We start from the raw sequence: 42,804 nt of genomic DNA, 5'->3' as shown, positions 1-42,804 counted from the left end.
GATGTCTGCTTCATCTTCGCTCCTCAGGGGCTACGATGAACCAGCCATCCTCCGTTCGTGAAGACCCTCAATCTGTCCCACAGGTGCTGACGTCGGACAGTTCCGCTCTGGCCCAGGCTGGTTCTTGGGCATAAACGGTTCCATGACCGCCCATTGCTCGTCCGAAAGCCAGAACAGGTCCGCCATCGCCGCCTCCGGGCTGGAAAACGGCGGCCCTGAATCACAAAACCATCGCTCTCGCAACGCCTTGGTTCGGTTCACACCCTAGGGCCTGTCCGAGAAGGTGCGGAGGCAGGATTGAGTGGCCGGGATGGCGATGATTCCAAGAAGGTGCTGAAACCTGACCTGGATCTGCCCTGTGGATCTCGACCACCCGGCGGCGGCATAGCCGTACGGGCCTGCGCTATGAAACCGATCTGACGGATGCCGAGTGGGCGGTGATCGCCCCCCTGATGCCGGAGCCGGCGCCATGTGGCCGCCCACCAGTCTGGGCGACGCGAGAGGTCCTGAACACTATCTTCGACGTCCTGCGCGGTGGCATCGCGTGGCGGATGCTTCCGAAGGACCTGCCGCCGCGTTCGACCACGTTCGGTTCCTTCAGCCGCTGGCGCGACGCGGGGTTGTTTGCTCGCATCAACCACGACCTCGTCATGGCCGACCGCGAGCGTGCTTGGACGGAATGCTCAACCGACGGCCGCGGTGCTCGAGAGTCAGAGCGTCAAGACCACCGAGAGCGGCGGGCCGCGCGGCTACGACGCTGGCAAGAAGGTCAAGGGCGGCAAGCGTCAGGCGCTCGTCGATACGGACAGACGCGCCCTCGTCCTCGATCCGCAGCCGGCCAACGTCCAGGACCGGGATGGAATCGGGCCAGTTTGCGTCTGTCGCGTAGGACTTTTCCGTTCATCGCCAAGGCCTTCGCCGACGCAGGCTATGCCGGCGACAAACCCGCGGCCGCCTTGATCGTCACCGTCCGGATCGTGCGCAAGCCTCTGGATCAGGTCGGCTTCGCCGTGCATCCGCGCCGGTGGGTGGTCGAGCGCTTCTTCGGGTGGATCAGCCGCAACCGCCGCCTCTGGAAGGACCCAGAAGCGCCCCTCGCTTCCGCTCAAGCCTTCCTCTACGCCGCTGCCCTCATGATCCTCGTTCGACGGCTGGGGCGCGCTTCAGGACTCACCGGACAGATGGGGTGATTGAGGTCCTGCCGCGGATCCCTGAAGGGGGGCTGCTCCTATCGAGATGTGAGATCGTGTTCGACGTCGGATCGCCACAGCATCAGGAAAGGAGCAGCCATGACCTACTTTGCCGGACTCGACGTCTCCCTGGAAGAGACCGCGATCTGTGTGGTCGATGAGACGGGTCGGATCATCAAGGAGCTGCGGGCAGCAAGCGAGCCTTCCGATCTCATCGCTGCCCTGACGGGGCTCGGCCTGCCCCGGAGCGTGTCGGCCTGGAAGCGTGTTCGCTGACGGCCTGGCTGCACGACGAACTGCGCGCTGCGGGTCTACCGGCGATCTGCATCGAGACACGGTCTGCCAACGCGGCCATGAAGACGATGCCCAACAAGACCGACCGCAACGATGCCCGTGCGCTCGCCGAGATCATGCGGACAGGCTGGTTCCGGCAGGTTCACGTCAAGGCGCGTCAGTCCCGGCTCTGGTGTTCGCTGCTGGTGGCGCGGCGCACCGTGCTCAACGAGATGCGCGCCATCGAGAACGTGGTGCGGGCGATCCTGCGCGAGGGCGGGATCAAGCTCGGCACCCCGGCCCGCGCCGCCTTTGCCGGGCGCGTGCGAGAGTTGGCCGGCGACGATCCCCTGATCCTGCCGCTCGTCACGCCCCTGCTGGCGATCCTAGCCACGATGCTGGAGCAGCTCGACCGGCTGACCCGCCAGGTTCTCGTCATCGTGCGGAACGAGGTGGTCTGCCGCCGGCTGATGAGCGTGCCGGGCGTCGGCCCGATCACTGCACTCGCTTTCCGAGCCACCATCGACCGGCCGGAGCGGTTCCGGCACTCTCGGGACGTCGGCGCTCATCTCGGCCTGACGCCGTCTCGTTACCAATCGGGCGAGACCGACATCCAGGGCAAGGTCAGCCGCTGCGGCGACGAGCTGGCCCGCACCGCGCGCTACGAGGCCGCGCATTCTCTGCTGACGCGCTCGCGCAAAGGGTCGAGCCTACGCGCCTGGGGGATGCAGGTTGCCAAGCATCGTGGCATGGCGCGGGCTCGCGTGGCCGTCGCACGCAAGCTCGCCGTCGTTCTGCACCGGATGTGGAGCGACGAGACCGAGTTCCGCTTTGGCAAGGCGCCGGCACCGGCGATCGCGGCCGCCGCTTGACGTGAGACACGCCTGCCCGGTCGAACAGAACGACGGCAGGCCAGACTTCACCCGCAAGGGTGACCCGGATCGTTCCCGTGGGGACGATGGGCGAGGCGATCTCGTCGAGAGTCTCGAACCGGCCTGCGCCAGCAGTCCAGGTCGTGAAACAGATTGAGACGCCTCGCTCTCCTGACCCCATCATGCGGCGGCCTCGCGCCGACCGCGAAGAGAAGCGCGTGACCCGCGGGAGCGACACACCGGGACCAGAAAACATTGATGGGGAGATCGCTTGCCTCACGAACCCCAATCAGAGAAGGCTCTCAGATCCGCGAGCTGGAGCGCCAAGGAGGAATCAGGGGCGCTGAGCGCGACCCCGCTCGACCCCGTTGTCGTCGACAGTCTCGGTCGCAAGCAACCGGTCGCTTTCCGAGGGGGCAAGGAGGCGATGCTCCGAGCTTGCCTGGATGCGCCCGGAGGGGTCCTCAGAGAACCTGGGACAGAAATCGTCGGGTGCGCGGGTCAACGGCGGAAGAGAACAGGGTCTCGGGGGGACCGTGCTCGACGATGATGCCGCGATCGGTGAAGTAGACGTGGTCGGCGACCTCGCGGGCGAAGTTCATCTCGTGGGTGACGAGGAGGCAGGTCATGCCCTCCTCCGCGAGGTCTCGGATGGTGACCAGCACCTCCTTGACCGTCTCGGGATCGAGCGCGGCGGTGACCTCGTCGAACAGCATCACGTCCGGCCGCATCGCCAGCGAGCGGGCGATGGCGACCCGCTGCTGCTGCCCGCCCGACATCTCGCCGGGATAGGCAGCCTCCTTGCCCGCGAGCCGCACCTTGGCGAGGAGCGCGCGTGCCCGGGCCTCGACCTCCCGCTTGTCCTGGCCGAGCACGTGGATGGGCGCCATCATGACGTTCTGCAGCGCCGTCTTGTGCGGAAACAGGTTGTACTGCTGGAACACCATGCCGACCTTGCGGCGCAGGGCCAGCTTGTCGAGCTTCGGATCGACCACCTCGATCCCGTCGACCCGGATGGTGCCGGAGGTGACCGGTACGAGGGCGTTGATGCAGCGGATCAGCGTCGACTTGCCCGAGCCCGACGGCCCGATGATGCAGACGACCTCGCCCCGGCGCACGTCGAAGCTGATGCCCTTGAGGACCTCGGCCTCGCCGAAGGCCTTGTGCACGTCGAGCAACTGCACGATCGGGCGATCGGCGGGCGGGACACGCGACATCGGGGACGCACCATCGGACAGGGGAGGCCTCACGCCGTCTCGAACCGCCGCTCTAGGCGCGCGGTCAGCCGGTCGATCGGGTAGCAGTAGAGGAAGAAGCACAGCAGGGCGAAGCCGTAGAGCGGCGCGAACAACTCGGGCCGGCCCCCTTCCGCCGCGTGCACCTGCGCCGTCAGCGTCAGCATCTCGGTGACGCCCACGATCGAGGCCTGCACGGTGGCCATCGCGATCAGGGCGTAGACGTTCATCCAGGGGGGCAGCATCCGCTTCAGGCACTGGGGCAGGATGATGCGGAACAGCGTCTGGGGCCGGGTGAACGCCAGGGATTCGGCCGCCTCCCACTGGGTGGCCGGCACGGAGCGCACGGCGCCGCGCACGATCTCGGCGACGTTGGCCATCACCGGCAGCGCGAATCCGACCGTCGCCTTGACCCAGTCGGGCAGCGGCACGCGCAGGCCGAACACCGTGACCTGGAACGGCACCAGGAACATGACGAAGAACAGCAGCACCAGCCAGGGCACGTTGCGGAAGACCTGCGTCAGGCCCCAGGCGACGCAGCGCAGAATCGGCCCCTCGCTGACCAGGGCGAGGCCCAGAGCGACGCCCGCCCCCGTCCCGAGGAGCATGGCCACGAGGGAGATGGCAACGTTGAAGGCAAAGCCCGTGAGCAGCAGCGGTGCCCAGCGCAGGATCACCTGAAGCGGCGACAGCACCGCGTCGGGCCCCTGCGCAAAGGCCGGCATCACGAGGACGAGGCCGGCGAGCCACGCGCCGAGGAGCCAAGCCTGCACCGGGCGGAGGGTGAACCGGGCCTGGGTGCGCAAGACCCGGAACGGCAGCAGGACCGGCAGGTCGCTCCCAGTCGACGGCAGTGGCCTCATCGGCTGTAGCCCGGAATCCGCAGGGCCCGCTCCCAGCGGTGCATGAGCCAGACCAGGACGCCGACGAGGACGGCGTAGGTCGCCAGCAGGACGACCATCATCTCCAGCACGTTCTGCGATTCCGACCAGATCTGCTTCACCGCGTAGAGCGTCTCCGGCACCGCGATGGCGTAGGCCAGGGTGGTGGTCTTCAGGAGGTTGATCAGGTTGTTGTTCAGGGCCGGCAGGCAGACCCGGAGGGCGAGCGGCAGCACGACGTAGAGATATGCCTTGAGCCGGGTGTAGCCGAGGGACTCGGCCGCCTCGACGGTGGTGCGCGGTACCGCCTCGATGCCCGAGCGGAAGATCTCGACGTTGAAGGCCCCAGCGAACAGGGCCAGCGAGACGATGGCCCACTGCACGTTGTCGAGGAGCGGCACGCGCAGGCCGTCGGCGGTCTGGGTGGCCGGCAGCAGGGTGCCGAGCCCGAAGTAGAAGAAGAAGATCTGCACCAGCGGCGGCGTATTGCGGAACACGACGACGAAGCCGTTGACGAGGCCGCGCAGGAGCCGGGATGGGCCGCCCTGCAGAAGCGCTCCCACGGCGCCGATGACGAGGCTCGCCAGGATCGTCGTCACCGCGAGCAGCAGGGTGGTCTTCAGGCCGTTGACGTAGCGGTCCCAATCATAGGGGTCGTAGAAGACCGTGAAGTTGTAGCCCGTGGTCTCGTAGAGGCCCCGGAACCAGTTCGGAACGGCGTCCATCGTGCTCCTCGAAACGGCCAGTCGTTCGGCCCGGCGCGGTTCAGTTGGTCGCGTTCTTGTACTTCTCGTGCATCGCCTTCGAGTACTCCGTCGGCTCGATGCCCCACTTCTTCTCCTCCTCGACGATGAAGCCGGACTTCATCCAGTCCTTGGTCGTCGTCTCCAGGAGAGCCTGCAGCGCGCCGTTGCCGAGCGCCACCGCCATCATCCAGGGGGCGTCGAGGATGCCCTTTAGCGGCAGCCCGTAATCCGCCTTCCAGTCGGCGTCGAGGAGCTTACCCTGCAGCATGCTCTGGTCGTAGACGTAGCCGAGACAATTGCCCTGCTTGAGCGCGAAGAGCGGCTTCTCGGAGCCGTCGAAGGCGACGATCTCCGCACCGTAGGTCCGGGCCACGTCCTTGTTGTACCAGGCGCCCGAGGTGGCGCAGAGGGGCTTGCCCTTCAGCTGCGCCCAGTCGGTGATACCGGCTTTCTTGGGCAGCATCACGTTGACGAAGTCGGAATAGTATTGCGGGTCGATGGCCTGCACCACGCGGCGACGCTCCGGCTTGTCAGAGAGCGTGGCGATGAGGAGGTCGACCTTGCCCTGCTGCAGGAACTCGATCCGGTTGGAGGAGACCACCGGCACGAGCTCGAGCTTCACGCCGAGGCGCTTGGCGACGTCGGCAGCCAGGTCCGGTTCGAGCCCGATGATCGCCCCGCTCGGATCGCGGAAGCCGAAGGGCCGGTAATCCGCCTTCACGCCGACGATGAGGGTCCCGCGCTGCTTGATCGCCTCGATCCCATCCGCCGCCGTCGCCAGGGAAGCGGACAGCACGATGGCCGCCGCGAGCAGACCAGAGTCGAGAAACGCCGAAGTCGGCTTGCGCATGGAAGGATACCTTCTGCTGAGCACATCCGGCTCGACCGGAGACGAGACCGGGGCTCGACGCGCGCTCTTCGGGGAGACTGCCCTCTCGGGTCCGATCGGGTCAAGCAATCGACAGGCCATCGCTGTGGGGATCAGCCGAACCGCGCGAGCGAATAAGGTGCGAGATCGATGCGCCCGCCGCCCTGCAGCATCTCCTCGGCCACGGCCTCGCCGATGCCGGCCGAGTGCTTGAAGCCGTGCCCGGAGCAGGCCGACACGACGAGGACCCTATCCATCCGCGGGTGGCGATCGATGATGAAGCCCCGGTCGGGCGTCACGGTGTAGAGGCAGGCGGCGGCCCGGGTCACCCGCGCCGACGCGCCGGCGAGCCGGCCCGCCACGTGGTGTCGGTGCATCGCGGCGGATTCCGCGGGGCTCACAACGCGGTCGAGGGCCTCGGCCTGCGTCGATGTCTCGTACTGCTCGGTGGCGACCTTCACCGCGATCTCTCCCGGCAGGGGCGGGAAGCCGTAGAGGTAGTCCGTGTCGCCGGAACCGTGCATCCAGATGAAGACCGGCGCATCGGACCCGTAGGCCGAGGCGTCGTCGAGGGCATACCAGTGCAGCAGCTGGCGGTTGACGGTGAGCAGGTCCGTGAAGGGCGCGCCGAGCAGGGGCGCGGTCCAGGCCCCGGCGGAGACCACCACCTGATCGGCATGGACGACGCCCCGATCGGTCTCGATTCGGACCCCGCCCGGCTGCTGGAGGATCGATCGCACCGTCGTCCCGGTGCGGATCTCGGCCCCGAGCGCGCCGGCTCGGTGGAGCTGCGCGGCGATGCAGCGCTCGGGCCGGACGTAGCCGCCGCCCGGCTCGTAATAGGCCTTCTCGTCGCCGCCGAGATTGCGGAACTGGGGGAAGCGGCGCGCCACCTCGCACCCGTCGAGAATTTCGTGCGGGATCGCGAAAGCCCGCGCGGCATCGATGGAGCGCCCGACGAAATCCGGCTTCCCGTGATGCGAGGAAACACCGCTGCCTGGCCCCATCACGAGAGCGCCGCAGGCCGTCAGCAGCGTTTCGCCGGTCTCCGCTTCCAGGCTCCGCCAGATCCGGTGCGAGGCCAGGACGAAGGGGACGTAGTCGCGGCCCTCTCCGACGGCCTGCCGGGTGATGCGGCTCTCGCCGTGGCTCGACCCCGAGGTATGCGGCGGGGCGAAGCGATCGAGGCCGAGCGCCTTCGCCCCGCGCAAGCCCAACTGGTAGAGGGCCGCGCTGCCCATGGCGCCGAGGCCGACGACGGCAATCTCAAAACGGTCTTCCATCGGTGGATGCGCTCCGGTCCGCCCTCGAGGAGAATGCCGTTCGCTTGCGGAAAATCGATGGCGAGGCAATGCGCCTGGCGGGATGCCATGCCCGGCGTGCCGATGGGACGGCGCCGACGCCGGCTCGCTCCGTCGCCGGACCGCGCTGCGATCGCGGAGCCGGCGGTCGCCGGCAACCGAAATCGACGCGCAAGATGTCGGTCTCTTCCAATATTGGCCAGATTAAAAACGCGAATGCTCGCATGATACGCGCATCTTAGACCCAGCTGGATTGGTTTTCTCGTGATTGATCTTCCATGGGGCGAGCGGATAGGACGGTGAACGGCCTGCGCAGGCGGCTTGGCGCGTGCCTTGCATGAGTTGGCGCGCAGCGCAGAGCCATCGGCTCTCATGGGTTGGCGTGCCCATCCGACGATGCCCGTCCTGGACGGTGCTGCCCGGTCCGACTGCATCACGCCCTCCTCGATGCAGCCCTGCGTCTGGCAGACCGAACGGTCGCGGTGTCATCGCCCTCTGCGGGATCGGAGAGCATCATGTGCGAACGTGACGGTCTGTTCTTTCAACGCTTCTCCCGGCGTGGCCTTCTGCGCGCAGCGGGATCGGCCGGCGCTGCCATCGCGCTGCCGGCCCATCTCGCGGCCCTGGTCGCACCGGCCGCCGCGGCGGGCGCGATGACCACCGTCAAGGCGACCCACGGGTCCGGCTTCTGCAACCTCGGCATGTTCCTCGCCCATGAGCGCAAACTGACGGAGGGCGACGGGGTCAGCCTGGATTTCGTGGTGACGCCCTCGAACGCCGAGATCACGACTATGTTCGGTGCCGGGCTCGTCGACATGTCGATGATCCCCTACTCGAACTTCATGACCCTGTACGACGCCGGTGCCCCGGTAAAGATCGTCGCAGGCGGGGGTGTCCAGGGCTGCATGATCGTGGCCCGGGAAGGCATCCGGTCCGCGGCCGACCTGAAGGGCAAGACCCTCGGCACCTTCCAGGCGGACACCCTCGAGGTCTTGCCGTTCGACTATCTCAAGAAGGCCGGACTGACCTTCCAAGACCTCGACGTACGCTACCTCGATACCTCACCGGAGCTGGCCCAGGCCTTCATCGCCGGCGCGGTCGATGCGATCTGCCATATCGAGCCCTACGCCACGCAGTGCCTGCAGTCGCGCAAGGGCGCCACGCTCCTCTCGGACGGAACCGACATCTACGGCGCCGGCTATTCCGATTGCGTCCTGGCAGCCCGGACACCGCTGATCGAGAAGAGCCCCGCCACCGTACGGGCGGTGATCAAGGCTCTGTTCACCGCGCAGTCTCAGATCGAATCCGATCGCACTGCGGCGCTGAAGGACACCGTCGGCAACTACTACAAGACCACCATGGAAGCCGCGGTCGATGCCTCCGCCAAGCAACCCGTCTGCACGGATCAGCGCAACCAGACCGACTTCATCATCGCCCGCGGGCAGTCGATGAAGGAGATGGGCTACATCAAGAAGGCGCCCGGACCCGATGCCTTCGACTGGAGCCTGATGGAGCAGGTCATCGCCGAGAATCGGCCGCTCTCTGATGGGCTGAAGCTGAAATCGGCCTGACGGACCCCGCGTCTCCCGGACCCGATTCCCGATCTTCCGAAAGGCAGCCTCATGGCCGCGACGGACGTTCCACTCGGCGCAGTGGCGCCGGTTTCTGTACAATCCGCGCAGGCGACCCCGGGACAGGGGCGGCCCTTCGCTCCCCCGCGATACCCGCGCCTGCACGCGGGGCTGGCGACCCTCGGCTGGAGCCTCGCCTCGCTCGGCCTGTTCGCCGGCCTGTGGGAGGCTCTCTGGGCCCTCGGGTTCCTGAACCCGCTGCTCCTGCCGCCCCCGCACCTGTTCCTTGCCGACCTGCCCGCGACCCTGAAGTATTTCGACCGGTCCAACCGGATCGGCAGCCGCAGCGAGGGCGGAGGCGTGATGCCGCTCCTCGCCACCATCGGGTGGACGACCATGCGGGTCACGGTCGGGCTCGTCCTCGGCTTCGTCGGCGGCGTCCTGGTGGGCGCGCTGCTCCACTATGTCCGGCTGTTCCGCAACCTCGTCCTGCCCACCGTGCTCCTGCTGGCGCCGATCTCGCCGGTGGCTTGGCTGCCGGTGGCGATCTTCGTCTTCGGAATCGGTGACGTGCCGGCGATCTTTCTCGTCTTCATCACCCTGTTCTTCGCCATCGCGCTGACGACGAGCACCCAGATCGCAGCGGTGCCGGTCACCTACCTCAACGTCGCCCGCATCATGGGGGCGGATACCCGCCAGACCTTCTTCCGCGTGGTGCTGCCGGCGATCCTGCCGGGGCTGTTCATGACCCTGCGCCTCAACCTGTTCGCTGCCTGGATGGTGGTGCTGATCGCGGAGGCGGTGGGCGTCGGCAGCGGCCTCGGGCAGATCGTCTCGCTCGCCCGCTCGACCTTCAACGCCCGCCTCAGTTTCTTCACCATGGCGATCATCGGCCTGCTCGGCTTCGGCTTCGACTGGGCTTTGCGCCAAGTCCAGGCCCGGATGCTGTGGTGGATCGCCCCCCAGGGAGGCGGTCGATGAACGCTCCGGTCCCAAGCCCTTCGCTCCGCCGCCCCGCCGTGCACCTGTCGGGTGTCGGCAAGACCTGGTCGCCCGCCGGCCGCAGCCCCGTCCAGGCCCTGCGCGACATCGACCTCGACATCGCCCCCGGCGAGTTCGTGGTCTTCCTCGGCCCCTCCGGCTGCGGGAAGTCGACGCTGCTCTACATGATCGCCGGGCTTGAGCCGGCGAGCGCCGGCACGATGGAGGCGGACGGCCTGCCGATCGCGGGGCCGTCGGCCGAGCGCGGCCTCATCTTCCAGGATGCCTCGCTGTTCCCCTGGCTGACGATCCTCGACAACGTCGCCTTCGGCCTCTCCATCGGCGCGGTCCAGAAGCTGAAGCGCCGGGAGATTGCCGCCGAGATGCTGCGGCGGGTTGGCCTCACCGACATGATGGACAAGAAGCCGGACGAGCTCTCCGGGGGCATGCGCCAGCGCGCCGCCTGCGCCCGGGCGCTCGCCATGCGCCCGAAGGTCCTCATGATGGACGAGCCCTTCGCGGCCCTCGACGTCCAGACCCGTGCCAAGATGCAGAATTTCCTGCTCCAGATCTGGCGCGACAGCGGCGCCTCCATCGTCCTCGTCACGCATTCGATCGACGAGGCGGTGGCGCTGGCCGATCGGGTCGTCGTGTTCACCGCCCGTCCCGGCCGGGTGAAGACCATCGTGCCGGTGGATCTACCCCGCCCGCGCAATCCCCGCGACCCACGGTTCCACGACCTGCGCGACCGCTTCGGCGAACTCCTCGCCGACGAGGTCGACCGGGCCTTCGCGGAGCAGGAGGCGCGCTGAGCGCCGCCCTCGTCCGCCGTCATCGTTCTCAACCGTCTCAAGGATCAGCATGACCGAGATCATCGTCGAGGCCCGCACCATCATCACGGGCGTGCAGGACCGGCATACCCCGATCATCCACGACAACGCCGCCGTGCTGGTGCGGGACGGCATCATCGTCGAGGTGGGCGATCCGGCGGCCTTGCGCGCCAAGGCACCGGACGCGACCGTGCATCGCTACCCGCGCCACGTGATGCTGCCGGGCTTCGTCAACAGCCATCATCATGTCGGGCTCACCCCCCTGCAACTCGGCTCGCCCGACCACGCCCTGGAACTCTGGTTCGCCACGCGCATCGCCGCCAAGCGCGTCGACCACGAACTCGACACCCTTTATTCCGCCTTCGAGATGCTCGCCTCCGGCGTCACCACCGTGCAGCACATCCACGGCTGGATGGCGGGCGGCTACGAGCAGGTCCACGGCGCGGCCTCGCAGGTGCTCGGCGCCTATCGCAAGATCGGGATGCGCGCCTCCTACTGCTACGCCGTGCGCGAGCAGAACCGCCTCGTCTACGAGGCCGACGAAGCCTTCTGCGAACGCCTGCCCCAGCCCGTCGCCGGGCAGCTGATGGCGCATCTCAAGGCGCAGTCGATGCCGTTCGCGGATTTCATGACTCTGTTCGAGACCCTGAAGGCGGAGAACGAGGGCGAGCGGCTCACCCGGATCCAGCTGGCCCCGGCCAACCTGCATTGGTGCAGCGACGAGGCGCTGCAGACCCTCGATGCCACCGCGCGCAAGCACGGCGTGCCCATGCACATGCACCTTCTCGAGACCGCCTATCAGAAGGAATATGCCCGGCGCCGGACCGGCAAGACCGCCGTGCGCCACCTGCACGACCTCGGCGTGCTCGGGCCGCACCTGACCCTCGGGCACGGCGTCTGGTTGACGGCGGAGGATGCCGACATCGCTGCCGAGACCGGCACCTGCATCTGCCACAACTGCTCGTCGAACTTCCGCCTGCGCTCCGGCGTGGCGCCCCTCAACCTCTACGAGGCCAAGGGCTTGACCGTCGGGATGGGCCTCGACGAGGCGGGCCTCAACGAGGATCGGGATATGCTCCAGGAGCTGCGCCTCGTCCTGCGGGCTCACCGCACCCCCGGCATGGACGACGACGTGCCCACCTGCCCGCAGGTCCTGCGGATGGCGACCGAGCACGGCGCCAAGACCACCGCCTTCGGCCAGAGCATCGGCCGCCTCGATCCGGGCCGATTCTTCGACGCGGTGCTGATCGACTACGACAAGGCGACCTATCCCTACCAGGACACCGACATCCCGATCCTCGACGCGCTGATGCAGCGCGCCAAGACGGGGGCCGTCGATGCGGTCTTCGTCGACGGGCAAATCGTCTACGCCGATGGCCGCTTCACCCAGGTCGACCGGGATGCCGTGCTCGCTGAGATCGCCGAAACCCTCGGCCGGCCACGGACCCCCGAGGAGGTCGCCCGGCGGGAGCTCGGGCTCGCCGTCACGCCCTACGTCAAGGCCTTCTACGACGGCTATCTGCCTGACACCCCGCGCCAGCCCTTCTACGCGCCGTCCTCGCGCACCTGACGATCAACCCACGATCCTCCACGGAAACACGAGGTCCGATACGATGACGAGTCGAAAGCGGGCGGCGCTCATCGCCGTGGGGATCGGGGCTTGCACATCGGTCGTGCAGGCCGAGAGCTCATTGCGTATCGCCATGACGGCAACCGACATTCCCACCACCACCGGGATGCCGAACAACGGGTTCGAAGGCCTGCGTTTTCTCGGCTATCCGGTCTTCGAGCCGCTGGTGCAGTGGGACCTCACGCGCAGCGACCGGCCCGCGACCCTCAAGCCCGGATTGGCCGAGCGCTGGGAGCAAATGCCCGAGGACAAGCGGACGTGGCTCTTCCATCTGCGCGACGGCGTCGCATTCCACGACGGCACGCCTTTCAACGCCGATGCGGTGCTGTGGAATCTCGACCGCTACTTCAAGGCCGACAGCCCGCAATACGAGGTGGCCGCCGCCGGCATCACGAGGACGCGGGTGCCGATCATCGCCGGCTATCGCAAGGTCGATGATCGCACGGTTGCGGTCACGACGACCGTCGCGGCCTCGTACTTCCCCCACATGATGGTCGACCTGCTGTTCACCGCGCCGTCCTCGTTCGAGAAGGGCGGCCGCACCTGGGCCGGGACCGCGATGCTGCCGGCCGCCGGGACGGGACCGTTCCGAATCACGCGGGTCAGTCCCCGCGAGGCCATCGATCTAGCGCGGTTCGACGGCTACTGGGACGCCGCTCGCAAGGCGAAGGTCGACCGGATCCGGCTGATGCCGATCCCGGAGGCGAATACCCGGTTCGCCGCCCTGCGCTCGGGACAGGTCGACTGGATTGAGGTTCCGGCCGCCGACGGGATTCCCTCGCTGAAGGCAGCGGGCTTCACCGTCACGACGGGCTCTTACCCGCATGTCTGGCCGTGGTTCTACAACATCGGCGCCAAGGACACCGCCTTCGTCTTGAGCTACCGCCTCCCCCGCGAGGGCTGGCGCGACGGCCCCCGGCACCGCTTCAGGATGCACAGCGCGCCCTGCGCCTGATCCGGAAGCGGGCGGTCGCGTACGGCATCGATCCGAGCCGGATCGGCGTCCTCGGATTCTCGGCCGGCGGCCATCTTCTCGGCCTGGCCGCGACGCGCTGGGCGTTCGCCTTCTATCGCTCGGTCGACGCGACCGATGATCTGCCGGCCCATCCGGTCGCGGTGGCGCTGATCTACCCGATCATCACCCTCGGTCCGCCCCACGACCAGACCTCCACGCGCCTTCAGATGGTCGGCCGATAGCCGGACCGGGAGATGAGCGCGGTCTGGTCGGTCGAGACCCATGTGCGATCCCACGGCCCGCCGGTCTTCCTGGCGCAGGCGCAGGACGACCCGATCTCGGACATCGCCAACACCCGCATCTTGGCCGAGGCGTGCGCACTGGCCGGCATCCGAGCGGAGCCCCATACGCTCGCGCGCGGCGGCCACGGCTTCGGCATGGGGAGGCCGGGGACCCCGAGCGCGCACCGGCCCGTCCGGTACGCGGCTTGGCTCTCCATGGTCGGCGTCCCGGCCTGACGAACGGGCATGGGCCGCCCCGGTCGGAGAAGGACGATGCGTCGCTCGCTTCCACGAACGATGACCGCATGCGCTTCGGTTCTGGTCGCCGGCCAGGCCCGCGCCGACGCACTTCCGCTGCGCCACGGGGCCTCGGGAGTTCCAAGGCCGGGGAGTGCCGGGCCCGCATCGTCCCGCACGAGGGCACCGTTTTCCCGATCGCGCAGAGCTGCCGGCAGTCCGGCGGACCGGACCCGGCGCGCGCGACCATCCGCATCGACGGCCCTGCAGCCGACACCAACTGACCGGTGGACGCGTCGCGAGCGACCGCCCCTGTCCGGGCCTCACGCCCTGATCGCGCCGCGCCCTGCATCACTCGAACCCCGAGGCGCCCCCCAGGGCAGGGCACCGGCGACGGACGCCTCGTTGCCCGTGTCCTCGGCCTCGGGGAGGCCGGCGCCCCGGAGGTCAGCGGATCGGGGCCGGGCCTGCGCGACTGCGAGCTCCGCCGGCCCGTCGACCGTTCGTCGGCCTGAACGACGATTGTTGTCCGATGAGACTCAAATATCGATCGACATCGAGAAATTGATCAGCTCGGCAAGACTATGGGTTCCCGATTTTCGACGAATCGTCGAGATGACGTTTACAACGGTCTTGTACTTCATCGACAACTTTTCAGCGATGGCTTGATAGGAGTTTCCGTCCTTGATCAGCGAGAGGACCTGTCGTTCCCGCTCCGAGAAATTCACGGTCGACGACCGTTCGCTGGTTGCGTTGAGCATGGCCACACGCAGGGCGATGTCGTGATCGAGGTAGCTTTTTCCGTGGCGGACCTGGTCGAAAGCCGCGAGGAACGCCGTGGCCGGCGCATCCTTGAGCACATAGCCGGTCGCTCCGTTCGCCAGAGCACGCGCGATGATCGTCGGATCGTCGTGCATGCTGAAGGCGAGGATCCGGGTCTTGCGCTCCAGGGTCCGGATGCGCTGGATCAAGGACAGTCCGCTCAAGCCCTGATCGCCGAACGTGAGATCGGCAACGACCATGCCCGGGCGTTGCCGGTAGAAGGCCCGATAGGCCTCCACGATGGTCGTCGCCTCGTGGATCGCCGTCATCCCCGCATCCTCCATGAGGGTCCGGAACCCCCTCAGGATCACCGGGTGGTCGTCCGCGATGAGGATGCTCGTCGCGCCGGATGTCATGGGGCGACATCCGGCGCGGCAGGCTGCGCGGCATAGCGTTCGGTGAGGCGGGCAAGGGCCTGCGCGCGGTCCAACCCCTGCTGTCGGCTGTTGTAGTAATGCTGGCACAGCTCGCCGTAGAGCTGCTTGCGATGGGTCGGGGAGGCCGCGCCTTCGAGGCCCTCGAGGAGATCGGTGTAGCTCTCGGGCTCGCCGGCCTCGGCCAGCATCTGTCCGAGCTGTACCGTTCGATTGGCGATCATGCGCGGATCTTCGATGAAGACCTCTTTCGCCCGAGAGAGGCTGTGGCGCAGGTGATCGCTGCGCGCGGCGGCGCGCGCCACGGGCTGGCCGGGTTCGCGCCGCGCAAGCCAAACCGCCGGCTCCATCCCGTCCGTCGGCGAGAGCCATGTCGGGACCTCGGCATCGGACTTCGTGGCCACGACGGCCGTGTCCTGAGCGGGCTCGCCGCCATCGCAGGCCCCCAGAACCAGAAGGAGAGCGAGCGTCGGCGCGGTGCGGAACCTCATCGCTCGTCCTCGGGCACGACCGTGAGGCTGCGGGGGCCGTCGGGCACGGCGATACGGACCGTCTCGCGAAGGCTCCGGAGGTCGACGACGGAGACGGAATCCGAGAACCAGTTGGCGACGTAGGCCTGTTGCCCGGTGATCGCGACGCCCTCCGGATAGCGGCCGACCGGCACGGTCGCGCGCAGCGCGCCGTCCTCCGCATCGAGAACGACGAGATTGCCGCCGCGCTGGTCGGTGACGTAGATCCGGCCGCCATCCGGACTCACGGCGACCCCGTAGGGCATGCCACCCACCGTGAAGGTTGCGACGACCCGGCGCGCGACCGTGTCGATGACGCTCACGTCGCCGCTGCGCACGTTGGCAACGTAGAGACGGTCCCGGGCCGGGTTCAGCGCCAGGGCGAAGGGCCCCGTCCCCACCGCGATCGTGGCTTTCCGCGTCATGGTCCGGGCGTCGACGACGCTGACCTGTCGGCTTTCCCGGTCGGCCACGTAGAGCGTTCCGTTCCGGTCGAGGACGAGGCCGGCCGGTTCGCGGCCGACGGCCACCGCCCCCTCGAGGGCGCCGGTCCTGGCGGATAGGCGCATCACTCGGTGGCCCGCCCAGTCCCCGACATAGAGGTGCGCACCGTCGGGAGAGGTCGCGATCCCGAACGGCTGACCGGGTACCGAATAGGTCTGCCGGATTGATCCGTCGGCGCCACCGACGACCGTGATGGTCCCCGTATCGGGATGGGTGAGATAGAGCCGCCCTTCGGGACCAGCCACGACCTGGGCGGGGCTGCGTCCGACCGGGAGGGGCGCGCCGGCCTCCGTCGCATCGGCCGCCAGGGCGACCAGGGTCCCGGCCCCCTGGCTCGCCACGTACACGGTCCGCGCGGCGGCCGCACCGGGGCCGGGTCCGAGGGCCGGTCCGAGTCCGACGAGCAGCGCGGCCAGGACGAAGCGTCCGGTCACCGGGCCGCCCGTCATGGCGCGGCTTTCCCCTCGACCTTCGCCTTCAGGCCTTTGAGACCCTCCGCGAAGTAGCGATTCATGGCGGTGCGGCCGGCCTCGTCGTTGAGGTCGTCCGGCGGCTCGTTGCCGGTATCCCCCCGATAGAATCGACCGAACCACTCGACCCTGGCGCCATCGCCCTCGGGGGAGACCGTGAGGGTCGCCGAGTAGGACGAGACCGGAAGCGCCTTCAGGTCGGGGTCGGTCAGGCGGTACGAATAGCTCCGCCCGGCGGCGTTCATCTCGTCGAGTCCCTCGTTCAGGGTACCGCCCGCCTTGAGCGTGACCTTCCGCTGGCCCCCGGATGCGTTGCCGCCGCTGCCCTCGCTTCTGGCGACATCCGGGTGCCAGGTCCCGATACCGGCGAACTCGCCGACCACCTTCCAGACGGCATCGGGCTTGGCCGCGATGACGATGCTCTGGTCGACCTTCTGCGGCGTCGGGCCGTGGGCGAGGGCTGCCCCGGAGAGGAGGATCAGGACGAGGGCGGGAACACCGAGACGCATCGATCAGGCCTTTTTCCAAGTCGGGATTCCGCGGGCGCGGAGCAGGGGTGCGAGGAAGGTCGCGAGCAGGAGCAGCAGCGCAGACGCGCCGAGTATGGGGCGCGGGTCGAAGCGGCCCGGGACCGGGCGTGGCGTCGCGGCGCCCTCGAGCGCCGCGCCGAGCCTGGCCGATCCTTCGAGAGGGGCGTAGGTGAGGCCGGTCTCGCCGGCGAGGGTGCGTAGGTAGGCTTCGCGCACCGAGGACAGGTGCTCGGTGCCACGGGCGGCGGCCGCGCCGAAGGGCGCGTTGCGCGGGTTATAGCCCTCGCGGTGCTCGGCATCGGCCGGGGGCGGTCCGAAGCGGTTCTCCTGCTGGACGTCGCCCGCGGCGTAGAAGCCGGTCTCGCGTCCCCGGTCGTCGTAGCGCGGAATCGGCGACAGGCCAGGTGCCCCGGCCCCCACGATGAGGCCCCGCACGGCACCGGGCCTGCCCTCGAAAGACGGTCCGCCACGGCTCGGCAGGGGCGGGGCCTCCTGCCCGTCGGTGATGAACACGAGGTCGGTGCCCAGTTCCTCCGCCATGGCGAGGCTGCGGAACAGCCCGGCGGAGATCCGGCTGTCGCCTTCCCAGGCCATGCGCCAGTCGAGGGCCGCCAGCGCCCCGTCGATGGGCGCGAAGCCCGCGCAGGTCTCGATGGGGGTGAACAGGAGGAAGGGCCGTCGCTCCGTGAAGAGGCCCAAAGCGACCCGCGATCCGCAGGGCAGGCCGGCGACGAGGTCGCGCAAAGCCGCCTTCGCGGTGTCGAGACGACTCGCCGGCATCCCGTCGGCGCCGACGTAGTCGCGGACGTTCATGCTGCCGGTGATGTCGACGATCGCCAGGATGGCGACGCCGTGGCGGGTGAGCGGGAACGGGCGCATCACGAGGGCCAGCGCCACCAGCCCGAGGGCCCCGGCGAGGAGGCGCAGGCGTCCGTCCGTCAGGTTCCGCAGGATCAGGCCGCGGGGCGTCACGGCTCGCCCCGCGGCTGGCCGGGAATGTCGGTCCAGATCGTCTTCGGCTCCGCCGCGAGGGCATCGCCGGATTTGCGATCGAAGTCGGGAAAGTCGCGCAACAGGCGTGACGCCACGTCGAGGTTGAACTTGGCATCCCAGTAGTCCGGACGGCCCTGGAGCGCGCGCCGGTACTCCTGGCGCGCCAGGGTGATGCGGGGTCCGGCCGGGTCGAGGTCGCCGCGCTCCAGGTGGTCGAAGGCCTGTCGCAGATGGGCGTTGGCCAGGGCGAAGCGGGCGCGGGCGGCCCGGTCGCGCGCGCCCTGCGCTTCGAGTGCCGCGATCAGCGGCTCGATCGCCTCCACGGCGCCGCGCCGGGCGAGGTGCTGGACGCGGGCGAGCAGGAGGGACGGAGCGGCATCGACCGGAACCGCGACGTCCCGGCCCGCGGCGAGAGCCTGGATCGTGGCAGTGTCGCGGGCGATCCGCCAGGCGCCGGAGGCACAGCCCAGGGCGGCGCCGAGGAGCAGGATCGGCAACAGGATGAGGAGGCGCGGCCGGGCCCGCCGCCATCCCACGCGCAGGCCCGTGCCACGCGACCGGGCTCGGTCGGTGGCCGAACGGGGCGCCGTACGCCCGGGCCGGATCACGGTCGTCGTCATGCGGCGCGCCTCGCGGGGTCGGACGCGGTGGCCCGGGACCGGGCGGCCGAGAGGCCGCTCCGGGACAGATCCGCCTCTCCGAGCTTGGCCGCGACGAGGATCACGAGCCCGACAAGGCTGGCGGCATAGGCGAGCCCGGCGTGGTCCCGGCGCGGGCGCTGCTCGGTGTAGGGGATCGGATCGCGCTCCAGCCGCTCGATCTGGGCGATCGCCTCGGCCACCGCCTCCGCTCCCTCGGCCTCGAAGGCGCGGTAGGGTGTCCGCAAGCTCCGGAAGAACAGGTCGAGGTGGCGCTCGGGCGCCGCCTGCGGGGTGTCCTCGCCCGCCGGCCGGTCGGCGATGGAGGGAGAGCCCTTCGTGCGCAGGAAGAGCCAGTACAGGTTCGGCCGCAGGCGGGTGAACGCGGCGCGCAGCGTGTCCTGCACGCGCGGATCGATCACGGCCGCTCCGTCCGAGACGAGGAGGAGCGCTCGGGACGTGGTGGGGCTCGCGGGCCCGAACTGGGCCAGACCCATGGCGAGGCCCCGCGCGATGTTGGTGTAGTCGAGGCCGGGCCGGTCGATCGCCGCGATGGCGGCCCGGACCGCCGCATGCCGGTCGGTCATGGGGACCACCAGCATGGGGGCCGTCGAGAAGGCCGTGACGGCGAACTGATCGTGCGCCCGACTCCCCACGAAGGCGGCGAGCAGCCGCCGGGAGGCGGCGGCCTTCGATTCCTCGAGGCCGGAGGGCTGCCGCCCGGCGAAGGTCTCGTTCATGCTGCCGGAGCGGTCGATCAGGATCGAGACCTGGGCGCCGATCCCGGTGCGCGTCAGGGTCTCGCCCCGACTATAGGGGCCGGCCAGGGCCAGGATCAGGCCCGCGACGGCGACGATCCCGGCGGTGCGCAGGAGGGCGCCGATCGCCCGCGACGGGCCGTCGGCCGGGGCCGCCGCGATGGCGGCCACGGGAACCCTGCGCTGGGCCGAGGCCAGGAGCGGCAGCAGGGCGAGGGGCAGGAGCCAGAGCAGGGCCGGATGGTCGGCGGAGAGGCGGGCGAGCGCATCGATCATGCGGCGCGCTCCGCGTGGGCGAGGCGCCGCGCGAGGGCGGCGAGGGCGGGGAGGTCGAGCACGGCGAGGCCGTCCTCCGGGCCGGGCCCGAAGAAGGTCCGGCGGGACGCCTCGAAGAACCGGGCGAGGTCCGGCCCCTCGGTCGCGTAGGCCGGGTGGGTCTTCAGGAAATCACCGCGATCGTCGGCGAACAGCCGGCGGCCGGCCACCGTGTCGAGGGCGTCGTGGAGCGCCAGCAGCGCGTCGCGGTGGTGGAGCATCGGGTCCGGTCGGCGCGCCAGGGCGCGGATCCGACGGGCCGCGCGGCCGAAGGGACGGCCGCGCCGGGCCCGGAACGGCCACCAGCTCCGGTCCCGGGCGAGGCCCGCCAGCGCCAGGAGGGCGAGGCTGGCCGAGCCGGCGGCACCGAGGAGCAGGGGCCGCGGATCGCCGGGGCCGACCTGCCCGTCGGGTCGCATGTAGTCGCGGGGGTCGTCCCGGGCGGGCGGCTGGACTTCGCGCAGCGGCGAGACGTTGAACGACCAGGCCGGCACCTCGGCCTTCACGGTGGTGGCGCCGTGATCGCTCTCGCTCACGAAGGTGACGGTGAAGCCCGGAATCTCCAGGGCCCGGGCATCGAGGGCGGCGTAGAAGGTCTGGTAGGTGAGGGCGAGGCGCACGCGCCGGGCGTCGCCGTATACCGACGCGGTCGCGTCGAGGTCGCGCAGGTCGAGCCAGTAGGTGAGCGCCCCCGGCTGCGGCAGCGACGCGGCCTGGAGCCGGAAGCCCGGCTCGACCACGAGGTCGACCTCGGCCCGGACGAGGTCCCCGAGGAAGTACCCGAAGGGGCGCGGCGTGCGGATCTCGACGGAGCGGACCTGGGCCCCGGCCGGGCCCGACAGGAGGAGGCCGGCGAGGAGGGGGGCGAGGAAGCGGATGCGCATGAGCCGCCTCAGGCGCCGAGGAGGTGGCGGCTGACCGCGTCGGGATCGAAGCGGCCGGCGAGGCGGAAGGGCGGGCGGCCATGAGCCGTCGCGAGGCGCCGGAGGGTCTCGATCCGGGCGGCCTCGCGGGCGATCCAGCGCCGGCGCAGGGCGGGGCGCATGAAGACCAGCCGGCGCCCGGCGCCTTCGAGATCGTCGAGTTCGAGCAGCCCCCAGTCCGGCAGGCCCTCCGCCTCGGCGGCGTCGCCGAGGAGCACCGGGACGAGGTCGTGCCGGCTCAGGGCCGCGAAGACCTCGGCGATCTGCGCCTCCGGCCAGCGGAAGTCGGAGAGCAGGAACACGATCTTCGGGCGCCCGGCGAGGCGGCGGGCCGCCGCCGCCATGCCTCCGGCGCCCCGGCCGGAACAGGCGGCGGCCGCGAGGCGCCGCGCCACCTCGGCGGCCCGGGTGGGCGCGCGGCTGGGCGCCAGGAACACGTCGTCCCGCAGGTCCTCGTCGCAGCCGATGAGGCCGAAGGGATCGCCGATCCGGGTGGCCGAGGCGGCGAGGCCGGTGCAGAAGGCGCAGGCCAGGGCCATGCGGTCGGCCGCTCCGGCAAAGCGCATGGAGGCCGAGAGGTCGAGGAGCGCCCAGACCTCGATCGGGGTCCGCGCCTCGAAGCGGCGCACGACGGTGCCCTCGAAGGGGTCGCGCAGGGTGGCGCGGACGTCGATGCGCCGGGCATCGGGCATCCGCAGGAACGGCACCTGATCGCGGAACGTGCCGAGGCCGCCGGCCTCGCGGCCGCGATGGGCGCCGGGGCGGGTCCCGGGCAGGCGCCCGCGCGGGCGGTAGACGATGTCGGGTTGCGCCGTCTCCGTCATGGCGCCGGCACGGTCTCGAACACGGCCCGGCAGAGGTCGGGCATGATGGCGGCCCGGCGCAGTTCGTAGATCGGCTCCAGGAAGACCCGGTGGGCCATGACCTCGGGGAAGACCGCCCGGACGTCCTCCGGCACCATCCAGTCGCGGCCCTCCAGCCAGGCGCGGACGCGGGCGGCGCGGACCAGGAAGGCGACGCCGCGGGGGGAGGCCCCGCCCTGGACCAGGGCCTCCATGTCGAGGCCGGGCAGGCGGATGCCGGCCTCCCCCGGCCGCACCAGCGCGGCCCAGAGCCCGATCACGTAGGCCTCGATGGCCGGGCTCGCCTGGATGCCGTGCTGGATCGCGGCGGCGATGCCCGGGAGGGCGGCGTGGTCGAGGACGCCGCCGTCGAGGCCGGCGATCAGCGCATCGGTGTCGTGGAAGCGGGGATCGAAGACCAGGGCGCGCCGGCTCGCGGCGTCCTGGGGCGCCTCCAGCCCGATCTCCATGAGGAAGCGGTCGCGGGCGGCGGCGGGCAGTTCGAAGGTCTCCTCCCGCTCGACCCGGTTGCGGTCGGCGAAGACCTGGAGGTTGGGAAACCGGTACTCGCGGTCGAAGGCCGTGAGCGTGCGCTCGGCCATCAGGCGCAGGAGCAGGGCGTGGACCTGGGGCCGGGCCCGGTTGATCTCGTTGAAGAAGAAGACCGACAGGTCCTCGGATTGCCGCAGCACCGGCCCCGGCTCGACCCGGGGGCGGCCGTCCTCGGCGAGGTAGGTGTGGTAGACGAGGTCGGTGGGCATCATGTCGACGGTGCCCTCGACGCGCGCGTAGGCGCCGCCGACCGCCCGCGCCACGGCGCGCAGCAGGGTCGTCTTGCCGACGCCGACATCGCCCTCCAGCAGCACGTGGCCGCGGGCGAAGAGCGCGATGGTGAGGAGCCGGATCGCCCGGGCCTGTCCGAGCACGGCCGCGCCCACCGTCGCCTCGAAGCGGGTGGCCGCCGCGCGCCAGTCGGTGAGCATCGCATCGCCGGAGCGGACCTGGTTCATCATGCTCAGCCTTGAGGAAACGGAGACCCGGGGGACCGGAAGGCCCGGCGCCACCGACGGCCGCGACCCGGGACGGAGCGTCCGGAGGTCGCCCCGCCGGGTCGCGGCGCCATCGGGGCGCGCCCGCCGCGCGGCGGGCGACCCCGATCCGCCAGGATCAGGACGGCGGGATCAGTTCGACGACAGCTTCGTGACGTCGTACTCGAACTTGCCGGTCTTCTTGGCGGCCTCGATGCGCTTCTTGTTGCGCTCTTCCATCGCCCTGATCGACTCGGACTGCTTGTTGAGTTCCTTGGGGTCGTGCTTCGGGTCGTACTTCGTGCCGGCGATCTTCTCGGGGAAGCCGGGCTTCGGCTCCCAGCAATTACCGGCCGCCTTGCACTTGGTGCCGTCATAGGCCATCGCCGGAACCGCGAGCAGCGCGCCCGCACCGATCGCCAGGGCTGTGATGAAAGTCCGCATGGTCGTCTCCTCTGTTGATCGTTCTTGTCTGTGGATCGGCGTCGCGGCTCGCGCGCGGTGGTGCCTCACGGATGGCGCCGTGACTTCCTCGGGCGTCAGTCTTCCAGCGGCGGGCACTGGCCCTTGACGTCCTTGGGGAAGGTCTCGCCCTGCTTGTAGGGCGTGTAATTCTTCTTCTGCGCGTCGTTGAGCCAAACGGCGTCCTGGACCGGACCGGTATAGAGGTGCCGGATCCAGGCGATGACCTGGAGCATCTCGTCGGGGGTCAGGTTCTCGTTGTGCGGGCCCATCATGCCGTTGGCGCCGCCGAAGATCGTGGCGAACAGGCCGGTGTCCTCGGTGTTCGAGGGATAGGTCCAGTAGTTGTCGTTGAGGCCCGGCCCGAGCTTGCCCTCGGCCAGGTGGCCGTGACAGCCGGAACACGAGGTCGCGAAGAGGGACTCGCCGTTGCGCAGGCAGGACTTGTCGTCGATGTAGCTGTTCTTGCCCGTCTGGAAGAACTGCTTCACCGCCGGGGTGTCGCGGCCGCCCGCCTTGCCTTCGGCGACGTCGAGCTGCTCGCCCGTGACCGTGTTGCGGAAGACGAAGCCGGTCTGGGGGCCGGCGGCGGGCTGCGCCAGGGCGGCGACGCCACCGAGGACGGCGGCGAGGCTGAAACAGATGGCCAGGATGCCATGGGAATCACGCATGAATTCGACCTGATGACGCCGGACGGCTGACCGGCCGGGCGGAGCTGGACCGGGCGCCCATCGGGGCGCCGGCGAGGGGTTTGGGGCGGAGCCCGGCGCGCCCGCGTCGGGCTCCGCTTCGGAAGCGGGGATGTCGGACCGGGGCCGCGCGGGGCGGAACCGGATCAGTTGGTGACGGGGACCAGGGGCACGCCGTCCTGCTTCAGGATCGCCTCGATCTTCGGCTTCGCCTTGACGATGGCCGCATCGAGGGCGGCCTTCAGGGCGGTGTCGTCCCGGCGCACGCCCATGGACTGGTCGAAGCTCTGCGGCATCTTGCGGCCGTCGCTGCGGGTGGTGTCGTCGGGCACCAGGGTCATGCGCAGGGGCTGGGCCGAGTCCTTCACGTAGCGGGCGACGTCCGGGCCGAAGGCGACCGCCACGTCGGCCTTGCCGGTGGCGACCTCGCTGATCATCCGGGCCGGATCGATCTGCGTGTAGGTGTTGCGGGCGGCGCGGAAGTTCACCAGCGAGTAGAGGTAGGCCATGTCCTCCTCGTAGCGGCCGATATCCTTCAGCATGACCTCGCCGGGCGTGCCGAAGCCGACCACCATGTGGTCGACGGTCTTGAGCCGCGGGTCGGCCCAGGACTTCACGTCGAGGTCGCGGTCGGCGCGGGTCACGAACACGTAGCCGCTTCGGTAATAGGGCTTCGTGGTCAGCACGCGCTGGTCGTCGCTGTCGAGGCCCACGACCACGTCGCAGAGCTTCTTGTCGAGGCTGTCGCGCACCAGGTAGATCGCCGCCTTGTCCGACCAGACGAACTCGGCCTTGCGCCCCATGGCGTCGGCGATCGCCGCGGCGATGCGGTTCTCGAGGCCGCTGCCGTCCTTCAGCGAGAGCGGCGGCTGGTTCGCGGCGCAGACCCGCAGGGTCCTGTCGTCGGGGGCGGATTTCGTGTCGCCTTGCGCGAGCGCGGCCCCGCCGAGGGCGAGAAGAACCGCAGCGGACAGGCATCCTGCGGCGAAGGAGCATCCTGTGGCGAAGGACATGGGAGCGTTTCCGTTGTTCTCGTTGGTCGGAGTCTTGTGGGACCGGGACGCGGCTCCCCGGCCCGTTGCGGCAGGGCGATCACAGATGAGGCACACCGTCATTCCGGGTCGCCGACGGCGAGCCCGGAATCCAGAGCCGCCGACAGGCAGATCGCGGATGCGATCACCCAACTCGCGCGGGGAGGCGTTGGCGGTGGGGGTGGCCGGAGGCCCCGCGACGGACGAAGGCCAGCGGAGCCACCCCCACCCCTGACCCCTCCCCACAGGGGGGAGGGGGACACGCGCACGCTGCGGGCGCGGCCTCGTCGTGCCGCCTACTTCGCGGCCGCCGTCTGGTACTCGCCGACGTTCGGGTCGTCGTAGGGGCCCTTGCCGCCCAGCGAGAACACCATCACGCCGCCGCCCATCTGGGTGTAGTTGGCGAGCTTCTTGAAGGCGCCCACCGCGCCGAGGCCGGCGGTCGGGTCCTGCAGGTCGAAGACCAGGCCGACGCCCGGCCAGCCGCCGACGCCGTAGTAGATCGCCACGTACTGCTCACCCTTGTGGGTGTAGGTGATCGGGTAGCCGATGGCGCCGGAGGGCATCTTGAACTTCCAGAGGAGGTCTCCGGTGTCCGAGTTGCGCGCCTTGATGTAGCCGTCGAGGGTTCCGTAGAACACCAGCCCGCCGGCGGTGGCCGTCGTGCCGCCCCAGACCGCGAAGCGCTCCATCTTCTCCCACTGGAACGCGCCCGTGATGGCGTTGTAGCTCTTGATCTGGCCGAGGCCCTCGTAGTTCTGCCGGTCGCCCTTCGGACCCGGATACATGTTCAGCGTCGCGCCGACGAAGAACTGACCCGCGCGGTAGGGCAGCATGAAGGGCTCCCAATCCATGCAGATGTGGTTGATGCCCATGAAGAACGCCTTGCGCTCCGGATCGTAGGAATCGTGGCCCTGGTTGTGGTAGCCCATCGCCGAGGGACAGATGTCCTTGCCGAGATGGTCCATCCGGGTGCCGTATTCCGGGTCGCGCACCGGCTGGCCGGTCTTCAGGTCCACCGACTTGAAGACGTTGACGGTGTCGTCGATCTTGTTGGCCGAGACCAGCGAACCGTCCGTGCGGTCCAGGGTGTAGACGATGCCGTTCCGGTCCGGATGGGTCAGGAGCTTGCGGTCCTTGCCGTCCTTGTCCTTCTGGTTGGAGAGCATCATCACGTTGACGCCCGCGTAGTCCCACTCGTCGTGCGGGGTCTTCTGGTAGCCGAACTTGGCCTCGCCCGTGTCGACGTCGCGGCCGAAGATCGTCATCGTCCACTTGTTGTCGCCCGGACGCATGGTCTCGTTCCAGGGCGCCGGGTTGCCGGTGCCGAAGTAGATCAGGTTGGTGCCGGGATCGTAGGCGTACCAGCCCCAGTTCGTGCCGCCGCCGATCTTCCAGGCATCGCCCTCCCAGGTGGAGGTGCCGAGCCCCTTCTGGCCGTAATGGGCGTTGCGGATGTTGAAGTCGTCGGCCAGCAGCAGGTCCTTGTCCGGGCCGGTGGCGTAGGCGCGCCAGACCTGGGCGCCGGTCTTCACGTCGTAGGCGGTGAGGTAGCCGCGCACGCCGAGCTCGGCGCCGGAGGAGCCGATGATGACCTTGTCCTTGACCACGTAGGGCGCGATCGTCAGCGTCGAGCCGACCTTGATGTCGGAGTTCTCGACCTTCCAGACCGTCTCGCCGGTCTCGGCGTTGAGGGCCATGACGTTGCCGTCGAGGAGCGTCTTGAGGATGAGCGCCGGGGTCTTGCCGTCGCCGGGCCAGTAGGCGAGGCCGCGGTTCACGAGATCGCAGCAGGCCACCGCGCGGGCGGCCGGGTTCTGCTTGGGCTTGTCCTGCCAGAGGATCCTGCCCGGATCGTCGAGCCCCAGCGCGAAGGTGTTGTTGGGGAAGGAGGTGTGGACGTACATCTTTCCGTCCACCACCACCGGGGCGCCCTCGTGGCCGTTGAGCAGGCCGGTGGAGAACGTCCAGGACACCTTCAGGTCCTTCACGTTGCTGGTGTTGATCTGCTTGAGCGGGCTGTAATTGTCCGAGTCGTAGTTCTTGCCGGGCATCACCCAGTTGGCGTCGTCCTTCGCCATCTCGACGAGCTTGTCGTTCGCGGCGGCCATGCTCGGCAGACCCATCGGCGCCAGGGCGCCCAGCGCCATCACCGAGACCGAAGCCAGAAACCTGTTCATCCCAACGTCTCCTACCCTGATGGCCGCGTCCGTCGACCGTCCGGTCCGGCACAGCCTTTGATTTCGCCGGATCAGGACAAGCTCCTGTATTGATCCCAGGAGCCCGTCGCATTCATAAGACTATCTTGAGATATAGATCTTCTTATGAAAGTTTTATTACTGATCGGCTGGCTATTCATAAAAGCATTTGTCTTTCCCGCTGTCTGCGGCCAGTTGGCACTTTTTTATCGGGATCAATCGGCAATCATTCGGTTGAAATCCGGTATTGAGAAAGCTTTGATCCGGCAATCCGATGAATTTCGGCAAGACAATTGACACGGCCTCCCCAGTGGAATGATGGTGCCGCCCATCGGTAGGCTTGGGCGCCCAGAGAGAGACTTGCGATGATGATCCGCCGTCTTAGTATATTATTATGTTGTGCTGTCGGCGCGGCGTCGACCGCCGAGGCCGCGCGCCTGACGCTCGACGATCCGGTGGCGATCTGGTCGCGCACCCCGACCGCCGACCGGGTCGATTTCGCGACCCGGATGGGCAAGGCGTTCTCGAGCCTCTCGCCCCAGCTCGACCGGGACTACTTCGTCCGCTGCCTCGAAGAGACGGCCAACATCGGCAATCCGCGCGAGACCAAGCTGGAGCAGGCGGTGAAGATCTGCGTCTCCGTCCACCAGACCTCCGACGAGTAGGCGCTTGGGCCAGGTACCCTTAGGTCAGGGGAGCGGCGGACCGGTGCGGTCGGGTCGGGCCCGACTCACGCGGACCCGGGTCCCAGGGGGCAGGGCGCTCTGGCGCCTCGCGCTCGCCGGTGCCGGGCTCGTGGGCGCCGGGCTCCTGCACCTCGGCGGGAGCGGTGCGGGTCGGGCGGAGGGTCCGCAGCGATGGGCGGCGCTCTATCCGCAGGACGACCGGCGCGAACTGGCGGGGGCGGACTACGCCCGCTATCCCGGCGCCGGCGTGCTCTACTGCCGGTCGGACGGCATTCCCCGGAAGGCGGCCGCCGCCTGGCTGATCGGCAGCCCGCGCCTCGTGGTCCTGAACGCCCACAACTTCCGCAGCCGGCACCTGGAGCCCACGCGCGACGTCGCCGACTGCTTCTTCCAGATCGGGGGCCGGAACTACGCCTTCGCCCCGGGGACCCTGCGCCTCGGCACCGTGCCGGGGGCGATGTCGCTCCACATCACGGACGACTGGGCCCTGGTCGAGCTGGCGGAGCCGGCCGAGGGCGTGCGCCCGCAGCCGGTGCCGGCCTTCCCCGACCTGCCGACCGGGTCCGTGCCGGTCCCGGTCGTCATGGTCTCCCCCGGCGGCCACGCGAACTATCCCGGCCAGAGCAGCCTCGAGCCCTGCACGATCCACCGGATCGACCCGCCGAGCGAGGACGCGATCCGGCGCGTCCGGCACGATTGCAACAACGGCTATGGCGGCTCCGGTTCGGGCCTGTTCGACGCCGAGGGCCGCCTCCTCGCCCTGCACAGCGCCTCCCTGTCCATGAACTCGCGCCGGGCCTTCGACATCGAGTACCATTACGGCTCGGCCCTGCTGTTCGAGGGCGGGCTCACGGATGCCATCCGGGCGCGCCTCGCCGCCGATCCGACGGTCCGCTGACCGGCGGGCGGAGCGGAGGGCGCGGCGGCCGTTGAGGTCGCGTTCCGCGCCGGCACCGGTTTCTTCCCGCACCGCCATGCCCCCGGGTTTCCATGCCCCCGGGGTTCCATGCCCCCGGGGTTCCATGCCGCGCTTCGCTCGACCGCCACCCGGTTCCCGGCCGCGTATCCCACCGCACCGGCCATTGAGGCACGCGACGCAAGGCCCGATACGAAACCGGGAGGCGCTCCGACCCAGACGACGCCCATCGCCGAACGACCGCGTTCGAGACGCCCCGGTTTGGCCACCCACGGCGGGGTCGGGACCCGCCGGTCCGCTCGATGACCGGATGGGCTGGACGTGCCCTGGTCCGCTGCCAGACGGCGACGCATATAGGCGGAGGTCGCGGCCGTTTTCCGCGCCCGGAAGGATCCATGGCCCATCGTATCCTGGTCACCGGCGCCAGCGTTGCCGGTTCAGCCCTCGCCTGGTGGCTCGCGCGTCTGGGAAACGAGGTCACGGTGGTGGAGCGCGCGCCCGCGTTCCGGGACGGGGGTCAGAACATCGACGTGCGTGGCGTCGGCCGCGCGGTGTTGCGCCGGATGGGACTGGACGAGACCGCCCTCGAACAGGGCACGGGAGAAACGGGGACGGCTTGGGTCGACGGCGACGGCCGGATCGTCGCGACGTTCATGACCGACGACCTCGGCGGCGACGGGCCGACGGCCGAGATGGAGATCCTCCGCGGGGACCTGGCGCGTCTCCTGTTCGACGCGGCGCGGGACACCGTAAGCGTCCGTTTCGGCGACAGCATCACGGGCCTCCACGAGGACGGCGACGCCGCGACCGTGACGTTCGCCAGCGGCCTCACGGAGCGGTACGACGCCGTCGTGGTCGCGGAGGGCGTGGGCTCGGCGACGCGCGAACTCGTCTTCCCCGGGGAGAACGACCCGCGCTGGATGGATCTGACCATCGCCTACTTCACCGTTCCGCGGGTCGCCGACGATGATCGGTTGTGGCGCTGGTACAATGCGCCCGGGGGCCGGAGCGTGTCGCTGCGCCCCGACCGGAAAGGCACCACGCGGGCGATGCTGTCCCTCCAGCAGCCGCCCGCGGGCGAGCAGACCTGGGATGTCGGCCGACAAAAGGCCTTCCTGCATGAGCGGTTCGCCGATGCCGGCTGGCAGGCCCGGCGCGTCCTGGCGGGCCTGGACACCACCGAGGACTTCTACTTCGATGTCCTGCGGCAAGTGCGAATGCCGCGTTGGTCGAAGGGCCGCATCGCCCTGACGGGGGACGCCGCTTGGTGCGCCACGCCGCTCGCCGGCATCGGCACCACCCTGGCCATCACCGGCGCCTTCGTCCTCGCCCAGGAGCTGTCGCGGACCTCCGATGTCCGGGCCGGCTTGGCCGCCTACGAGCGGGCCATGCGTCCGATGGTCGAGGCGGGCCAGGGCGTTCCGAAGATCGCGCCCCGGCTGGCGAACCCGCAGAGCCGGCTCGGGATCCGGCTGCTCCATGGCGCCCTGCGCGTGGCCAGCACGCGCTGGGTTCGTCGGGCTTCGGGAACGCTGTTCGCGCGTCCTCCGAAGGCGCCCGATCTCTCGGCGTACGACCGTCCGGTGCGTTGAGGCCCCAACCGGACGGTCCCATTCCAGCCCGCGCCTCCGGTGTCTGGCGGCCGAGGCAGGGCCGCCTTCGGGACGCGCGCTTCGACGTCAGAGCGCGCGCTTCGGCTTCAGAGCGCGCTTCGGCATCAGCATGTGCACGCCCTTGTTGCCGTCCACCGTCTGGGTGATGCGCAGGTTCCCGGCCAGCGAGCAGAGCATGTAGGCCTGGTTGCGGGTCAGGTCCGTGCGGTCGCAGACGTGGCGCACCATCTCGCGCACGGCCTGGCGCATCGCCTCGTCCAGGCTCTCGTGCAGGCCGATCGACATCAGGTCCGTGGGCGTCTCGGCGAAGGGCCACGCGTAGCCGAGATCCTTGCGCACGGTGAGGCGGACCGTGCCGGTGAGGCCGGTCTCCAGGGCCGTGATGCAGACCTCGCCGTCGCCCTGCACGCCGTGTCCGTCGCCCGCGTAGAAGCCGGCGCCCGGGTTATAGACCGGCAGGTACAGGGTGGTGCCGACCCGGAGCTCCTTGTTGTCCATGTTCCCGCCGAACCCGCGCGGGACCGGGGTTCCGACCCGCCCCCAGGCGGCGGGGGGCGCCGTGCCCATGATGCCGAAGAACGGATCGAGGGGGAGTTCCGTGCCCCAGGGCAGCACGGCGACGCCGCGGGCGAGGTCGATGTCGGGGTGGATGGTCTCGTAGTCCGTGAACTCGTCCGGCAGGGTGCCGAGGAGCGGCAGGATCGCCACGAAGCCCCAGTCCATGCGGACCTTCAGGTCCAGGATGTCGACCTGGAGCACGTCGCCGGGCTCGGCACCGCGCACGTGGACGGGTCCGGTGACGAAGTGGGGGCCGGGGCCCTGCGCCAGGGTGTCGAGGGCGAGCCGGTAATCCGCGGGCACGCGGGCGGGATCGGGATGGAGCGATTCCCGTCCGCCGGCCGGGAACGAGTGCAGCGTCACGGTATCGCCGGAGGCCACCTCCAGCACGGGGGGCAGGGTGGCGTCGAAGTAGCCCAGCACCATGCTCTCGGGGGTCGCGGGAATCTCGTGATGCATCGACATGCGGGCTCCTGGGTCGGGGGGGGTCAGACGGCGATGTGCCGGGAAACGGCGTCGTGGTTCAGGTCCTGGCGCAGGCCCTGCTCCACCACGGCGCCGCGGGAGAGAACCACGAAGGCGTCGGCGAGGCGGATCGCGAAGGCGAGGTACTGCTCCACCAGGACGACGGTGATGCGGCCCTGGAGCCCCGCGATCACGGCCTCGATGGCGGCGACGATCGAGGGCTGGATGCCCTCGGTCGGTTCGTCGAGGAGCAGGATGCGCGGCCGCGTCGCCAGGGCCCGGGCCATGGCGAGCTGCTGCTGCTGGCCGCCGGAGAGGTTGCCGCCCGGGCGGTGCCAGAGCTCGCGCAGGGCCGGGAACAGCGCGACGGCCTCGTCGACGGCGCCGCTCCGATCCAGGCCGTGCGCCCGGGCGGCGACCCGGAGGTTCTCCGCGACGCTGAGGTCGGCGAAGATCTCCCGGCCCTGCGGCACGAGGGCGAGGCCGGAGCGCGCCCGCCGGTCGGGGGACCACCGCGTGAGGTCCACGCCATCGAGGGCGACCGTCCCCCGCGTCGCCGGGATCAGGCCGGCGAGGCAGCGCAGCAGGGTGGTCTTGCCGGCCCCGTTGCGGCCGAGCACGGCAAGGCAGGTGCCGGGCGCGACATGGAATCCGACGGTCCGGAGCACCTGGGCGCTGCCGTAATGCTGGTCGAGCCCCGACACCGTCAGGCCGGCCGGAGGAGCGGGGGATGGGTTGAGGGCTGGCGTCATCGGCCGAGGAACACCTCGATTACGCGGGCATCGGCGCGGGCCCCCGCCATGGCCCCCTCGAACAGGGTCCGGCCCTCGTGCAGCACCGTGACCCGGTCGGCCACCGCCTCGACGAAGGCCATGTCGTGCTCGATCACCAGGATGGCCCGGTCGGGCCGGCGCAGGGCGCCGATGAGGTCGGCGGTGCGCGCGGTCTCGTCGTCGGACAGCCCCGCCACCGGCTCGTCGAGGAGGAGGACCCGGGGTTCGGAGGCCAGCACCATGCCGATCTCGAGCCATTGCTTCTCGCCGTGGGCGAGGGCGCCGGCCGGCACGGCGGCGCGCGCTTCGAGGCCGGTCTCCGCCAGGGCCCGGGCGAGGCGGGCCGGCCGCTCCCGCGCCGGGCAATCGGGGCCGCAGCCGAGGGCGAGGTTCTCGCGCACCGTCAGGGCCGGGAAGACGCTGGGCTTCTGGAACTTGCGGCGCACCCCCGCCCGGGCGATCTCGGCCTCCGACGCTCGGGTCAGGTCGCGCCCGTCATCGAGGCGGATGCGCCCGGAACGCGGGCGGGTGATCCCCGTGATCGCATCGAGCAGCGTGGTCTTGCCCGCCCCGTTGGGGCCGATCACCGCGCGGACCTCGCCCGGATCGACGGCGAGGGAGAGGCCGTCCAGGGCCCGGAAGGCGCCGAACACGACCGTGAGGCCGTCGATCACGAGGGCGCTCACGGCCGCGATCCCGCGCGCCGGAGCCAGGTCGGCTTCAGCCGGAGCGCGGCGAGGTCGAGGAGGCCGTTGGGCAACCCGAGGACCACCACGAGGACGAGGCCGGAGAGGATGAAGGGCCAGGCCTCCGGCATCGCCGCGCTGAGCCAGAACTTGAGGGCGTTGACCGCCACCGCGCCGATCACGGCGCCCCCGAGCCGGCCCAGCCCGCCGATGGCGACCCAGACCGCGATCTCGATGGAGAGGTCGGGGCTGAGCACCCGTGGATTGATGATGCCGACCTGGGGCACGTAGAGGAGGCCGGCCAGCGCCGCGATGACGGCCGAGAGGCACCAGATCCCGAGCTTGAGGCGCGTGGTGCCGTAGCCGAGGGTGCGCAGCCGCGCCTCGTCGTCCCGGCAGGCCAGCATGCGGCGCCCCAGCGGGCTCGCCACCAGGACCCGCGCCCCGACGAGCACGGCCGCGAGGCACAGGAGCGTCGCGACGGCGAGACCGGTGACGACCCCGGGCGCGCCCATGGGCCAGCCGAACAGCCGCGAGAACCCCGTCATGCCGTTGTTGCCGCCCAGACCGGTATCGTTGCGAAACATCAGCAGCATGGCGACGTAGACCAGGGCCTGGCTGATGATCGAGAAGTAGACGCCGTTCACCCGCGAGCGGAACGAGGCGAGACCGAACACGAAGGCGACGGCCGCCGTCAATCCCAGCGCCAGGGCGAGGGCGTAGGGCGCGCTGGTCAGCCCGGTCCAGTAGACCGGCAGGCTCTTCCAGCCCATGAACTGCATCAGGTCCGGTGGGGTGCCCGTGACCGCGTAGGCATGGGCCAGGAGGTGCATCGCGCAGACGTAGCCGCCGATGGCGAAAAACAGTCCGTGCCCGAGGCTGAGGATGCCGAGATAGCCCCAGACGAGGTCGAGGGAGACGGCGAGGATCGCGAAGGCCGCCAGTTGCCCGACCAGGTTGACGAGGTAGGGGGCGGGCTGGAGCAGCACGAGGGCGAGGGCCGTCGCCAGGACGAGGCCGACGAGGCCCGCGAGCAGCGGGTCGCCCCCGAGGCTCGGGCCGGGCCGTCGGGCCGCCGGCACGCCGGGCGACAGGTCGAGGGCGCCGCTCATCGCCGACGCCGCACGGCGAACAGGCCCTCGGGGCGGCGCTGCAGGAACAGGATGATGCCGGCGAGCACGATGACCTTGGCGGCCACGGCCCCGTAGAGCGGCTCGATGAGGACGTTGGCGCCCCCGATGCCCAGCGCCGCGACCAGGGTGCCCACCACGGTGCCGACGCCGCCGAGCACCACCACCATGAAGCTGTCGACGATGAAGGTGGCGCCCATCCCGGGATTCACGCTGTAGATCGGGCAGAGGGCCACGCCGGCGAGGCCGGCGAGCCCCGAGCCGAAGCCGAAGGCGAGCCGGTCGACCCGCCGGGTGCGGATGCCGAGGCAGGCGGCCATGTCGCGGTTCTGCGTCACCGCGCGGATGTCCAGCCCGAGCGGCGTCCGCTTCAGGATGACGAGGGTCAGCACCAGGGTGACGGCCGCGAAGGCGATGGCGAACAGGCGGTTCCAGGTGACCACGAAGTCGGCATAGAGGGGCACGCCGCCGCTGACGTAGGGCGGCATCGCGAATTGCAGGTTCTGCGATCCCACCGCGACCCGGACCCCGTTGATGAGGAGCAGACTCACCGCCCAGGTGGCGAGCAGGCTCATCAGCGGGCGCCGGTAGAGGTGGCGCAGGATCAGGGCCTCGATGGCGATGCCGACCCCCGCCGCGGCCAGGAACGCGACCGGAATCGCGGCGAGGAGGTAGGCGTCGAGCCAGGCGGGCGGTGCGAGCCGCCGGAAGGCTTCCTGCACGCCGTAGGTCGCGTAGGCGCCGATCATGATGAACTCGCCCTGGGCGAGGTTGATGACGCCCATCAGCCCGAAGATGATCGCCAGGCCCGCCGCCGCCATGAACAGGATGCTGGCGAAGCTCAGGCCGTTGTAGAGCACCGCCAGACCGTCCCCGATCGACACCGCCCGCGCGACGCGGGCCAGGGCGGCGTCGAGGGTGCCGCGAAAGGCGGGATCGCTGCCGTAGGCGGGATCGGCCTTGAGGGCGGACAGGCGGGAGAAGGCGGCGCCCGAGGGCGATTCCGAGACGGCCCGGATCGCCCCGAGGCGGCGCGCCGGATCGGCGGAGGACAGGGCGGCGGATTGCGCGAGCGCCGCGAGGCTTACCTTGAGGCCGGGATCCGTCTCGGCGGAGGCCGCGCGCAGGAGGAGGGCTTCCGGCACGCTGGTGATCCGGCGCTCCAGGGTGGCGAGGCCGGCCCGGCGTGCCGCGACGCCCGACCCGGTCAGCAGCGACGCCGCTCCGGAGGCGGTCTCCGCGAGGGCGCGCTGGCGCAGGCCGAGCACCGGCGCGCGGCCGCCCGCGACCGGGCGCACCGCCCCGGTGGCCGCGTCGCGGCCGTCGGCGGCACCGGCCCGGTCGAGGAGCAGGGCGGACCCGCCCAGGCAGGTCAGACGCCGCTCGAGGAGGGCGCGCAGGACCGTGCCGGCCCAGGCGACGTCGCCGGACTCCGCCTCCGCCGAGGCGTGCAGGATCCCCTCCACCGCCGTGCCCTGTACCGCGCCGTCGCCGCAGAGGGCGGTGGTGAAGGCGCCCCGATCGAGGGGCGCTCCGGCCGCGAGGGCCGGCGACGCCACCAGGCTCGCGGCCCACAGCAGGAGGGCGACCAGGCCGAACCGTCCCGGACCCTCAGCCATACGGGCTGAACGGCACAGGCTTGGGGGCATCGGGCGATTGCCAGAGGATGTCGAAGCCCTGCTTCTCGTTGACCGAGCCGATGAAGACGCCCCGGGCGACGTAGTTGTTCTCGCCGCCCATGGTCAGGGTGTAGCCGGAGGGGTCGGCGAAGCGGAGGCCGGGGAAGGCCTTGCGCACCTCCGGGACGTCGAAGCTGCCGGCCTTGGCGGCGGCGAGCGCCCAGAGCTGGACGCTGTCATAGGCCGAGACCATGGGGTCGATGACCGTGTCGGCGCTGAAGGGCACGCCCTTGGCCTTCACGTAGGCCGCCCACTCGGACAGGAACGTCGTGTTCGCCTCGGCCTTGGCGGCCTGGAGATAGGCCCAGCAGTTGAGGTGGCCGACGAGGGGCGCGGTGTCGAGGCCCTCGAGGTCCGCCTCCACCATGTCGAGGCCGAGGATCGGCACGTCGGTGGCGCGGATGCCCTGATTGGCGAATTCGCGCAGGAAGTCGGGAATCGAGGAGCCGACCACGGTGAGGACCACGATGGGCTGGCCGCCGGGCTGGGCGGCGAAGCTGCGGATCTGGTTCACCAGGGTCTGGAAGTTGGAGAAGCCCAGGGGCACGTATTCCTCGCGCCACGCGGTCTCGGGCACGCCCTTGGAGGTCCAGTAGGCCTTGAGCTGCTTGTTGATGGTCCGCGGCCAGACGTAGTCCGAGCCGACCATGAAGAACCGCTTGGCCCCGACGCCCTCCGCACCCATGAGGTAATCGACCGCCGGCAGCACCGAGCTCGCCGGGGGCGAGTTCACGTAGACGACGTTCTTCGAGTTCTCGTCGCCCTCGAAGTGGAGCGGATAGAACAGCAGCCCGTCATTCTGCTCGACCACCGGCAGCACGGATTTGCGGGAGACCGAGGTCCAGCAGCCGAACAGGGCGGCGACCTTCTCCTGCTGCAGCATCTGTCGGCCGATCTGCGCATAGAGCGGCCAGTCGGAGGCGGGGTCCGAGGTCACCACCTCGATGCGACGCCCGTTGACGCCGCCCTTCGCGTTGAGGCCGTCGGCGGCCATCCGCACCACGTAGTTCAGGCGGCCCTCGATGTTCGCCATGGTGCCCGAGGACGAGAACAGGCACCCGAGCTTGACCGTGTCGGCGGCCCAGGCCGGGCGGATGAGGGCCGGGGCGGACAGGGTCGCCGCCGTTCCCAGGAAGCCGCGTCTCGTGAATCCGACCATCGCTCTCGCCTCGTTCCGTGACCGGCGGATTGTCCGAGTTGAGCGCCCGGGGAGGAAGGCCAAATAGGCTGCAGAGCGGCTGCGGCTTGCGTAAAACCACGGCGTTCCGCCCACGACGCGTGCGCCGCTGCAGATCAAACGTCAAAATTCGCACGCCGCACCGCGCGGCACGTCTGTCCGCGCCCCTCGGCCAACGGTGCGTTTCTTGCTGGACCGCCTCCTCGGATACCGACTCGATTGGCTGATGCGCATGCGTCGATCCCGACATACCGATCAAGAGATCGCGTTCCTCCTGCGGGAGGCCGCGAATGGCACCGCCATCGCGGCCATCTGCACGGCCGCGCACGTCTCCGTCGGCACGTTCTACCGCTGGCGCCGACGCTTCGGCGGCCTGTCGCCGGCCGGCGTCACCCGCCTCGGGGACGTCGAGCGCGAGAACGCGCGCCTGCGGAGCGAGATCACCGCGCTGCGGCAGGCGCTCCGCGCATCGGCGTCGACCGGGCGGGACCATGGCCCCCCGCCACGCGGGACCCCGATGGCCGGATCGGCCGTTCCGTCGACCGGCTTCCGGGGCGGCCACGCCTCGGTCGGACGCTATGCCGGCCTCAGGACCGCGACCTGACACCCGAACGACGGGAAACGGGGCCGGCTCTACCGGGCCGCGCCGATGCGGACGGCGATCGTGGCGGACGGGATCGGTGGGCAGATCCCGCACGGGCCATCCCGGCGAGACGGCACCGCCCGGCAGGGTGAACCAGGCCCGGTGGCGGGGGCAGAACAGGCGGCGGGCGGCGAAGACCCGGTGGGAGAAGGGGCTTCCATGCCCGACATCGACCCGCAGGCCGCCCTCCATAGCCGCCCGGATGATCGTGTTGGCCTCCTCGCCCATGGAAGAGGCCGCGTGCCAGGCCCACGACGCGCCCCTCGAACCGCTCGCGGGCCACGAGGGGGAGACCCTGATCCGGCTGATGACGACGATCACGGCAGCCCATCAGCCGCGGCACGGCGGCGATGGCGTGGCGATCTGAGGCGGCGCACGACCGGCCCGTGTCGACCCGTCACCGTCCCGGATCGGGCTGTCCGGCGCCCCGGGGCCGCCACCCCGTGATCGCCGCGCGCCGAGCTCGGTCCCGGAAGGCCGGCCGGGTCGGAATCGGCGAGCCCTCTCAGCGGCGCTCCTCGCGCAGGTGGGCGACGCCGAGGGCCCGCGGCTCCAGGCTGCGGCCGTCCTGGCGCAGGCAGATCCAGATCATCACCGCGAGGGTGGCGAGGTAGGGCGTCATCAGGACGAGATATTGCGGCAGGGCGACACCGATGGCGGCGATGCGGGGGATCAGCGCCTCGATGCCCCCGAACAGGAGGGCGCCCCCGAGCGCCCGCCAGGGCTGCCAGCGGGCGAAGATGACGAGGGCGACGGCGATCCAGCCGCGCCCGCCGCTCATGCCCTCGACCCAGATCTTGGCGACGCCCACCGAGAGATAGCCGCCCGCGAGGCCGACCAGTGCCGAGCCGAGGGCGATGGCCCCGTATCGGGTCAGGGCGACGCGGATGCCGGCGGCATCGGCCGCGTCGGGGCCGTCGCCGACGGCCCGCAGCCGCAGCCCGAACATCGTGCGGTCGAGGACGTAGGCGACGAGGGCGACGAGGGGCACCGTGGCGAAGACCAGGGGATCGTGCTGGAACAGGATCGGCCCCAGCACCGGGATGTCGGCGAGCGATCCCAGGGGAACGGTGTGCAGGCCGTCCACGGGCCGGCTGGTCCAGCCCGCGCGCGTCGCGATCACCCCCGTCATGCCCTGCGCCAGGAAGACCAGGGCGAGGCCGCCGATGACCTGGTTGACCCGCAGCGTCACCACGAGGAGCGCGTAGACCAGCGAGAGCGCCGCCGCCGCGAGCGCGGCCACGGTGAGCGCGAGGAGGGGGTAGTCCCCGACCCCGAGCAGAACGCCGATGCCGCTCATGGCGCCGATGAGCAGGAAGCCCTCCGCGCCCAGGGAGAGCACGCCCGCCTTCTCGGTGATGATGAGCCCGAGCGCGGCCAGCGCGTAGGGCAACGCGAAGGTCGGTACGTTGGCCAGCCAGTTGACGAGGAAATCAAACATCGGGGCGCCTTCCCGGCACCCACCGCACGCGGTGCCGCAAAAAGAAGTCGGAGGCGGCGACGCCGATCACGATCACCGCCTGGATGAGCTGCACCATCGCGCTGGGGATGCCGTAGAACACCTGCAGGCTCTGCCCGGCCACGTAGAGCACGCCGACCAGCACCGCGGTCACGAAGGTGGCGAGGGGATTGTTGCGGGCCAGGAACGCGATGAGGATGCCGGAGAAGCCGTAGCCGTTGAAGAACGACTGGGTCAGCCGGTACTCGACGCCCGCGCAGATGCTGAAGCCGGCCAAGCCCGCCAGCGCCCCCGAGAGCAGGGCGGCGGCCAGCATCACCCGCGTCATCGGCAGGCCCTGGCCTTCGCCGAGGCGCGGATTGGCTTCGGCCACCCGGGAGAGGAACCCGAAGCGGCTGACGTTCAGGAGCCACCAGCACAGGAGGGTGAGGAGGCCCGCCAGCGGCAGGGCCCAGGTCAGGTCCCCCCAGCCGAGACTGCCCAGCCGCTCGGCGAGGTCGTACTGCTTGGAATTGGGGAAGCTGCTCACCGGGTCCTGCCAGGGTCCGTAGAGCAGCTGCAGCAGCCCGTTGAACGCGACGTAGTTCAGCAGCAGCGTCGAGATGACCTCGTTCAGTCCGATGCGGATCTTCAGCACGGCCGGGATCAGGACCCAGGCCATCCCGGCCAGGGCCGCCGCCAGCATCATGAGGCCGAGCCGCACGGGGGCCGGCCCGACGTCGTGGATCGCGATCGCGGTGGCCGCGATGGCGCCCAGGATCATCTGCCCCTCGATGCCGATGTTCCAGAACCGGACGCGAAAGGCGACGGCCGCCGCGAGCCCGACGATGGCGAGGGGGCCCGCCTGGACCAGCACCGCCGTCAGGCTGCCCCGGCTGGTCACCATCACGATCACGAATTCCTGGAGGAGATCCGAGAGGCCGACGCCGGAGGCGACCAGGATGGCGGTCGCGAGCCCCATCCCGACGACGAGGCCGCAGGCCAGGACCACGCCCTGATACCAGCGAGGGACGTGCTGCCGGATCTCGACCGTGATGCGGCCGCGCCCGGGCAGCCTGGGGCCCGGCCGCTGGGGGGCGGTGGACAGGAGGGGCATGGAACGAGCCTCAGGCATGGTGCACCATGGCGGCGCCGATGGCCTGCCGGTCGGCGGGCGCGTCGAACTCGCGAACGATCCGGCCCCGGCTTATCACGCCGATCCGGTCCGACATCAGCATCACCTCGTCGAGATCCTCGCTGATCAGGAGCACGCCCGCGCCCGCGTCGCGGGCCTCGCGCAGGCGCCGGTGGATGTCGGCCGTCGCCCGCACGTCGAGGCCGCGCGCCGGAGAGTGGGCGAGGACGACGCGGGGCCGGCCGGCGAATTCGCGGGCGATGACGAGCTTCTGCGCATTGCCGCCCGAAAGCAGGCCGGCCTTCTGGCGGGGGCTGCGGGCGCCCCGGATGTCGAAGGCCGCGATGGCGGCCTCGGTCGCGGCCCGGATCGCGGCGCGATCGACCCGCAGCCAGCCGCCGAAGCGCCCGGAGGCCAGGCCGCCCACCGCATAGTTCTCGGCGACCGAGAGGTCGCCGGCCAAACCGTAGACCTGCCGGTCCGCCGGGATCGCGGCCAGTCCCCGCGCCCGGCGCAGCTTGGGACCGGCGCCGGTGACGTCGTCGCCCGCGAGCGCGATGCGCCCGGTCCCGGCGCGCCGGACCCCCATGAGGATCTCGGCGAGCTCGGTCTGACCGTTCCCGCCGATGCCGGCGAGGCCGTAGATCTCCCCCGCGCGGATCGTGAGGTTCAGGCCGTACAGGGTCTGCAGCCCGTCGGACCGGGTGCCCGCGAGACCCTCGACCGCGAGCACCGGGCCTTCGATCCGGGTGGCGGGGCAGTGCACCGGGTTCGCCGTGGCGCCGACCACCAGGGTGGTGAGCTCGGCCGCCGAGAGGCTCGCCGGATCGGCACTCGCCACGATGCCGCCGCCGCGCATCACGGTGACGCGGTCGGCATGGCGCTGCACCTCGCCGAGCTTGTGGGTGACGAGGACGACGGCCGCGCCCTTGCGCGCCAGGGCCCGCATGGTCGTGAGCAGCGCCTCCGCCTCGCGGTCGGTGAGCACGGCGGTGGGCTCGTCGAGGATGAGGATGCCGGCGCCGGCCACCAGCACCTTCAGGATCTCCACGCGCTGCTGCTCGGCCACCGACAGGCTGCCGACCGGCCGCCGGAGATCGACGGCGAAGCCCACCGCCTCGCTCTGCGCGCGGATCGCCGCCTCGACCTCGGCGAGACCGGCACCGTAGCGGGCGGCCCCCTGCGCCAGCAGGATGTTCTCCACGGCGGTGAAGGCTTTGACGAGCTTGTAGTGCTGGTGGACCATGCCAATCCCGAGCCGCCGGGCCTCAACGGGGCCGGTCAACGCGACCTCGCGGCCCCGCACGCGGATGCGGCCCTGGTCGGGCCGGTAGAGCCCCGCCGCCACGTTCATCAGGGTGGATTTGCCGGCGCCGTTCTCGCCCAGCAGGGCGTGAACCTCGCCGGATTCCACCGCGAAGTCGGCCTTGGCGAGCGCCTGGAAACCGTCGAAGGTCTTCGAGACGCCGAGGAGTTCGAGGGCCATGCCCATCGCTGCACCGTCCATGGGGTTGATCGGTCCGCCGGTCGCGGACGGGCGGCCGGGTGCGAGACCCGGCCGAAGCGCGGTCATTTCTGGGTGGTCACGCCCTTAACGAACCAGTCCATCTTCCAGAGGTCGGCATCGCTCAGGACCTGTCCAGCCGGCACCCGCAGCTTGCCGTCGCGATCGTCGAGGGGGCCGGCATAGATCTGCTTGCCCTCGATGATCGCCTTGCGCTCGGCCAGGATCTCCTTGACCGCCGCCGGAGGCACGGCCGCGCCGCAGCAGGCGATGTCGGTGCCCCCCTTGGCCATGCTCATGAAGGCCCCGTTGGGCGCCGGCACCCAGGTGCCGGCCATGATTTTCCGAATCTCGGGCACCAGGGCCTTGTCCCAGGTCCAGACCGAGGAGCAGACCGTCGCCTTGGGGGCGAATTCCCGCATGTCGCGGTGGTGGCCGGTGCCGTAGATCCCGCGCTCCTGCGCGACGATCTGGGTCGCGGGCGTGTCCACGTGCTGGCCGAGCACGTCGGCGCCCTGATCGACCAGGGCCTCGGCCGCGGCGCGCTCCTTCACCGGATCGTTCCAGATGCCGGTATAGACCACGTTGAGCGTGGCGTTGGGGTTCATCTTCCGGGCGCCGAGCTCGTAGGCGTTGATCGTCCAGTTCACGACGCCGAAGGGATTGGCCGCCACGAACCCGAGCTTGCCGGTCTTGGACACGGCGCCCGCGGCCATGCCGCAGAGATACTGGCTCTCGTAGGTGCGCCCGTAGACCGATTCGAGGTTCGGCCCGTTGGTGGTGCCCGACAGGTTGAGGAAGGCGACGTCGGGATACTTCTCGGACAGTTCCTTGAAGGTGTCGGAATAGCCGAAGGCGGTGCCGATGATGATGTTGTAGCCGCGCTTGATGAAGAGCTCGACCACGGGCCGGATCGCCGTGGCGTTCTCCTTCACCCCGTCCACCGCCGGGATCTTCATGTCCAGCGCCGCTTCCATCTTCACGCGGGCCTCATCGGCGGCCTGCGACCAGCCGCCGTCGTTCTTCTGCCCGAAGATCACCATGGCGACCTTGGGTTCGTCCTTCAGCTTGAAGGGCGCGGCCACGGCCGGCAGGGTGGGGAGGGCCGCGAGGCCTACGGCCAGCAGCGATTTCAGGAACGGTCGGATCATGGCGTCGAGTTCTCCGGGATGAGCGGCCGCAATCGGCGGGCACAGGGAAGGTCTTGCGCGCGCCGCCGTCTGCGTGGCGCGCGCGGGTGTGGTCACGGCACGGTGTCGATCCGGAAGGCGTCGCCTTCGGGGTCGCGCGGGACGGGGTGGTCCCCGTCGCGGTCGGGCAGCACGTCAGGCCGCCTTGTCGACCTTGCCGAAGGTCGTCTGCTTGACGAACTTCGCGCGCAGGTGATCCCCGGAGGACACCGGGGCATACTTCGCCGGATGCTCGGCGTCCTGGCAGGTGGGCAGGCAGGCGACGTCGGCGTCG

42 protein-coding genes and 3 pseudogenes (1 of these 45 running past the window's edge) are annotated in these 42,804 nt (G+C 70.3%); 14 read left to right on the top strand and 31 right to left on the bottom strand.

From position 1 onward, the window contains the following. Positions 1-102: 102 nt before the first annotated feature. A pseudogene (locus ASG51_RS23855) lies at positions 103-186 on the bottom strand (IS5/IS1182 family transposase); the annotation flags it as partial. Positions 187-356: 170 nt separating this feature from the next. On the opposite strand from ASG51_RS23855, the pseudogene ASG51_RS04315 reads away from it, so the two are divergent. Both ASG51_RS04315 and ASG51_RS04310 read left to right on the top strand, forming a co-directional pair. Continuing rightward, positions 357-1,190 (top strand): annotated as a pseudogene (locus ASG51_RS04315) (IS5 family transposase). 99 nt (positions 1,191-1,289) lie between these two features. Beyond that, positions 1,290-2,335: pseudogene (locus tag ASG51_RS04310) on the top strand (IS110 family transposase). 464 nt (positions 2,336-2,799) lie between these two features. Here ASG51_RS04310 and ASG51_RS04305 read toward each other — a convergent pair. The 5 genes from ASG51_RS04305 to solA form a co-directional block, all read right to left on the bottom strand. After that, the gene (locus tag ASG51_RS04305) at positions 2,800-3,552 is read right to left on the bottom strand and encodes an amino acid ABC transporter ATP-binding protein (protein ID WP_056379322.1); all 753 of its coding nucleotides are present in this window, start codon (positions 3,550-3,552) and stop codon (positions 2,800-2,802) included. A gap of 29 nt (positions 3,553-3,581) precedes the next feature. Then, complete coding sequence (locus tag ASG51_RS04300) at positions 3,582-4,433, bottom strand: amino acid ABC transporter permease (protein ID WP_056379320.1); 852 nt, start codon at positions 4,431-4,433, stop codon at positions 3,582-3,584. Continuing rightward, positions 4,430-5,176 (bottom strand): amino acid ABC transporter permease, encoded by a 747-nt coding sequence (locus ASG51_RS04295; protein ID WP_056349154.1) that lies wholly within the window; start codon positions 5,174-5,176, stop codon positions 4,430-4,432. Before ASG51_RS04295 ends, ASG51_RS04300 begins: the two co-directional genes overlap by 4 nt. Positions 5,177-5,216: 40 nt before the next feature. Beyond that, positions 5,217-6,047 carry a transporter substrate-binding domain-containing protein gene (locus tag ASG51_RS04290; RefSeq protein WP_056379318.1) on the bottom strand — a complete coding sequence of 277 codons (831 nt, stop codon included), beginning with the start codon at positions 6,045-6,047 and terminating at the stop codon, positions 5,217-5,219. 131 nt (positions 6,048-6,178) lie between these two features. Further along, complete coding sequence (solA, locus tag ASG51_RS04285; RefSeq protein ID WP_056379315.1) at positions 6,179-7,348, bottom strand: N-methyl-L-tryptophan oxidase; 1,170 nt, start codon at positions 7,346-7,348, stop codon at positions 6,179-6,181. Positions 7,349-7,881: 533 nt separating this feature from the next. On the opposite strand from solA, the gene ASG51_RS04280 reads away from it, so the two are divergent. The 7 genes from ASG51_RS04280 to ASG51_RS24885 all read left to right on the top strand — a co-directional run bounded on the left by ASG51_RS04280 (position 7,882) and on the right by ASG51_RS24885 (position 13,851). Then, positions 7,882-8,937 (top strand): ABC transporter substrate-binding protein, encoded by a 1,056-nt coding sequence (locus tag ASG51_RS04280; protein WP_056379314.1) that lies wholly within the window; start codon positions 7,882-7,884, stop codon positions 8,935-8,937. 51 nt (positions 8,938-8,988) lie between these two features. Beyond that, positions 8,989-9,918, top strand: a complete 930-nt coding sequence (locus ASG51_RS04275; RefSeq protein WP_056379312.1) for an ABC transporter permease subunit — start codon at positions 8,989-8,991, stop codon at positions 9,916-9,918. Continuing rightward, the gene (locus ASG51_RS04270; protein WP_056379310.1) at positions 9,915-10,730 is read left to right on the top strand and encodes an ABC transporter ATP-binding protein; all 816 of its coding nucleotides are present in this window, start codon (positions 9,915-9,917) and stop codon (positions 10,728-10,730) included. The genes ASG51_RS04275 and ASG51_RS04270 overlap by 4 nt, the downstream gene beginning before the upstream one ends. 49 nt (positions 10,731-10,779) lie before the next feature. Continuing rightward, complete coding sequence (locus ASG51_RS04265; RefSeq protein WP_056379308.1) at positions 10,780-12,318, top strand: amidohydrolase family protein; 1,539 nt, start codon at positions 10,780-10,782, stop codon at positions 12,316-12,318. A 133-nt stretch (positions 12,319-12,451) separates the two neighbouring features. Then, entirely contained in the window at positions 12,452-13,333 is an 882-nt protein-coding gene (locus ASG51_RS24895) for an ABC transporter substrate-binding protein (protein WP_244480056.1), read from the top strand. Next, positions 13,279-13,575 carry an alpha/beta hydrolase fold domain-containing protein gene (locus ASG51_RS24890; protein ID WP_244480059.1) on the top strand — a complete coding sequence of 99 codons (297 nt, stop codon included), beginning with the start codon at positions 13,279-13,281 and terminating at the stop codon, positions 13,573-13,575. The genes ASG51_RS24895 and ASG51_RS24890 overlap by 55 nt, the downstream gene beginning before the upstream one ends. A 12-nt stretch (positions 13,576-13,587) precedes the next feature. Beyond that, entirely contained in the window at positions 13,588-13,851 is a 264-nt protein-coding gene (locus ASG51_RS24885; RefSeq protein ID WP_056379306.1) for a hypothetical protein, read from the top strand. 539 nt (positions 13,852-14,390) lie between these two features. Here the strand turns inward: ASG51_RS24885 and ASG51_RS04250 are convergent. The 14 genes from ASG51_RS04250 to ASG51_RS04185 all read right to left on the bottom strand — a co-directional run bounded on the left by ASG51_RS04250 (position 14,391) and on the right by ASG51_RS04185 (position 26,919). Then, positions 14,391-15,029 carry a response regulator transcription factor gene (locus ASG51_RS04250; RefSeq protein WP_056349124.1) on the bottom strand — a complete coding sequence of 213 codons (639 nt, stop codon included), beginning with the start codon at positions 15,027-15,029 and terminating at the stop codon, positions 14,391-14,393. Further along, positions 15,026-15,538, bottom strand: a complete 513-nt coding sequence (locus ASG51_RS04245; RefSeq protein ID WP_056379304.1) for a hypothetical protein — start codon at positions 15,536-15,538, stop codon at positions 15,026-15,028. Before ASG51_RS04245 ends, ASG51_RS04250 begins: the two co-directional genes overlap by 4 nt. After that, on the bottom strand, positions 15,535-16,509 hold the full coding sequence (locus tag ASG51_RS04240) for a cytochrome D1 domain-containing protein (protein ID WP_056379302.1): 975 nt from the start codon (positions 16,507-16,509) through the stop codon (positions 15,535-15,537). The genes ASG51_RS04245 and ASG51_RS04240 overlap by 4 nt, the downstream gene beginning before the upstream one ends. Further along, positions 16,506-17,039 carry an SRPBCC family protein gene (locus ASG51_RS04235; protein ID WP_056379300.1) on the bottom strand — a complete coding sequence of 178 codons (534 nt, stop codon included), beginning with the start codon at positions 17,037-17,039 and terminating at the stop codon, positions 16,506-16,508. Before ASG51_RS04235 ends, ASG51_RS04240 begins: the two co-directional genes overlap by 4 nt. Before the next feature lie 3 nt (positions 17,040-17,042). After that, entirely contained in the window at positions 17,043-18,032 is a 990-nt protein-coding gene (locus ASG51_RS04230) for a VWA domain-containing protein (RefSeq protein WP_056217657.1), read from the bottom strand. Next, positions 18,029-18,673: an MxaK protein gene (locus tag ASG51_RS04225; RefSeq protein WP_244476290.1), complete on the bottom strand. Its 645-nt coding sequence runs from the start codon at positions 18,671-18,673 to the stop codon at positions 18,029-18,031. Before ASG51_RS04225 ends, ASG51_RS04230 begins: the two co-directional genes overlap by 4 nt. After that, positions 18,670-19,725, bottom strand: coding sequence for a vWA domain-containing protein (locus tag ASG51_RS04220; protein ID WP_056379298.1), 1,056 nt, complete (start codon positions 19,723-19,725; stop codon positions 18,670-18,672). The genes ASG51_RS04225 and ASG51_RS04220 overlap by 4 nt, the downstream gene beginning before the upstream one ends. Next, the gene (locus ASG51_RS04215) at positions 19,722-20,648 is read right to left on the bottom strand and encodes a hypothetical protein (RefSeq protein WP_056217652.1); all 927 of its coding nucleotides are present in this window, start codon (positions 20,646-20,648) and stop codon (positions 19,722-19,724) included. The genes ASG51_RS04220 and ASG51_RS04215 overlap by 4 nt, the downstream gene beginning before the upstream one ends. Positions 20,649-20,656: 8 nt before the next feature. Then, a complete protein-coding gene (locus tag ASG51_RS04210) occupies positions 20,657-21,511 on the bottom strand; it encodes a DUF58 domain-containing protein (RefSeq protein ID WP_056217650.1) in 855 nt (284 codons plus the stop codon). Next, the gene (locus ASG51_RS04205; RefSeq protein ID WP_056379350.1) at positions 21,508-22,539 is read right to left on the bottom strand and encodes a MoxR family ATPase; all 1,032 of its coding nucleotides are present in this window, start codon (positions 22,537-22,539) and stop codon (positions 21,508-21,510) included. The genes ASG51_RS04210 and ASG51_RS04205 overlap by 4 nt, the downstream gene beginning before the upstream one ends. 171 nt (positions 22,540-22,710) lie before the next feature. After that, complete coding sequence (locus ASG51_RS04200) at positions 22,711-23,001, bottom strand: methanol dehydrogenase [cytochrome c] subunit (RefSeq protein ID WP_056349100.1); 291 nt, start codon at positions 22,999-23,001, stop codon at positions 22,711-22,713. A gap of 95 nt (positions 23,002-23,096) precedes the next feature. Then, positions 23,097-23,690: a cytochrome c(L), periplasmic gene (moxG, locus tag ASG51_RS04195; protein WP_056217638.1), complete on the bottom strand. Its 594-nt coding sequence runs from the start codon at positions 23,688-23,690 to the stop codon at positions 23,097-23,099. A 164-nt stretch (positions 23,691-23,854) separates the two neighbouring features. After that, positions 23,855-24,721, bottom strand: coding sequence for a methanol oxidation system protein MoxJ (gene moxJ / locus ASG51_RS04190; protein WP_056270035.1), 867 nt, complete (start codon positions 24,719-24,721; stop codon positions 23,855-23,857). Positions 24,722-25,035: 314 nt separating this feature from the next. Further along, positions 25,036-26,919, bottom strand: a complete 1,884-nt coding sequence (locus ASG51_RS04185; RefSeq protein WP_056215682.1) for a methanol/ethanol family PQQ-dependent dehydrogenase — start codon at positions 26,917-26,919, stop codon at positions 25,036-25,038. 383 nt (positions 26,920-27,302) lie between these two features. On the opposite strand from ASG51_RS04185, the gene ASG51_RS04180 reads away from it, so the two are divergent. The 3 genes from ASG51_RS04180 (at position 27,303) to ASG51_RS04170 (ending at position 30,131) form a co-directional block, all read left to right on the top strand. Continuing rightward, the gene (locus ASG51_RS04180; RefSeq protein WP_244480055.1) at positions 27,303-27,602 is read left to right on the top strand and encodes a hypothetical protein; all 300 of its coding nucleotides are present in this window, start codon (positions 27,303-27,305) and stop codon (positions 27,600-27,602) included. 145 nt (positions 27,603-27,747) lie between these two features. Continuing rightward, positions 27,748-28,521: a trypsin-like peptidase domain-containing protein gene (locus ASG51_RS04175; protein ID WP_244476297.1), complete on the top strand. Its 774-nt coding sequence runs from the start codon at positions 27,748-27,750 to the stop codon at positions 28,519-28,521. A 413-nt stretch (positions 28,522-28,934) separates the two neighbouring features. Continuing rightward, complete coding sequence (locus ASG51_RS04170) at positions 28,935-30,131, top strand: FAD-dependent monooxygenase (protein ID WP_056379296.1); 1,197 nt, start codon at positions 28,935-28,937, stop codon at positions 30,129-30,131. Between the two features lie 87 nt (positions 30,132-30,218). On the opposite strand, the gene ASG51_RS04165 is transcribed toward ASG51_RS04170, so the two are convergent. Genes ASG51_RS04165 through ASG51_RS04140 form a run of 6 tightly spaced genes read right to left on the bottom strand, consistent with a single transcriptional unit; the run spans position 30,219 to position 36,602 of the window. Next, positions 30,219-31,175 carry an acetamidase/formamidase family protein gene (locus tag ASG51_RS04165; RefSeq protein WP_056349096.1) on the bottom strand — a complete coding sequence of 319 codons (957 nt, stop codon included), beginning with the start codon at positions 31,173-31,175 and terminating at the stop codon, positions 30,219-30,221. Between the two features lie 23 nt (positions 31,176-31,198). Then, positions 31,199-31,927 carry an urea ABC transporter ATP-binding subunit UrtE gene (gene urtE / locus ASG51_RS04160; RefSeq protein WP_056270048.1) on the bottom strand — a complete coding sequence of 243 codons (729 nt, stop codon included), beginning with the start codon at positions 31,925-31,927 and terminating at the stop codon, positions 31,199-31,201. Beyond that, positions 31,924-32,634, bottom strand: a complete 711-nt coding sequence (locus ASG51_RS04155) for an ATP-binding cassette domain-containing protein (protein ID WP_082513868.1) — start codon at positions 32,632-32,634, stop codon at positions 31,924-31,926. The genes urtE and ASG51_RS04155 overlap by 4 nt, the downstream gene beginning before the upstream one ends. Further along, positions 32,631-33,746: an urea ABC transporter permease subunit UrtC gene (gene urtC, locus ASG51_RS04150; RefSeq protein ID WP_082513867.1), complete on the bottom strand. Its 1,116-nt coding sequence runs from the start codon at positions 33,744-33,746 to the stop codon at positions 32,631-32,633. Before urtC ends, ASG51_RS04155 begins: the two co-directional genes overlap by 4 nt. Further along, positions 33,743-35,383, bottom strand: coding sequence for an urea ABC transporter permease subunit UrtB (gene urtB / locus ASG51_RS04145; protein ID WP_056379294.1), 1,641 nt, complete (start codon positions 35,381-35,383; stop codon positions 33,743-33,745). The genes urtC and urtB overlap by 4 nt, the downstream gene beginning before the upstream one ends. Next, entirely contained in the window at positions 35,376-36,602 is a 1,227-nt protein-coding gene (locus ASG51_RS04140) for a transporter substrate-binding protein (RefSeq protein ID WP_056379292.1), read from the bottom strand. Before ASG51_RS04140 ends, urtB begins: the two co-directional genes overlap by 8 nt. 250 nt (positions 36,603-36,852) lie before the next feature. Between ASG51_RS04140 and ASG51_RS04135 the strand changes: the two genes are divergently transcribed. Both ASG51_RS04135 and ASG51_RS23850 read left to right on the top strand, forming a co-directional pair. After that, the gene (locus ASG51_RS04135) at positions 36,853-37,224 is read left to right on the top strand and encodes a transposase (RefSeq protein ID WP_056379343.1); all 372 of its coding nucleotides are present in this window, start codon (positions 36,853-36,855) and stop codon (positions 37,222-37,224) included. 250 nt (positions 37,225-37,474) lie between these two features. Continuing rightward, on the top strand, positions 37,475-37,630 hold the full coding sequence (locus tag ASG51_RS23850) for a hypothetical protein (RefSeq protein WP_156389562.1): 156 nt from the start codon (positions 37,475-37,477) through the stop codon (positions 37,628-37,630). 138 nt (positions 37,631-37,768) lie between these two features. Here ASG51_RS23850 and ASG51_RS04130 read toward each other — a convergent pair whose 3' ends face one another. From ASG51_RS04130 to ASG51_RS04110, 5 genes are all read right to left on the bottom strand, one after another. Beyond that, the gene (locus ASG51_RS04130; protein ID WP_056379289.1) at positions 37,769-38,704 is read right to left on the bottom strand and encodes an ABC transporter permease; all 936 of its coding nucleotides are present in this window, start codon (positions 38,702-38,704) and stop codon (positions 37,769-37,771) included. Beyond that, the gene (locus ASG51_RS04125; protein ID WP_156389561.1) at positions 38,697-39,818 is read right to left on the bottom strand and encodes an ABC transporter permease; all 1,122 of its coding nucleotides are present in this window, start codon (positions 39,816-39,818) and stop codon (positions 38,697-38,699) included. The genes ASG51_RS04130 and ASG51_RS04125 overlap by 8 nt, the downstream gene beginning before the upstream one ends. A 10-nt stretch (positions 39,819-39,828) precedes the next feature. Next, positions 39,829-41,343 (bottom strand): ABC transporter ATP-binding protein, encoded by a 1,515-nt coding sequence (locus ASG51_RS04120; RefSeq protein ID WP_244480054.1) that lies wholly within the window; start codon positions 41,341-41,343, stop codon positions 39,829-39,831. A 62-nt stretch (positions 41,344-41,405) separates the two neighbouring features. Beyond that, positions 41,406-42,491, bottom strand: a complete 1,086-nt coding sequence (locus ASG51_RS04115; protein ID WP_056379285.1) for a BMP family ABC transporter substrate-binding protein — start codon at positions 42,489-42,491, stop codon at positions 41,406-41,408. 174 nt (positions 42,492-42,665) lie between these two features. Further along, on the bottom strand, positions 42,666-42,804 hold the 3' portion of the coding sequence (locus ASG51_RS04110) for a 2-oxoglutarate and iron-dependent oxygenase domain-containing protein (RefSeq protein WP_056379282.1). Its footprint extends 875 nt past the window's final position; only the last 139 of its 1,014 coding nucleotides appear in the window; its start codon lies off the right edge, out of view — the gene reads right to left on this strand; the stop codon is at positions 42,666-42,668.

The organism is Methylobacterium sp. Leaf465 (assembly GCF_001424705.1).
In the GTDB taxonomy this organism is placed as follows: Bacteria; Pseudomonadota; Alphaproteobacteria; order Rhizobiales; family Beijerinckiaceae; genus Methylobacterium.
Note: the sequence above shows the minus strand (reverse complement) of the source record. Positions and strands in the feature narration are given on the sequence as shown.

Coding starts and splice junctions, on each gene's coding strand:
- ASG51_RS04305 (WP_056379322.1), bottom strand. CDS start 3,552: ATGTCGCGTGTCCCGCCCGCCGATCGCCCGATCGTGCAGTTGCTCGAC.
- ASG51_RS04275 (WP_056379312.1), top strand. CDS start 8,989: ATGGCCGCGACGGACGTTCCACTCGGCGCAGTGGCGCCGGTTTCTGTA.
- ASG51_RS04250 (WP_056349124.1), bottom strand. CDS start 15,029: ATGACATCCGGCGCGACGAGCATCCTCATCGCGGACGACCACCCGGTG.
- ASG51_RS04295 (WP_056349154.1), bottom strand. CDS start 5,176: ATGGACGCCGTTCCGAACTGGTTCCGGGGCCTCTACGAGACCACGGGC.
- ASG51_RS04140 (WP_056379292.1), bottom strand. CDS start 36,602: ATGGTCGGATTCACGAGACGCGGCTTCCTGGGAACGGCGGCGACCCTG.
- ASG51_RS24885 (WP_056379306.1), top strand. CDS start 13,588: ATGAGCGCGGTCTGGTCGGTCGAGACCCATGTGCGATCCCACGGCCCG.
- ASG51_RS04180 (WP_244480055.1), top strand. CDS start 27,303: ATGATGATCCGCCGTCTTAGTATATTATTATGTTGTGCTGTCGGCGCG.
- moxJ (WP_056270035.1), bottom strand. CDS start 24,721: ATGTCCTTCGCCACAGGATGCTCCTTCGCCGCAGGATGCCTGTCCGCT.
- ASG51_RS04235 (WP_056379300.1), bottom strand. CDS start 17,039: ATGCGTCTCGGTGTTCCCGCCCTCGTCCTGATCCTCCTCTCCGGGGCA.
- urtC (WP_082513867.1), bottom strand. CDS start 33,746: ATGAGCGGCGCCCTCGACCTGTCGCCCGGCGTGCCGGCGGCCCGACGG.
- solA (WP_056379315.1), bottom strand. CDS start 7,348: ATGGAAGACCGTTTTGAGATTGCCGTCGTCGGCCTCGGCGCCATGGGC.
- ASG51_RS04120 (WP_244480054.1), bottom strand. CDS start 41,343: ATGGACGGTGCAGCGATGGGCATGGCCCTCGAACTCCTCGGCGTCTCG.
- ASG51_RS04280 (WP_056379314.1), top strand. CDS start 7,882: ATGTGCGAACGTGACGGTCTGTTCTTTCAACGCTTCTCCCGGCGTGGC.
- ASG51_RS04205 (WP_056379350.1), bottom strand. CDS start 22,539: ATGAACCAGGTCCGCTCCGGCGATGCGATGCTCACCGACTGGCGCGCG.
- moxG (WP_056217638.1), bottom strand. CDS start 23,690: ATGCGTGATTCCCATGGCATCCTGGCCATCTGTTTCAGCCTCGCCGCC.
- ASG51_RS04300 (WP_056379320.1), bottom strand. CDS start 4,433: ATGAGGCCACTGCCGTCGACTGGGAGCGACCTGCCGGTCCTGCTGCCG.
- urtE (WP_056270048.1), bottom strand. CDS start 31,927: ATGACGCCAGCCCTCAACCCATCCCCCGCTCCTCCGGCCGGCCTGACG.
- ASG51_RS04170 (WP_056379296.1), top strand. CDS start 28,935: ATGGCCCATCGTATCCTGGTCACCGGCGCCAGCGTTGCCGGTTCAGCC.
- ASG51_RS04245 (WP_056379304.1), bottom strand. CDS start 15,538: ATGAGGTTCCGCACCGCGCCGACGCTCGCTCTCCTTCTGGTTCTGGGG.
- ASG51_RS04265 (WP_056379308.1), top strand. CDS start 10,780: ATGACCGAGATCATCGTCGAGGCCCGCACCATCATCACGGGCGTGCAG.
- ASG51_RS04210 (WP_056217650.1), bottom strand. CDS start 21,511: ATGACGGAGACGGCGCAACCCGACATCGTCTACCGCCCGCGCGGGCGC.
- urtB (WP_056379294.1), bottom strand. CDS start 35,383: ATGGCTGAGGGTCCGGGACGGTTCGGCCTGGTCGCCCTCCTGCTGTGG.
- ASG51_RS04240 (WP_056379302.1), bottom strand. CDS start 16,509: ATGACGGGCGGCCCGGTGACCGGACGCTTCGTCCTGGCCGCGCTGCTC.
- ASG51_RS24895 (WP_244480056.1), top strand. CDS start 12,452: ATGACGGCAACCGACATTCCCACCACCACCGGGATGCCGAACAACGGG.
- ASG51_RS04115 (WP_056379285.1), bottom strand. CDS start 42,491: ATGATCCGACCGTTCCTGAAATCGCTGCTGGCCGTAGGCCTCGCGGCC.
- ASG51_RS04220 (WP_056379298.1), bottom strand. CDS start 19,725: ATGATCGATGCGCTCGCCCGCCTCTCCGCCGACCATCCGGCCCTGCTC.
- ASG51_RS04215 (WP_056217652.1), bottom strand. CDS start 20,648: ATGCGCATCCGCTTCCTCGCCCCCCTCCTCGCCGGCCTCCTCCTGTCG.
- ASG51_RS04270 (WP_056379310.1), top strand. CDS start 9,915: ATGAACGCTCCGGTCCCAAGCCCTTCGCTCCGCCGCCCCGCCGTGCAC.
- ASG51_RS04135 (WP_056379343.1), top strand. CDS start 36,853: ATGCGTCGATCCCGACATACCGATCAAGAGATCGCGTTCCTCCTGCGG.
- ASG51_RS04130 (WP_056379289.1), bottom strand. CDS start 38,704: ATGTTTGATTTCCTCGTCAACTGGCTGGCCAACGTACCGACCTTCGCG.
- ASG51_RS04225 (WP_244476290.1), bottom strand. CDS start 18,673: ATGACGACGACCGTGATCCGGCCCGGGCGTACGGCGCCCCGTTCGGCC.
- ASG51_RS04290 (WP_056379318.1), bottom strand. CDS start 6,047: ATGCGCAAGCCGACTTCGGCGTTTCTCGACTCTGGTCTGCTCGCGGCG.
- ASG51_RS04200 (WP_056349100.1), bottom strand. CDS start 23,001: ATGCGGACTTTCATCACAGCCCTGGCGATCGGTGCGGGCGCGCTGCTC.
- ASG51_RS04125 (WP_156389561.1), bottom strand. CDS start 39,818: ATGCCCCTCCTGTCCACCGCCCCCCAGCGGCCGGGCCCCAGGCTGCCC.
- ASG51_RS04165 (WP_056349096.1), bottom strand. CDS start 31,175: ATGTCGATGCATCACGAGATTCCCGCGACCCCCGAGAGCATGGTGCTG.
- ASG51_RS04185 (WP_056215682.1), bottom strand. CDS start 26,919: ATGAACAGGTTTCTGGCTTCGGTCTCGGTGATGGCGCTGGGCGCCCTG.